The organism is Bacteroides hominis (assembly GCF_033042785.2).
Classification (GTDB): Bacteria; Bacteroidota; Bacteroidia; order Bacteroidales; family Bacteroidaceae; genus Bacteroides; species Bacteroides hominis.
In genome coordinates this window covers 3,917,081-3,974,751 of record NZ_CP178829.1, presented here as the reverse complement: position 1 = coordinate 3,974,751, position 57,671 = coordinate 3,917,081, and the positions used below count along the sequence as shown (strand labels likewise).

General features: G+C 40.0%; 55 protein-coding genes (1 of these 55 cut by a window edge). 46 read left to right on the top strand and 9 right to left on the bottom strand.

The annotated features are described in order from the left end of the window. Positions 1-196: 196 nt before the first annotated feature. From R3O62_RS16770 to galE, 10 genes are all read left to right on the top strand, one after another. Positions 197-1,627 (top strand): DUF3078 domain-containing protein, encoded by a 1,431-nt coding sequence (locus tag R3O62_RS16770; protein WP_220575932.1) that lies wholly within the window; start codon positions 197-199, stop codon positions 1,625-1,627. Positions 1,628-1,747: 120 nt separating this feature from the next. Beyond that, positions 1,748-2,152 carry a hypothetical protein gene (locus tag R3O62_RS16765; protein WP_005778212.1) on the top strand — a complete coding sequence of 135 codons (405 nt, stop codon included), beginning with the start codon at positions 1,748-1,750 and terminating at the stop codon, positions 2,150-2,152. A gap of 252 nt (positions 2,153-2,404) precedes the next feature. Continuing rightward, the gene (locus R3O62_RS16760; RefSeq protein ID WP_005778211.1) at positions 2,405-2,824 is read left to right on the top strand and encodes a SoxR reducing system RseC family protein; all 420 of its coding nucleotides are present in this window, start codon (positions 2,405-2,407) and stop codon (positions 2,822-2,824) included. 5 nt (positions 2,825-2,829) lie between these two features. Then, a complete protein-coding gene (locus R3O62_RS16755; RefSeq protein WP_005778209.1) occupies positions 2,830-3,702 on the top strand; it encodes a Fe-S cluster domain-containing protein in 873 nt (290 codons plus the stop codon). A 36-nt stretch (positions 3,703-3,738) separates the two neighbouring features. Then, positions 3,739-5,076: an electron transport complex subunit RsxC gene (rsxC, locus tag R3O62_RS16750; protein WP_005806533.1), complete on the top strand. Its 1,338-nt coding sequence runs from the start codon at positions 3,739-3,741 to the stop codon at positions 5,074-5,076. A gap of 5 nt (positions 5,077-5,081) precedes the next feature. Beyond that, complete coding sequence (locus R3O62_RS16745; RefSeq protein ID WP_032540529.1) at positions 5,082-6,074, top strand: RnfABCDGE type electron transport complex subunit D; 993 nt, start codon at positions 5,082-5,084, stop codon at positions 6,072-6,074. After that, a complete protein-coding gene (locus R3O62_RS16740; RefSeq protein ID WP_044300231.1) occupies positions 6,071-6,745 on the top strand; it encodes an RnfABCDGE type electron transport complex subunit G in 675 nt (224 codons plus the stop codon). Before R3O62_RS16745 ends, R3O62_RS16740 begins: the two co-directional genes overlap by 4 nt. A gap of 17 nt (positions 6,746-6,762) precedes the next feature. Continuing rightward, positions 6,763-7,350, top strand: a complete 588-nt coding sequence (gene rsxE / locus R3O62_RS16735; protein WP_005778200.1) for an RnfABCDGE type electron transport complex subunit E — start codon at positions 6,763-6,765, stop codon at positions 7,348-7,350. An 11-nt stretch (positions 7,351-7,361) separates the two neighbouring features. Further along, a complete protein-coding gene (gene rsxA, locus R3O62_RS16730; protein WP_005778198.1) occupies positions 7,362-7,934 on the top strand; it encodes an electron transport complex subunit RsxA in 573 nt (190 codons plus the stop codon). A gap of 203 nt (positions 7,935-8,137) precedes the next feature. Continuing rightward, positions 8,138-9,172, top strand: a complete 1,035-nt coding sequence (galE, locus tag R3O62_RS16725) for a UDP-glucose 4-epimerase GalE (RefSeq protein ID WP_005778195.1) — start codon at positions 8,138-8,140, stop codon at positions 9,170-9,172. A gap of 306 nt (positions 9,173-9,478) precedes the next feature. Here the strand turns inward: galE and R3O62_RS16720 are convergent, their stop codons facing one another. From R3O62_RS16720 to ispE, 3 genes are all read right to left on the bottom strand, one after another. Continuing rightward, entirely contained in the window at positions 9,479-10,738 is a 1,260-nt protein-coding gene (locus tag R3O62_RS16720; RefSeq protein WP_220575933.1) for a DUF4934 domain-containing protein, read from the bottom strand. Positions 10,739-10,873: 135 nt separating this feature from the next. Beyond that, positions 10,874-12,118: a DUF4934 domain-containing protein gene (locus tag R3O62_RS16715; RefSeq protein WP_220575934.1), complete on the bottom strand. Its 1,245-nt coding sequence runs from the start codon at positions 12,116-12,118 to the stop codon at positions 10,874-10,876. A 22-nt stretch (positions 12,119-12,140) separates the two neighbouring features. Then, entirely contained in the window at positions 12,141-12,965 is an 825-nt protein-coding gene (gene ispE / locus R3O62_RS16710) for a 4-(cytidine 5'-diphospho)-2-C-methyl-D-erythritol kinase (protein WP_032530668.1), read from the bottom strand. A 180-nt stretch (positions 12,966-13,145) separates the two neighbouring features. Here ispE and dnaB point away from each other — a divergent pair, with 180 nt between their 5' ends. From dnaB to R3O62_RS16585, 25 genes are all read left to right on the top strand, one after another. Continuing rightward, the gene (dnaB, locus tag R3O62_RS16705; RefSeq protein ID WP_032530667.1) at positions 13,146-14,693 is read left to right on the top strand and encodes a replicative DNA helicase; all 1,548 of its coding nucleotides are present in this window, start codon (positions 13,146-13,148) and stop codon (positions 14,691-14,693) included. Positions 14,694-14,723: 30 nt separating this feature from the next. Then, on the top strand, positions 14,724-15,053 hold the full coding sequence (locus R3O62_RS16700; RefSeq protein ID WP_005778184.1) for an L-rhamnose mutarotase: 330 nt from the start codon (positions 14,724-14,726) through the stop codon (positions 15,051-15,053). 4 nt (positions 15,054-15,057) lie between these two features. After that, positions 15,058-17,907 (top strand): bifunctional fucokinase/fucose-1-phosphate guanylyltransferase, encoded by a 2,850-nt coding sequence (locus R3O62_RS16695; RefSeq protein ID WP_032542581.1) that lies wholly within the window; start codon positions 15,058-15,060, stop codon positions 17,905-17,907. A 1,141-nt stretch (positions 17,908-19,048) separates the two neighbouring features. Further along, complete coding sequence (gene upeY / locus R3O62_RS16690) at positions 19,049-19,567, top strand: capsular polysaccharide transcription antiterminator UpeY (RefSeq protein WP_005778177.1); 519 nt, start codon at positions 19,049-19,051, stop codon at positions 19,565-19,567. Positions 19,568-19,602: 35 nt separating this feature from the next. Further along, positions 19,603-20,073 carry a UpxZ family transcription anti-terminator antagonist gene (locus tag R3O62_RS16685; protein ID WP_317472766.1) on the top strand — a complete coding sequence of 157 codons (471 nt, stop codon included), beginning with the start codon at positions 19,603-19,605 and terminating at the stop codon, positions 20,071-20,073. 23 nt (positions 20,074-20,096) lie between these two features. Next, positions 20,097-20,981 (top strand): glucose-1-phosphate thymidylyltransferase RfbA, encoded by an 885-nt coding sequence (gene rfbA / locus R3O62_RS16680; RefSeq protein ID WP_005821582.1) that lies wholly within the window; start codon positions 20,097-20,099, stop codon positions 20,979-20,981. Further along, the gene (locus R3O62_RS16675) at positions 20,978-22,423 is read left to right on the top strand and encodes a lipopolysaccharide biosynthesis protein (RefSeq protein WP_188521195.1); all 1,446 of its coding nucleotides are present in this window, start codon (positions 20,978-20,980) and stop codon (positions 22,421-22,423) included. The genes rfbA and R3O62_RS16675 overlap by 4 nt, the downstream gene beginning before the upstream one ends. 12 nt (positions 22,424-22,435) lie before the next feature. After that, entirely contained in the window at positions 22,436-23,557 is a 1,122-nt protein-coding gene (locus tag R3O62_RS16670; RefSeq protein ID WP_005815508.1) for a DegT/DnrJ/EryC1/StrS family aminotransferase, read from the top strand. 18 nt (positions 23,558-23,575) lie between these two features. Continuing rightward, complete coding sequence (locus R3O62_RS16665) at positions 23,576-24,760, top strand: Gfo/Idh/MocA family protein (RefSeq protein ID WP_005788128.1); 1,185 nt, start codon at positions 23,576-23,578, stop codon at positions 24,758-24,760. Between the two features lie 21 nt (positions 24,761-24,781). Continuing rightward, the gene (locus R3O62_RS16660) at positions 24,782-25,819 is read left to right on the top strand and encodes a 3-deoxy-7-phosphoheptulonate synthase (protein ID WP_005788126.1); all 1,038 of its coding nucleotides are present in this window, start codon (positions 24,782-24,784) and stop codon (positions 25,817-25,819) included. Then, complete coding sequence (locus R3O62_RS16655; protein WP_005808190.1) at positions 25,816-26,991, top strand: ATP-grasp domain-containing protein; 1,176 nt, start codon at positions 25,816-25,818, stop codon at positions 26,989-26,991. The genes R3O62_RS16660 and R3O62_RS16655 overlap by 4 nt, the downstream gene beginning before the upstream one ends. Further along, a complete protein-coding gene (locus tag R3O62_RS16650) occupies positions 26,978-27,892 on the top strand; it encodes a glycosyltransferase family 2 protein (protein WP_234211168.1) in 915 nt (304 codons plus the stop codon). The genes R3O62_RS16655 and R3O62_RS16650 overlap by 14 nt, the downstream gene beginning before the upstream one ends. Positions 27,893-28,088: 196 nt before the next feature. Beyond that, the gene (locus tag R3O62_RS16645; RefSeq protein WP_234211170.1) at positions 28,089-29,228 is read left to right on the top strand and encodes a hypothetical protein; all 1,140 of its coding nucleotides are present in this window, start codon (positions 28,089-28,091) and stop codon (positions 29,226-29,228) included. Further along, on the top strand, positions 29,194-30,009 hold the full coding sequence (locus R3O62_RS16640) for an alpha-1,2-fucosyltransferase (protein ID WP_005778161.1): 816 nt from the start codon (positions 29,194-29,196) through the stop codon (positions 30,007-30,009). The genes R3O62_RS16645 and R3O62_RS16640 overlap by 35 nt, the downstream gene beginning before the upstream one ends. Before the next feature lie 18 nt (positions 30,010-30,027). Next, entirely contained in the window at positions 30,028-31,083 is a 1,056-nt protein-coding gene (locus R3O62_RS16635) for a glycosyltransferase family 2 protein (RefSeq protein ID WP_220576254.1), read from the top strand. An 11-nt stretch (positions 31,084-31,094) separates the two neighbouring features. Beyond that, on the top strand, positions 31,095-32,099 hold the full coding sequence (locus tag R3O62_RS16630; RefSeq protein WP_005778132.1) for a glycosyltransferase family 2 protein: 1,005 nt from the start codon (positions 31,095-31,097) through the stop codon (positions 32,097-32,099). Beyond that, entirely contained in the window at positions 32,069-33,091 is a 1,023-nt protein-coding gene (locus R3O62_RS16625) for a polysaccharide biosynthesis protein (protein WP_005778130.1), read from the top strand. Before R3O62_RS16630 ends, R3O62_RS16625 begins: the two co-directional genes overlap by 31 nt. Further along, a complete protein-coding gene (wecB, locus tag R3O62_RS16620) occupies positions 33,079-34,209 on the top strand; it encodes a non-hydrolyzing UDP-N-acetylglucosamine 2-epimerase (RefSeq protein WP_234191728.1) in 1,131 nt (376 codons plus the stop codon). The genes R3O62_RS16625 and wecB overlap by 13 nt, the downstream gene beginning before the upstream one ends. Positions 34,210-34,228: 19 nt before the next feature. Then, a complete protein-coding gene (locus R3O62_RS16615; protein WP_234059723.1) occupies positions 34,229-35,086 on the top strand; it encodes a dTDP-4-dehydrorhamnose reductase family protein in 858 nt (285 codons plus the stop codon). Between the two features lie 11 nt (positions 35,087-35,097). After that, positions 35,098-36,297, top strand: a complete 1,200-nt coding sequence (locus tag R3O62_RS16610; protein ID WP_032540021.1) for a glycosyltransferase family 4 protein — start codon at positions 35,098-35,100, stop codon at positions 36,295-36,297. A 6-nt stretch (positions 36,298-36,303) separates the two neighbouring features. Then, a complete protein-coding gene (locus tag R3O62_RS16605; RefSeq protein ID WP_220575651.1) occupies positions 36,304-37,200 on the top strand; it encodes an NAD-dependent epimerase/dehydratase family protein in 897 nt (298 codons plus the stop codon). Positions 37,201-37,326: 126 nt separating this feature from the next. Then, a complete protein-coding gene (locus R3O62_RS16600) occupies positions 37,327-38,280 on the top strand; it encodes an MraY family glycosyltransferase (RefSeq protein WP_005806487.1) in 954 nt (317 codons plus the stop codon). A 150-nt stretch (positions 38,281-38,430) separates the two neighbouring features. Then, a complete protein-coding gene (gene pheT, locus R3O62_RS16595) occupies positions 38,431-40,893 on the top strand; it encodes a phenylalanine--tRNA ligase subunit beta (RefSeq protein ID WP_122296106.1) in 2,463 nt (820 codons plus the stop codon). A 98-nt stretch (positions 40,894-40,991) separates the two neighbouring features. After that, entirely contained in the window at positions 40,992-41,729 is a 738-nt protein-coding gene (locus tag R3O62_RS16590) for a YebC/PmpR family DNA-binding transcriptional regulator (RefSeq protein ID WP_005778114.1), read from the top strand. Next, positions 41,729-41,974: a TIGR03905 family TSCPD domain-containing protein gene (locus R3O62_RS16585; RefSeq protein WP_223126460.1), complete on the top strand. Its 246-nt coding sequence runs from the start codon at positions 41,729-41,731 to the stop codon at positions 41,972-41,974. The genes R3O62_RS16590 and R3O62_RS16585 overlap by 1 nt, the downstream gene beginning before the upstream one ends. 150 nt (positions 41,975-42,124) lie before the next feature. On the opposite strand, the gene R3O62_RS16580 is transcribed toward R3O62_RS16585, so the two are convergent. Further along, positions 42,125-42,517 carry a hypothetical protein gene (locus tag R3O62_RS16580; RefSeq protein ID WP_005778111.1) on the bottom strand — a complete coding sequence of 131 codons (393 nt, stop codon included), beginning with the start codon at positions 42,515-42,517 and terminating at the stop codon, positions 42,125-42,127. A 142-nt stretch (positions 42,518-42,659) separates the two neighbouring features. On the opposite strand from R3O62_RS16580, the gene R3O62_RS16575 reads away from it, so the two are divergent. After that, positions 42,660-43,913, top strand: a complete 1,254-nt coding sequence (locus tag R3O62_RS16575) for an Nramp family divalent metal transporter (protein WP_005806476.1) — start codon at positions 42,660-42,662, stop codon at positions 43,911-43,913. A 10-nt stretch (positions 43,914-43,923) separates the two neighbouring features. Beyond that, on the top strand, positions 43,924-44,685 hold the full coding sequence (locus tag R3O62_RS16570) for an exodeoxyribonuclease III (protein ID WP_005778108.1): 762 nt from the start codon (positions 43,924-43,926) through the stop codon (positions 44,683-44,685). 1 nt (position 44,686) lies between these two features. Here the strand turns inward: R3O62_RS16570 and R3O62_RS16565 are convergent, their stop codons facing one another. Then, positions 44,687-45,097 (bottom strand): secondary thiamine-phosphate synthase enzyme YjbQ, encoded by a 411-nt coding sequence (locus R3O62_RS16565; protein ID WP_005806473.1) that lies wholly within the window; start codon positions 45,095-45,097, stop codon positions 44,687-44,689. A 70-nt stretch (positions 45,098-45,167) separates the two neighbouring features. Here R3O62_RS16565 and R3O62_RS16560 point away from each other — a divergent pair, with 70 nt between their 5' ends. From R3O62_RS16560 to R3O62_RS16530, 7 genes are all read left to right on the top strand, one after another. After that, complete coding sequence (locus R3O62_RS16560) at positions 45,168-45,632, top strand: C-GCAxxG-C-C family protein (protein ID WP_005806471.1); 465 nt, start codon at positions 45,168-45,170, stop codon at positions 45,630-45,632. 146 nt (positions 45,633-45,778) lie between these two features. Further along, a complete protein-coding gene (locus R3O62_RS16555; protein WP_005778103.1) occupies positions 45,779-45,979 on the top strand; it encodes a winged helix-turn-helix domain-containing protein in 201 nt (66 codons plus the stop codon). Between the two features lie 125 nt (positions 45,980-46,104). Next, the gene (gene lepA / locus R3O62_RS16550) at positions 46,105-47,886 is read left to right on the top strand and encodes a translation elongation factor 4 (RefSeq protein WP_005806468.1); all 1,782 of its coding nucleotides are present in this window, start codon (positions 46,105-46,107) and stop codon (positions 47,884-47,886) included. 144 nt (positions 47,887-48,030) lie between these two features. Continuing rightward, positions 48,031-49,209, top strand: a complete 1,179-nt coding sequence (locus R3O62_RS16545) for a sodium:proton antiporter (RefSeq protein ID WP_005778097.1) — start codon at positions 48,031-48,033, stop codon at positions 49,207-49,209. A 44-nt stretch (positions 49,210-49,253) separates the two neighbouring features. Then, positions 49,254-50,567, top strand: a complete 1,314-nt coding sequence (gene nhaA / locus R3O62_RS16540) for a Na+/H+ antiporter NhaA (RefSeq protein WP_005820467.1) — start codon at positions 49,254-49,256, stop codon at positions 50,565-50,567. A 149-nt stretch (positions 50,568-50,716) separates the two neighbouring features. Beyond that, positions 50,717-51,082, top strand: coding sequence for a BlaI/MecI/CopY family transcriptional regulator (locus R3O62_RS16535; RefSeq protein ID WP_005778094.1), 366 nt, complete (start codon positions 50,717-50,719; stop codon positions 51,080-51,082). Positions 51,083-51,086: 4 nt separating this feature from the next. Further along, positions 51,087-52,733: a M56 family metallopeptidase gene (locus R3O62_RS16530; RefSeq protein ID WP_165015170.1), complete on the top strand. Its 1,647-nt coding sequence runs from the start codon at positions 51,087-51,089 to the stop codon at positions 52,731-52,733. A 70-nt stretch (positions 52,734-52,803) separates the two neighbouring features. Here the strand turns inward: R3O62_RS16530 and R3O62_RS16525 are convergent, their stop codons facing one another. Genes R3O62_RS16525 through map form a run of 3 tightly spaced genes read right to left on the bottom strand, consistent with a single transcriptional unit; the run spans position 52,804 to position 55,667 of the window. Next, positions 52,804-53,559, bottom strand: a complete 756-nt coding sequence (locus R3O62_RS16525) for a DUF169 domain-containing protein (protein WP_032539965.1) — start codon at positions 53,557-53,559, stop codon at positions 52,804-52,806. 26 nt (positions 53,560-53,585) lie between these two features. Continuing rightward, complete coding sequence (locus R3O62_RS16520) at positions 53,586-54,812, bottom strand: DNA recombination protein RmuC (protein ID WP_022012393.1); 1,227 nt, start codon at positions 54,810-54,812, stop codon at positions 53,586-53,588. Next, a complete protein-coding gene (map, locus tag R3O62_RS16515) occupies positions 54,813-55,667 on the bottom strand; it encodes a type I methionyl aminopeptidase (protein WP_005806458.1) in 855 nt (284 codons plus the stop codon). It abuts the gene before it with no gap. An 807-nt stretch (positions 55,668-56,474) separates the two neighbouring features. On the opposite strand from map, the gene R3O62_RS16510 reads away from it, so the two are divergent. Together R3O62_RS16510 and R3O62_RS16505 are read left to right on the top strand one after the other, a co-directional pair. After that, positions 56,475-56,918 carry a hypothetical protein gene (locus R3O62_RS16510; protein ID WP_005806437.1) on the top strand — a complete coding sequence of 148 codons (444 nt, stop codon included), beginning with the start codon at positions 56,475-56,477 and terminating at the stop codon, positions 56,916-56,918. Between the two features lie 21 nt (positions 56,919-56,939). Beyond that, positions 56,940-57,344, top strand: a complete 405-nt coding sequence (locus tag R3O62_RS16505) for a hypothetical protein (protein ID WP_005778083.1) — start codon at positions 56,940-56,942, stop codon at positions 57,342-57,344. A gap of 68 nt (positions 57,345-57,412) precedes the next feature. Here the strand turns inward: R3O62_RS16505 and R3O62_RS16500 are convergent, their stop codons facing one another. Then, positions 57,413-57,671, bottom strand: the final stretch of a protein-coding gene (locus tag R3O62_RS16500; protein ID WP_005778080.1) for an RluA family pseudouridine synthase. The gene runs 659 nt beyond the window's last position; the window shows 259 of its 918 coding nt (coding positions 660-918); its start codon lies beyond the right edge, outside the window; the stop codon is at positions 57,413-57,415.

Here is a 57,671-nt window from a genome sequence, read left to right as displayed (position 1 = left end):
TATCCGTGTGGTGGCATAAGTAGCATAAACCTGTCTACAGGATAAATCCGTGTAGCTCATGCATGCCATACAAATTCCGGTAAAACAGATCGGTTGTTTCATCGATCCGTTTGATCGGTTATTCCTATTAAAAATGAGCGAATTTTATGTAATCTAAACTATTTAATGTAAATTTGCCCTCAAATTTGTTATAAAAATGAAGACTAGTCACATCTCAACATTAGCATTTGCAATCCTGTTTTCTTCGTCAGTGATGGCGCAGAAGACGATAAAACCGGTTTCCGAGACAGTGCAAAATGAAGTGAAAGCTGATACACTTTCCGAGGTGCTTCAGCAGTACCTTCTCCTGAAACTGAATCTGGATGGTCCGAAGCCCAAGATGGATACAGTGTCCATCTTATATAATAATTATATAGGAGAGTTGGAATACCTCAATGATCCTTCAGTACCTATGCGTTATGTGAAAACAGATCCGGATTACTACCGCCTGTTTGTTCCGCTAACTTATTATTATTCGCCTATTGCGGAATATTCTACTATGCGCTGGAAATTTAAAGAGCCTTTTACTGCACCTTCTCTTAATGAGCAGTTATCACCGTGTGACACTTTGCAGTTTACCAAAATCAAGAGATCGGCCCGGCTGGTAGATGCTGCTTTGATGGATTTATACCTGAACCATCCCAATTTGGTTGTTACTACCGAAGATCATATAATGAGCCGTAAATTGTATCATGGCAATAAAAAGATTGAAATTCCGAAGACGGAAGTGAAAAGCCTGTTCCGTGCAGATAAGGTAGAAGAGAATGTAGGTGAAGCAGAAATGGTAATTTCGAAACCTAACTGGTGGGTGACGGGAGGTAACGGTTCGCTTCAAATTACTCAGAACTATATATCGGACAACTGGTATAAAGGTGGTGAGAGTAACAATGCTGTAATGGCTAATTTACAGTTGTTTGCCAATTACAATGACCGTGAGAAAGTGCAGTTTGAGAATCTGTTGGAGGCTAAATTAGGATTCAACTCTTCTCCATCGGATGAATATCATAAGTATCTGGTCAATACCGACCAGTTGCGCTTGTATTCCAAATTAGGTATCCAGGCTGCACATAATTGGTACTATACTATCACCGGTGAGTTTAAGACTCAGTTTGTTAAAGGTTATAAGGCTAACAGTGAAGAACTGGTTGCTGCTTTCCTTGCTCCTGCCGATGTGATTGTCAGTGTCGGTATGGATTATAAGCTGAAAAAGAAAAAATTCAACCTTTCCGTATTCATGTCTCCATTGACCTATAACCTTCGTTATATTGGTAACAAAAATGTGGACGAAACCAAGTTCGGACTGGATAAAGGTAAATGTTCAAAGAATGACTTTGGTGCACAGGTACAACCTACCATTTCATGGACCATTATTCCGTCCATTGTAGTCGATTCCCGTCTGAACTATCTGACTAACTATAAATGGGTACGCATTGAGTGGGAAAATACTTTCAATTTTGTATTGAACCGTTATCTTTCTACTAAGCTTTTTGTGCATGCACGCTTTGATGACAGTGCAAAGCCGACCACCGGTAGCAGTTATTTCCAGTTGAAAGAGTTGCTCAGTTTTGGTCTGAACTATAAATGGTAAAGGAATAGTTGACACAAAGATAAATATGGGGCCGGCTGGAGTTTTCAGTCGGCTCTGTTGTTTCCGGTAGTGCAAATTTCATCGCTGTAATTAAAATGTTATACTTAAAGAAAGCGCCTTATGATTAAACAAGATTATCTGATACGAATGATTCAGGAAATCATTTCATTAATTGTTAATATGATTTTGAATAAAAAGAAGTTTCGTAAGGATGAATGGACAGAGTACGACTGTCTTACACGACAGATTTTAGGACTTCCTCAGGAGCAGTTGCAGAGTATGAATCCGGATGAACTGATTGACCATTATGAAGGAGATCCTAACCGGATGGGAAAGATAGAACTGGCTGCCATGACCCTGCTGAAGATTTCGGATGAGATGGAGTCTAATATTTTGCAAAAGTCTAAACTGCGCCAGGACGGGCTCACTTTACTGAAGTATGTTCAGAAAGAAAGCAGCACTTTTTCCATTCAACGGACAGATTTGATTCGGATGATTGAGATAAATGAATGTTTGAAGATGTAAAATAAGGAAATGAACAGAAAGTGATAAAAGAATCGGTTTCTGTTTCTAATTTATTTTAAAATATCGGAGGATGATAACAATTTAGCAGTAAAGCAGGCAAAAAGCCTGCTTTTTCTGTTTCTACTCCTGATTAATGGAGTAAAAAAATACTTCAAAAAGAACTCTTATTGCGCTATAAAAAACATTCAAATACTTCGTAGTTCTCAAACTTATGCTTAAATTTGCCGCAATTTGTAATGTGCAGTTTGCAAAATGACTAATATAATAACTCATCAAGGTATTGTGGAAAACATAAGTGGTTCTCAGGTTTCTGTGAGGATCATCCAAACATCGGCCTGCTCAACTTGCAGTGTCAAGGGACATTGCTCTTCGGCAGATAGCAAAGAGAAGGTAATTGAGATTACCGACACTTCATCTGTATGGAAGGTAGGTGACGAGGTGACAATTATTGGTGCTACTTCCATGGGTATGCAGGCTGTATTTCTGGCCTTTGTTATTCCTCTCTTTCTTTTAATTCTCGGCCTTTTCGTTTTCAAGACAGTTCTTCATAGTGAACTATATGGAGCGCTTGCTGCTTTAGCGGTGCTTGTTCCTTATTATTATATAATATGGCTGAACAGAACTCGGTTGAAACAAAAATTTTCTTTTACTATAAAACCAATAAATAACTAAAAATTATGAATTTGATTCTGATTGCAGTGATTTCTTTGGGAGCTATTGCGCTTGTACTGGCTGCGATATTGTATGTTGCTTCCAAGAAATTTGCCGTGTACGAAGACCCACGAATTGCCCAGGTATCCGAAGTGTTGCCTCAGGCTAACTGCGGTGGATGTGGTTATCCGGGTTGCAGCGGATTTGCTGATGCTTGCGTCAAAGCCGGTTCGCTGGAAGGTAAGTTTTGTCCGGTAGGCGGACAACCTGTGATGTCGCAGGTTGCTTCGATCCTCGGGCTGGACGCCGGAACTGCAGAACCGATGGTGGCAGTGGTTAGATGTAACGGAACCTGCACGAACCGTCCGCGTACAAATATGTATGACGGTGCAAAGAGTTGTGCTATTGCCGCTTCGCTTTATGGTGGAGAAACCGGCTGTAGCTATGGGTGTCTGGGATGTGGCGATTGTGTGGCTGCTTGCCAGTTTGATGCTATTCACATGAATCCCGAAACAGGACTTCCTGAAGTGGATGAAGAAAAGTGTACAGCCTGTGGTGCTTGCGTCAAAGCTTGTCCGAAAGCGATAATCGAACTTCGTGCTAAGGGCAAAAAATCCCGCCGCGTATATGTATCTTGTGTCAATAAAGACAAGGGGGCTGTTGCGCGTAAAGCTTGTACGGTAAGTTGCATCGGTTGTGGTAAGTGTGTCAAGACTTGTCCGTTTGAAGCAATCACACTTGAGAACAATCTTGCTTACATTGACTACAACAAATGTAAGTCTTGTCGTAAGTGTGTTGAAGTTTGTCCCCAGAACACTATCATCGAGTTGAATTTCCCTCCGCGCAAACCCAAAGAGGAAGCACCTGTTGCCGAAGCTGCTAAAACAGCTGAAGCTTAAGAAAACGAGTAATAAACAGATAAAATACAGAATTGTATGTTGAAGACATTTTCAATTGGTGGTGTTCATCCACACGAAAATAAACTGTCAGCACATCAACCCATTATTACGGCGGAAGTTCCGGCAAAAGCTGTGATACTTTTGGGGCAGCATATCGGTGCACCTGCTAAGCCTATTGTGGCAAAAGGTGATGTGGTGAAGGTGGGCACTAAAATAGCCGAAGCCAATGGCTTTGTTTCGGCTGCCATTCACTCTTCTGTCAGTGGCAAAGTCGCTAAGGTTGATTCAATCGTCGATGCGAGTGGTTATGCCAAACCTGCTATTTTTATAGATGTAGACGGGGACGAATGGGAAGAATCTATCGATCGCAGCCCTGAACTGGTGAAAGAGTGCGAATTGACTTCGGAAGAGATTGTGAAGAAGATAGCCGATGCCGGTATTGTTGGTTTGGGAGGAGCTTGTTTCCCCACTCAGGTTAAACTCTGTCCGCCTCCTTCATTTAAAGCAGAATGTGTTATTATAAACGCTGTAGAGTGTGAGCCTTATTTAACCGCCGACCATCAGTTGATGTTGGAGCATGCCGAAGAGGTAATGGTAGGAGTTTCCATTCTGATGAAAGCCGTAAAGGTAAATAAGGCATTTATCGGTATTGAAAACAATAAACCCGATGCTATTGAGTTGATGACAAAAGTTGCATCCAGTTATGCTGGTATTGAGGTTGTACCTTTGAAGGTGAAATATCCGCAAGGAGGTGAGAAGCAGCTGATCGATGCTATAACCAAACGTCAGGTTGCGAGTGGTGCACTACCCATCTCTACAGGAGCGGTTGTTCAGAATGTAGGTACAGCATTTGCAGTATACCAGGCTGTGCAGAAAAATAAGCCTTTGTTTGAACGTGTGATTACGGTGACCGGTAAATCGGTTGCTAAACCTTCCAACTTCCTGGCACGTATCGGAACTCCGATGCAACAACTGATTGATGCCTGTGGCGGTTTGCCCGAAGACACCGGAAAGGTAATTGGAGGCGGCCCGATGATGGGTAAAGCATTGGTTAATACCGATGTTCCTACTGCTAAGGGAAGTTCCGGAATTTTGATTATGAACCGGAAAGAGGCTAAACGCGGAGAAATACAAAATTGCATCCGTTGTGCGAAGTGTGTAAGTGCCTGTCCGATGGGACTGGAACCATATCTGCTTTCCGCTTTGGCCGAGAACACAGAATTTGAAAGAATGGAATCAGAAAGAATCATGGATTGTATCGAGTGCGGTTCTTGCCAATTCACTTGTCCTGCCAATCGTCCGTTACTCGACTATTGTCGTTTGGGTAAAGGAAAAGTTGGTGCCATGATTCGTGCACGTCAAGCTAAAAAATAATAAGTATGGAAAATAAATTAATCGTATCATTATCGCCTCACGTTCATGGTGGAGACAGTGTACAGAAAAATATGTACGGTGTGTTGATCGCACTGATTCCTGCCTTCATCGTTTCGCTCGTATATTTCGGACTGGGTGCGTTGATTGTCACAGCGACTTCTGTGATAGCCTGTCTGTTTTTTGAATGGGCAATCGGTAAGTTCTTGCTGAAGAAAGAAACCACTACTATTTGTGATGGGTCTGCTATCATCACAGGGGTGTTGCTGGCATTCAATCTTCCGTCGAACCTGCCTATTTGGATCATTATTTTAGGTGCTTTATTCGCTATTGGTGTCGGTAAGATGTCATTTGGCGGATTGGGAAATAATCCGTTTAACCCGGCATTGGCAGGACGTGTGTTTCTGTTGTTATCATTCCCTGTGCAAATGACTTCGTGGCCGGTGGTTGGTCAGTTGACTGCCTATACTGATGCTACTACCGCTGCTACTCCGTTAGCCTTGATGAAACAAGCCGTTCATGGTGATGCCTCAGCTTTTAGCCAACTTCCTGATGCCTGGAATTTGTTCATTGGCAATAATGGCGGATGTTTGGGCGAGGTGAGTGCAGCTGCTTTGATTTTGGGCCTCCTCTATATGTTATGGAAGAGAATCATTACATGGCATATTCCGGTATCTATTCTGGCCACTGTATTTGTATTCTCAGGCATTATGTACCTGGCCAATCCGGAAGCTTATGCTTCTCCGGTAATCCAGTTGCTTTCGGGAGGTCTGATGCTGGGTGCCATTTTTATGGCGACTGATTATGTGACTTCTCCGATGAGTAAAAAAGGTATGCTGATTTATGGTGTTTGCATCGGTTTGCTGACAGTTGTTATCCGTTTATTCGGTGCATATCCGGAAGGTATGTCATTTGCTATTCTGATTATGAATGCATTCACTCCGCTAATCAATACATATTGTAAACCAAAACGCTTTGGGGAGGTAGCGAAGAAGAAATGAAAAAGTTAGAATCATCATTGAAAAATATGTTGCTGGTACTCACGGGAGTAACAGCTATTTCGGTAGCTCTGCTGGCTTATGTGAATGAGTTGACCAAAGGGCCTATTGCAGAAGCAAATGCAAAAACACTGAATGAGGCTTTAAAAGAAGTCTTACCCGAATTCACGAATAATCCGGTTGCAGAGTGTGATACTATGTTTAGTGAGAAAGACGGTAAGAAGGTTGTTGACTTTATTATTTATCCGGCTAAAAACGGAGAACAATGGGTCGGGACGGCGGTTGAAGCTAAATCGATGGGATTTGGCGGAGAGCTGAAAGTACTGGTTGGTTTTGATGCCGAAGGCAAAATCTATAACTATTCATTGTTGTCACATGCCGAGACTCCCGGGCTTGGTTCAAAAGCGGCCGATTGGTTTAAGGAAGGCAATAAAGGTAGTATTAAAGGAATGAATCCGGGTGAGCAACCGTTAACGGTAAGTAAGGATGGTGGACAGGTAGATGCTATTACCGCTTCTACAATCACTTCACGCGCTTTCTTGAATGCCGTGAACGCTGCGTATGGTGCTTATAAAGGCAATGGCGATACTAACGGGACAACCGGTGCTTCTCAGAAAGCCGCTCCAGTACAGGAGTCTGAAACTGCGATTGTCGATTCAGTAGTTATTAAATAAGAAAGGAGTATAAAGATATGAATAACTTTAAAGTATTGATGAATGGGATTGTTAAAGAGAATCCGACATTTGTGCTCCTGCTTGGTATGTGTCCTACATTGGGTACGACTTCTTCGGCCATTAACGGTATGGGTATGGGACTTGCCACTATGTTTGTTTTGATTTGCTCTAATGTGGTGATCTCGTTGATAAAGAACTTGATTCCGGACATGGTACGCATTCCGTCATTCATTGTGGTAATCGCGTCTTTTGTGACTTTGCTTCAGATGGTGATGCAGGCTTATGTCCCTGGATTGTATGCTACATTAGGGCTTTTTATTCCGTTGATTGTTGTGAACTGTATTGTATTGGGACGTGCAGAAGCATTTGCAGCTAAGAATAATGCTCTTTCGTCCATGTTCGACGGAATTGGTATGGGACTGGGCTTTACGATTGCTCTTACATTGTTGGGAGCTGTCCGCGAGTTTCTGGGTACAGGTAAGATATTCAACTTGTCAATCATCCCCGAAGAATATGGTATGCTTGTCTTTGTTCTTGCTCCGGGTGCGTTTATTGCATTAGGATATCTGATTGCGCTGATTAACAGCCTTAAGAAAGCAAATTAAAATAAACGATTATGGAATATATATTGATATTTATCTCGGCAATCTTTGTTAATAACATTGTGTTGTCGCAATTTCTGGGAATCTGTCCGTTTCTGGGTGTTTCCAAGAAAGTGGATACAGCGTTGGGTATGAGTGCAGCGGTGGCTTTTGTGCTTACCATTGCCACAATCGTAACGTTCCTGATCCAGAAGTTTGTGCTCGATGCTTTCGGATTGCAGTACTTGCAGACTATTACGTTTATTTTGGTCATTGCGGCACTGGTCCAGATGGTGGAAATTATTCTAAAAAAGGTTTCCCCTGCACTTTATCAGGCACTGGGCGTATTCCTTCCCTTAATTACGACAAACTGTTGTATTTTGGGTGTGGCTATTCTTGTTATCCAGAAAGATTATGATTTATTGACGGGAGTTGTCTATGCATTCTCTACTGCTATCGGTTTTGGCTTAGCCTTGGTGCTTTTTGCCGGACTCCGTGAGCAAATGAGCCTTGTGAAAATTCCCGAAGGTATGAAGGGAACTCCGATTGCTTTAATTACAGCCGGATTGCTGGCTATGGCATTTATGGGATTCTCCGGAGTGGTATAAATCCTGACGACAAACAACTGAAGGATGAGCGGCGGACAGGCTATCGTTAAGGTAGTTCTTCCGTCGCTTTTTCTGTTATTTTGTCTTAATGCACATTTCCATCATGAAATAATATTCGTTTTTTGTGCATTTATCTAAATTTATTTTGTTACATTTGCAAACACTTTACAAGAAAACCGAAAAAACTAACCATTATACACGTTATGAAAGAAAGAATTTTAGTAACAGGCGGAACCGGATATATCGGCTCTCATACTGTAGTAGAGCTGCAAAACAGTGGATACGAAGTAATCATCATTGATAACTTATCTAATTCAAATGCTGATGTAGTAGATAACATCGAGAAAGTATCAGGTATTCGTCCTGTTTTTGAGAAACTGGACTGTTTGGATTTTAACGGTTTGGATGCCGTGTTCAATAAATATAAAGGTATTAAGGCAATTATTCACTTTGCAGCCAGCAAGGCAGTAGGTGAATCTGTAGAAAAACCATTGCTGTACTACCGCAATAATCTGGTTTCTTTAATCAATCTGCTTGAGCTGATGCCAAAACATGGTGTAGAAGGTATTGTATTTTCTTCTTCATGTACTGTATATGGTGAACCGGATGAATTACCTGTAACAGAGAATGCTCCGATTAAGAAAGCTACTTCTCCCTATGGAAATACAAAACAGATTAACGAAGAGATTGTCAGGGATACTGTAACTTCAGGTGCTCCGATAAATGCTATTTTGTTGCGCTACTTTAATCCGATCGGTGCTCATCCAACAGCATTATTGGGAGAACTTCCTAATGGCGTACCACAAAATCTTGTTCCATATTTAACCCAGACAGCTATCGGAATTCGTGAAAAACTGAGCGTGTTTGGTGATGATTATGATACACCCGATGGTTCATGTATCCGTGATTTTATTAATGTTGTAGATCTTGCCAAAGCACATGTGATTGCTATCGCACGTATTCTTGAAAAGAAACAAAAAGATAAAGTTGAGACTTTCAATATCGGTACAGGTCGTGGAGTTTCGGTTCTTGAACTGATCAACGGATTTGAGAAAGCTACAGGCGTAAAACTGAACTATCAGATTGTAGGGCGCCGTGCCGGTGATATAGAAAAAGTGTGGGCTAATCCTGATTATGCAAACAATGAATTAGGATGGAAGGCACAGGAAACTCTTGAAGATACACTGCGCTCTGCATGGGCTTGGCAGTTGAAACTTCGTGAAAGAGGTATCCAATAAATTAGAATATTGTTTTAATTAACATATAAGAAATGAACAAATGTTTTTATACATTTGTTTATAGGATGCAAATCGGCCTGATGCTGTTTATGTGTATGTGAATATCCATAATTGGTACTTATGCCTCCCCGGCATAGACAGGTAAGATTGCATAGTAGTTTTGTCGTGTTTTATTTTGTGTTTGTGTTGTGACAGTACTACGACGTGAGTCGTGGTACTGTTTTTTTATTATGAACTTTATTTGATTTATCTTCTTCCGCTTTGTCAGATTATTGTCTGAGAACAAAATGTGATTACACTTTTAAATCACTTTACCAATACTACTACCGGATTCGATTCTTCATTCAATTCTTTTAAGACACTTAGTTCTTTCTCTATTTTTATTTCAGGATGTTCCTCCAGCCAGCTAAGAATGTCGTCTGCCTGGACTAAAGAGGCATATTCTCCTTTTTCATTAAAGAAAGTAGGGTTGAAAGGCATAAGCTGAGTTAAGTCATCGATGAATTTATTATCAGCTAAAGCTATATGGGTTACCTTCGTCTTTTTATCATAAATTCCATTGTATAAAACAGGCTTTTCTGTGTATAGTCCTCTGATAAATTGGAAATAGAGTAATTTGTTATTCTCTATTGCATAGCTGACCAGGATACGGTCACTATTGTTTTCCGAAAGTGTTCGTTCTTCTGCCGGCCAATGATATTTGCCGGTATTGAATATCATGTGTTTTTCCAATTGATAATCTTTCAATGTATAAATGGTGTCAGTAAACAATTCCTTGAAACGGATTTCATTATTATTTTTCCAAAGTGCCGTATGATTAGGCACACAAATGCTCTGCTTTCCATTACGGTATTGTATGTGGATGATACCACCTAACAGTCCGAATCCTTTGCGTACGGAAATACTGCTAATATCGTCTACCTGCCCTGTACCTAATTCAGGTATAATATTAGGGATTGTATCTATAAAATTGCCTTTTTCAGAAAAGTATAATACCGAACTGGGACATTTCTGACCCAAACCACCTACATAATGTCCTACAATAATAGAATCACAAAATATAAATCCGTTGAGTCCGGGACGATTTATTTGAATACTGCCGGTTGAGGTTTCCGGAGTGGGAATGGTAATGATTCCCGCAAATTTACCTTTTTGGTCATATTTTACCAGTTGACTAGGTTCACGGTTAAAATATAACAACTGGTTTTGTGGATTCAGATATCCATTAGTACTATTATAAGCCTCCGGATCATCTCCTCTATGTCCTACGGAGCAAATAAACTTTCCGGTTTGCTTATCAAACAACAAACATTGTTTCCCATTATGGATCATAATCTTATCATCCAAAAGTTTAACTTCCGGAAAATCTCCGATTAAACAAGAGTCTGTTGTTTCTAAAGGGATGTATTGGATTGTTTTTCCAAGATCAGATACTTTGAGCTCTGCCAGTTTTTCTATTCCTTCGGCAATATCTATCTGATTGATTTCCGAGGTTTGCTGTGTTCTATTGCAAGAAGGCAATAATAATAGGGCGAAAATGCCACATGGTACAATTTGTCTCTTCATGTTTTTATCATTTATTTTAGGTTATAAAATACCTGTTGTTCGTTATGAAGGATAAATAAACTAAATATTTTAGTGATTAAACTATTTGTTGTAGTTAAATAACCAAAATATTTAGTTTTTTGATTCTTGAAAAATCTATTTCATAAAGATGACTACCGGATTAGATTCCTCGTTGATCTCTTTTGCAAAAGCAAACTTGCCATTTGGTTTAATTTCCGGATGCTCTTCCATCCATTCTAAAACACTACTTGCCTGAATAAGATCTACATATTCATTATCAGCATTACATCTACGGGGATTCAGAGGCATGAAGTTATCAATATCGTTCATAAAACTCTGTCCTTTGCTCACTTGAGTCGTTTGAGTGTTTTTATTGTATATGCCGGTGTATACCTCATCTCTCTGCCTGAACTGGAATATGATGATTGAAGCACTTTCCATCACATGATCGATTTTAATTCTTTCATCATTTTTCTTTTTCTGGTATCTTTCTTCTACCGGATAATGATATTTTCCTGTATTGAAAACCAGATAAGGATGTGACTTATTTCCGGATAAGGTGTAGATTGTGTCCAGATAAGCTTCTTTAAAACGTACTTTTCCATCATGTTTCCATAATGTAGAAAGCATCCGTGGAGATTCAATGACCTCATCACTGTTAAAGTATGCTATTATCATGCCATAGATCCCCATGTTGCCGTAGAACTCTCGTGCTTTTTCATTCTTTAATATGTTTATTCGTATTGTATTTATGGCTACGGGTATAACTGGCAGTAGAGATGGGATACTGTCTAATATTTCCCCCTTTTTGTCAAGGAGGAGAAAAGGGGGCTTCTTTTCCGTTCCTTTTATCGGGAAAAGGTCGGATTGGTAACTGATGATTAATGAATCTGTGAAAACAAAGCAAGCAGGATTTCTTGGGCCTAAGCTTTTGGAAACCTTAACTTCGCCTAAATAATTACCTTTCAGATCGTAGCGCATTAAACTACCGTTCCACCCGACAAAATATAGTTCTTCTGCCACATCATCGATCCAGAAAGTCGCTTCACTATATCCTCCCGGATCGTTACCTACATGTCCGATAGAACGTATGAATTTGCCGTTGGTTTTATCGAAGACTAAGCATTGCTTGTTTGTGCTAACGATAATGTTGTTTTTATAAACTTGTATATCCGGATTGTTATTGATCAGACAACTGTCTGTGGTTTCTAATGCTATATAATTGATTTCCTTTAGAAAATCGGAAGCTTTAAGTTCCGTTGGATTTTTAATTTTTCCAACAATATCTATCTGTCCGGGCGCTTTCGTTTCTCCTGATGGAGAGGTACAAGAGGCTAATAAAAGCATAGCACATCCGTATGCCAATAAGTAGTTTTTCATTGTATTATAATTTATGATGGGGCTATTTCAATTTCGTTTGAAAACAGAATGCCTGGCCGAAATCTAAATCTGCTATTTCTTCTTCAGGGTTGAATAAACCGAAGACAGATGAACCGGAACCAGACATGGCAGCATATACGGCTCCTTTGCGGTAAAGTTCTTTTTTGATATCTTCGATTACAGGGTACTGTGGGAAGACACTTTCTTCAAAATCATTCAGCATGTTGTCTTTCCATTCGTTTACCGGACGTTTGATGATTTCTTTTAATGAATGTTCGGGATGGCGGGGCCTAATGAATGAAAAAGCTTCCCGCGTCGAGACAAAGATATCGGGTTTTACAAGTACTAACTGATACCCTTTCAGTGATAAATCGACAGGGGAAAAGACATTTCCGATACCTTCTGCGAAAGTTGGTTTGTTTTTTATAAAAAAAGCGCAGTCTGCTCCTAACATGGCAGCATATTCTTCCAGTTTCTCGTCTGTCAGATGCAGGTGAAATTTTTCATTTAGCAGCTTCAGCATGAAAGCAGCATCTGCAGAGCCACCTCCTAATCCGGCACCCGAAGGAATGTGTTTGTACAAGTATATATCTATCGGGGGTAATTGAAATTCCCGATCAAGTAAAAGATAAGCTTTTACTACCAGATTGTTTTCGGGTTCTCCACTGATTTCAAGACCGGATTGATGCAAAGCAAATTTCTGTTTAGAGTCATTCAATATTGTAATTTCCAGAGCATCTTCCAGAGGTACAGGATAGAACACTGTTTCCAGGTTATGGTATCCGTCCGGACGTTTTTCAGTAATGTTCAGCCCCAGGTTTATTTTGGCATTCGGAAATGTAATCATGTCTTTGGACTATTAATGATTCGTGGTTAATGATTAATGCTATCTAATGGACGCAAAGTTAAATAAATAATTCAGATTTGATAATGGAAAATTGATAATAGAGAATTATCTTTGCCTACATTTTGTGGATGTATACAACTTAATCCACTATTCATTTTCTATATTTCAATAAAAAAACAGATGGCCGAACAAAGAAGAAATACCCGTAGTACCACTAAGTCCAAGGTTCAACCCGTAAATGATTATGGGCGTATCCAGCCGCAAGCGCCGGAACTGGAAGAAGCTGTGCTCGGGGCCTTGATGATTGAAAAAGATGCTTATTCGCTGGTGAGTGAGATTCTCCGTCCGGAATCGTTTTATGAACATCGGCATCAGTTGATTTATGCTGCTATTACCGACCTTGCCGTTAATCAAAAACCGGTAGATATTCTGACAGTAAAAGAGCAACTCAGTAAGCGTGGCGAGTTGGAAGAAGTCGGAGGACCATTTTATATTACTCAATTGAGCAGTAAAGTGGCATCTTCTGCTCACATTGAATATCATGCTCGTATCATAGCACAAAAATATCTGGCAAGAGAACTTATAACTTTTACAAGTAATATTCAGAGTAAGGCGTTTGATGAGACTCTTGATGTAGATGATCTTATGCAAGAAGCTGAAGGAAAACTCTTTGAGATTTCGCAGCGGAACATGAAGAAAGACTATACGCAGATCAATCCGATCATAGCGGAAGCTTACGAACAGATTCAGAAAGCCGCCGCACGTACCGATGGTCTGAGCGGATTGGAGAGTGGATATACCAAACTGGATAAGATGACTTCCGGATGGCAGAAATCCGACTTGATAATTATTGCAGCCCGTCCGGCCATGGGTAAAACGGCTTTTGTACTTTCAATGGCTAAGAATATTGCCGTGAATTTTAGGAATCCGGTAGCCTTGTTTTCTCTTGAAATGAGTAACGTTCAGTTGGTCAATCGTCTGATCTCGAACGTTTGTGAAATTCCGAGTGAAAAAATCAAGAGCGGACAATTGGCAGCTTATGAATGGCAACAGCTCGATTATAAACTAAAGGATTTGCTGGATGCACCGCTTTATGTGGACGATACACCTTCACTTTCCGTATTTGAACTTCGTACCAAGGCGCGTCGGTTGGTACGTGAGCATGGAGTGAGAATTATCATCATTGACTACTTGCAGTTGATGAACGCCAGCGGTATGGCATTCGGCAGCCGCCAGGAAGAGGTCAGTACCATTTCACGTTCATTGAAGGGACTTGCCAAGGAGTTGAATATCCCGATTATTGCTCTGTCACAGTTGAACCGTGGTGTCGAGAGTCGTGAAGGACTTGAAGGAAAGCGTCCTCAGTTGAGTGACCTTCGTGAATCCGGTGCCATTGAGCAGGATGCCGATATGGTGTGCTTCATTCACCGTCCCGAATATTACAAGATATTTCAGGATGATAAAGGAAACGATCTCCGTGGAATGGCCGAAATTATTATCGCTAAACATCGTAATGGTGCAGTTGGCGATGTTCTGTTGCGATTCAAAGGTGAATATACCCGTTTCCAGAATCCGGATGACGATATGGTGATTCCGTTGCCTGATGCAGGAGCTATGTTGGGGTCGCGCATGAATAATACCGGGAGTGTACCTCCGCCTCCAGCTGAATTTGCCCCTCAGGGAGGTAATCCGTTCGGAGGAAGCAATGACGGACCTTTGCCTTTTTAGAAATAAGATATTTATTTAATTTATAATACCATGAAAAGATATTGCCAAACACTCGAATTGTACGACGATTCGGAATTGATTCGTGCTTATGTTGCAGAACATCAGCATGTGTGGCCGGAAATTAAAGCAGGTATCCGTGAAGTCGGGATACTCGATATGCAGATTTATATCCACGAACATACTCTCTTTATGATTGTCGATACGGTAGATGAATTCGATTGGATAAAAGATAACGAACGTCTGGCTAAACTGCCTCGGCAGGCTGAATGGGAAGCTTATATGTCCCGTTTCCAGCGTTCGTTGCCAGGACAAGCATCACACGAGAAATGGAAAATGATGGAACGTATATTTAAACTCTGACGATATGCAAAAACTACTATCTTTGCCTCCTAATCTGGTTCAGTCCTTTCATGAATTAGAGCGGGTAAACCGTACCGATTGGTTTTGTACTTCCGATCCGGTAGGCAAAAAACTTGGTTCCGGAGGTGGAACAGCTTGGTTACTGAAAGAATGTTATAACGAATTTGCTGACGGGATCTCTTTTTCCGGGTGGCTGGGAAAAGAGAAAAGAATTCTGTTGCATGCAGGCGGACAAAGCCGTCGTCTGCCCGGTTACGCACCATCGGGCAAGATACTGACACCGGTTCCTGTGTTCCGATGGGAGAGGGGGCAACACCTTGGGCAGAACTTGCTTTCCTTACAGTTGCCTCTGTATGAAAAGATCATGTCTTTAGCTCCGGAAAATCTGCATACATTGATTGCGAGCGGTGATGTATATATTCGTTCGGAGAAGCCTTTACAAACCATTCCGGATGCAGATGTAGTTTGCTATGGACTATGGGTTGATCCTTCATTGGCCACTCATCATGGTGTATTTGCTTCCGACCGGAAACATCCTGAAAAACTTGACTTCATGCTCCAAAAACCTTCTTTGGATGAACTGGAGTCATTGTCAAAGACTCATCTTTTTCTGATGGATATTGGCATCTGGCTTTTGAGTGACCGTGCTGTGGAGGTGTTGATGAAGCGTTCCTATAAAGAGAATTCTGAGGAACTGAGATATTACGATCTTTATTCCGATTTTGGATTGGCTCTTGGCGCACACCCGTGCATTGAAGATGAAGAGGTGAATACTTTGTCGGTTGCTATTTTACCTTTGCCCGGGGGAGAGTTTTATCATTATGGTACCAGTAAAGAGCTGATTTCTTCCACTCTTTCTGTGCAGAATAAAGTGTACGATCAGCGTCGTATCATGCATCGTAAAGTAAAACCCAATCCGGCTATGTTTGTCCAAAATGCTGTAGTGCAGATACCTCTCTGTGCAGAAAATGCTGATTTATGGATTGAAAACAGCCATATAGGGGCTCAGTGGAAGATAGCTTCACGACATATCATAACCGGTGTACCGGAAAATGACTGGACATTGACTGTTCCTGCCGGAGTGTGTGTAGATGTGGTTCCGATGGGAGATAAGGGCTTTGTTGCCCGTCCATACGGTCTGGACGATGTTTTCAAAGGAGATTTGAGAGATTCTAAAACAACCCTGACGGGTATTCCTTTGGGTGAATGGATGGCGAAACGTGGTCTTTCATATACAGATTTGAAAGGACGTACGGACGACTTGCAGGCTGCTTCTATATTTCCTTTGGTTAAATCTGCTGAAGAATTGGGATTGGTGTTGAGGTGGATGCTGTCCGAACCTGAGTTGGAAGAGGGAAAGAGCATTTGGTTACGTTCCGAACGTTTCTCTGCAGACGAGATTTCGGCAGGTGCCAATCTGAAACGTTTGTATGCACAGCGTGAAGAGTTTCGGAAAGGAAACTGGAAAGCATTGGCCGTTAATCATGAAAAAAGTGTTTTTTATCAGCTCGATCTGGCCGATGCGGCCGAAGATTTTGTACGTCTTGGTTTGGATATGCCTGAGTTATTGCCTGAGGATGCTCTGCAGATGTCACGAATCCATAACCGGATGTTGCGTGCGCGTATTTTGAAATTAGATGGGAAAGACTATCGTCCGGAAGAACAGGCTGCTTTTGATCTGCTGCGCGATGGATTGTTGGGCGAGATCAGCAACCGCAAGAGTGAACCAAAACTGGATGTATATTCCGATCAGATTGTTTGGGGACGCAGTCCTGTACGTATCGATATGGCAGGAGGGTGGACCGACACTCCTCCTTATTCACTTTATTCGGGAGGAAACGTTGTGAATCTGGCCATTGAGTTGAACGGACAACCTCCCTTACAGGTTTATGTGAAGCCGTGCAAAGACTTCCATATCGTCCTGCGTTCTATCGATATGGGTGCCATGGAAATAGTATCTACGTTTGATGAATTGCAGGATTATAAGAAGATCGGTTCACCATTCTCTATACCGAAAGCCGCTCTATCGTTGGCAGGCTTTGCACCTGCGTTTTCTGCTGTATCTTATGCTTCATTGGAGGAACAGCTTAAAGATTTCGGTGCAGGTATTGAAGTGACTTTATTGGCGGCTATTCCGGCAGGTTCCGGCTTGGGTACAAGTTCTATTTTAGCTTCTACCGTACTTGGTGCCATTAACGATTTCTGTGGTTTAGCCTGGGATAAGAATGAGATTTGTCAACGCACCCTTGTTCTTGAACAATTGTTGACTACCGGTGGTGGATGGCAGGATCAGTATGGAGGTGTGTTGCAGGGTGTGAAGCTTCTTCAGACCGAGGCGGGCTTTGCTCAAAGCCCATTGGTGCGGTGGCTGCCCGATCATTTATTTACGCATCCTGAATATAAAGACTGTCACTTGCTTTATTATACCGGCATAACTCGTACGGCAAAAGGAATCTTGGCAGAAATAGTCAGTTCCATGTTCCTCAATTCATCGTTGCATCTCAATTTGCTCTCGGAAATGAAGGCACATGCATTGGATATGAATGAAGCTATACAGCGTGGAAGTTTTGTTGAGTTTGGCCGTTTAGTAGGAAAAACCTGGGAACAAAACAAAGCATTGGATAGCGGAACGAATCCTCCGGCTGTGGAGGCAATTATCGATCTGATAAAAGATTATACTTTGGGATATAAATTGCCGGGAGCCGGTGGTGGCGGGTACCTATATATGGTAGCGAAAGATCCGCAAGCTGCTGTTCGTATTCGTAAGATACTGACAGAAAACGCTCCGAATCCTCGTGCACGCTTCGTTGAAATGACGCTGTCGGATAAGGGATTCCAAGTATCACGATCATAAAATCATTATTAGTCGACGGGAGGTAAATACTTTATCTCTTGTCGACTTCCTTTTCTATTCCTCATTAAGTTTGCCTCTTCTGTTATTCTGATAGTAAAATAGAGATTCTGATATCTTTAAGTCTGCTTTTTTCTTGTTTTAAAAACTCTGTTGTCTTGAGAAAGTGATGAAATAGCAAGTGATGGAGCATTAACTTGCCTTTAATTCGTTTCTTCATACGTGTACTCTTCATACGATGTTAACTTCGTCTTTGCAAAACATTAACTTCTTGTGAAGAAGAAGTTAGTTATAAGAAAATACGAAGTTAACTTCGTATAGTTACGAAATTCATTTTTATTGAAAATTCTCCTACTTTTTGCCTAACGGTTTCATTTATTGAACAAAAACTATAGAATTCTTTTCTGTAACATAGGTCAATATGAATCATTCCTGAATGTTATTTTGGAGGTATAGGATGCCTTTGCCGTTGCTTACTGATTGAAATTAGTACATGTTTATTGAACTTGTGACTGGTGATCTGATTTATTTGGTGGAGATATGATATTGGTGAAAATGGAATCCTGGTGTTTTTTATAACAACTAAGTCAGTGGTCCGTAAATAAGGGATTCCTGAAGTTACTCAAAATACAATGTGACAGAATGCTTTTGGGAGTATATAGTTTCTAAACCTTTATAGATAGAATAATGAAGATTTTATTTTGTTGGGTAATTTGTTTATTATCAGTATATTATGTGGTAAACGTAAAAAGAACAAAAAGAGTAAATTCTTTGGTAATTAACTGATATTCAGTAGTGAATGTGTTTCAAAAGACGTTCGTCTTTTGAAACATCAATTATGGAGATAAAAGACCACATGCAAAATAAGTAAAAAGCTGTTTTTATTACCAGATTATTATCTGATAATCAGCATATAAAGAAGTATATTTACTTTTTCATCTAAAAATATTTTGTACATCAAAATTTAGTTTATACCTTTGTGCTATTAAACGAACGTCTTTTGAAACATCAATTGATCGAATCCGTTCGTTTCCACCTAAAATAAGTCATAAAAAATCTTGCAGTTTGGCTGAGAAAAAGAGTCTCACCCAACTGCGAAGCATACCCGGACTTAAGTAAATCACTCAGGAATATATCCTTCTAAATGTCTCAACAACAAGAATATTGGTTCGCTGCCCGTACCCGTAAGGATCAGGAGCTTACTACTCGTGACGCATTAGAGAAAATAGGCGTCGAGTACTTTTTGCCGACCCAATTTGTCATTCGTCAATTGAAATATCGCCGGCGTCGTGTAGAAGTTCCTGTCATTCGTAATCTTATTTTCGTACATGCTACCAAAGAGTTTGCTTGTGCTATTGCCAACGAATACGGGGTTCGTCTTTTCTATATGCGTGATTTTGACACTAAGAGTATGCTTATTGTTCCCGATAAGCAGATGAAAGATTTTATGTTTGTCATGAATCTCGACCCTGCTGCTGTTATCCTCAACGATGATTGTTTCGCAGTTGGCACCAAAGTACAAGTTATCAAGGGAGATTTTTGTGGAGTTGAAGGTGAACTGGCCAGTCTTTCTAATCGTACTTATGTCACTATCCGTATTCGTGGCGTTTTATCTGCCAGTGTCAAGGTTCCTAAAAGCTACCTTCGCATTCTCGCACCGTAATCAGTAATATTTTATCATATAAAATGAATACTCTTATGACCCAGATTCATGAGCTGCAACATGTGGCTCACGAATTATTGTATTTGGGCGCTGACGGTTCTCCTATCTATGCCGACAGTTTCCGTCAATTAAACACTGAAGTGCTTCAAAAATCTGATGCTTTGTTTGCTTTGAAAGGAGAAAATCCGGAAGAAGAAGCACGACTTTGCCTGGCTCTCTTGATGGGCTACAATGCAACAATCTATGATTATGGCGATAAGGAATCTAAGAAACAGGTTATTCTGGATCGTTCCTTGCTTGTGTTAGAGTCTCTCCCGTCTTCTTTGCTCAAGTGTCAGCTTTTGACATATTGTTATGGAGAAGTTTTTGAAGAAGAGTTGGCAAAGGAAGCTCATGCAATTATAGATTATTGGGATAATAAAACTTTATCGATAGATGAACAGGAGGCTGTAGATATGCTGAAGATGATAGAGGAAAATCAGTATCCAAATAGTTCTGTTGATTAATATTTGATCTGTAATCTATTATCATGAAAGGTATTGTTTTGGCTGGTGGTTCCGGCACTCGTTTATATCCGATCACTAAAGGAGTAAGTAAACAGTTACTTCCAATTTTTGATAAACCGATGATTTATTATCCTATCTCAGTACTTATGTTGGCGGGGATACGTGAAATACTCATCATCTCTACTCCTTATGATTTACCAAGTTTTCAGCGTTTGCTGAGCGATGGTTCTGATTTTGGAGTACGTTTTGAGTACGCCGAACAACCTTCTCCCGACGGTTTGGCACAGGCATTTATCATTGGTGAGAAGTTTATAGGCGGTGATTCTGTATGTCTGGTTCTTGGCGATAATATCTTTTATGGTAGCTTTTTTACTAAGATGTTGAAGGAAGCTGTAGCATCCGCAGAATTACAAAATAAGGCTACGGTTTTTGGCTATTGGGTTGAAGATCCGGAACGCTATGGGGTAGCTGAATTTGATAGGGATGGGAATGTCCTCAGCCTTGAGGAGAAACCTGATACTCCTAAATCTAACTATGCGGTTGTTGGACTTTACTTTTATCCCAATAGGGTTGTTGAGATCGCAAAACAGATCAAGCCTTCTTCCCGTGGAGAACTGGAAATCACCAGCGTAAATCAGCAATTCCTGTTTTCTCAGGATCTGAAAGTTCAGGTATTGGGACGTGGCTTTGCCTGGCTTGATACGGGTACCCATGATTCTTTGTCTGAGGCAAGCACCTTTATAGAAGTAATAGAGAAGCGTCAAGGCCTAAAAATAGCTTGTTTGGAGGGCATTGCTTTCCGTCAGGGCTGGATTGATTCAAAGAAGTTACGTGAACTGGCTTATCCTATGCTGAAGAACCAGTATGGAAAGTATTTATTGAAAGTAATAAAAGAGATAGAAGGGTGAGAGAATCCTTAAAGCATAAAACGGTTAAGGGAGTGGGATGGAGTTTTGCTGATAACATCTCCAGTTCCGGTGTTTCATTTCTGGTCGGATTGGTACTTGCGCGTTTGCTTACTCCTGCAGAATATGGCATTATGGCTATGATTGCCATCTTTATCGCTATTTCGAATTCTATTATTGACAGTGGATTCTCCAATGCGTTAATTCGCAAAACGGATATAAAGCGTATTGATTATAACACAGTCTTTTTTTTTAATCTGGTGGTTGGTGTCATCCTATATGTCCTTCTTTATTTTTGTGCCCCTTCTATCAGTTCTTTTTTTAATGAACCTATATTGATTCCTGTTACAAGAGTTATAGGCCTTGTTCTAATCATTAATTCTTTAGGTATCATTCAACGCACTATTATGGTGCGGGAGATTGATTTTAGAACACAAACCAAAATCTCTTTGATAGCTTCTTTATCCAGTGGTGGAATTGGCATCTTGATGGCTTTCTATGGCTACGGTGTCTGGAGTTTGGTTGGACAACAGGTCTCCCGGCAGTTACTGAATACCGTCTTCCTTTGGCTTTACAGTGCTTGGCGTCCGGTGTGTGAGTTCTCCGCAGATAGTTTTAAATGCCTTTTTGGCTTTGGCTCAAAATTACTGTTGTCGGGTTTACTCGATACGCTTTACAAGAATATCTACTATATCGTTATCGGACGCTTTTACAGTTCCGCCCAGTTGGGTCAATATACACGTGCCGAGCAGTTTAATACAATTTTTTCCAGTAATCTGACTAGCGTGGTACAGCGTGTCAGCTATCCCGTTCTGAGCTCCATCCAGGATGAACCGGAACGTTTGCGTGAAGCTTACCGCCGTGTGATAAAGGTTACCATGCTGATCTCTTTTGCCTGTATGCTTGGTTTGGCGGCCGTGGCTAAGCCGTTGATACTGTTACTAATCGGTGAGAAATGGCTGGTGTCAGTCTCTTATCTTCAGATAATTTGTTTTGCCGGAATGTTATATCCTCTTCATGCCATTAATCTGAATATTTTGCAGGTGAAAGGTCGGTCCGATCTGTTTCTCAAGTTAGAAATCATAAAAAAAATAATAGCGGTCATTCCCATTTTTCTTGGTATCATGTATGGTATAGAATATATGTTGTGGGGTAGTGTCTTAATCTCCTTTATAGCTTATTTTCTGAATAGTTATTATTCCGCCGGCTTAATCCGGTATCCTACAATAGATCAGATCAAGGATGTGTTTCCGACGTTCGCTGTTTCATTATCTGTCGCTTTTGTCATGTGGATTATTTCTTTTCTTGATATTTCAATATATGTCATGCTCCCCTTGCAATGTTTTTCAGGTCTTTTGTTGTCTTTTCTTGTATATGAAAAGTTGAATCTGGAGGAATATCTTGAAATCAAACAGCTCATACTCTCTTGTATTCAAAAAAAGTAATATAATATTAAGATGGATGAAAAACTAATCACGGTTACTTCTCCACTTCTTCCTTCCTTGGATGACTTTATTCCTTATCTTGAGGATATCTGGGATCGTAAATGGCTCACTAATAATGGTCATTATCATCAGAAGTTGGAGCAGGCTTTATGTGAGTATTTAAAGGTACCTTATATTAGTCTTTTTACTAATGGTACACTTCCTTTAATGTGTGCCTTACAAGCATTACGTATAACCGGTGAAGTGATTACGACTCCTTATAGTTTTGTTGCCACTACCCATTCTCTGTGGTGGAACGGGATTAAGCCGGTGTTTGTGGATATTGATCCTGTAACCTGTAATCTGGATCCTGAAAAAATAGAGGCCGCTATTACTCCCAAGACGACTGCTATCATGCCTGTGCATGTTTATGGCAAACCTTGTGACACGGTTCGTATTCAAGAGATTGCGGATAAATATGGTTTGAAGGTCATTTATGACGCTGCCCATGCATTTGGTGTAGAGGTAAACGGCAAGTCAATACTTGAATCCGGTGATATGTCCACTCTGAGTTTTCATGCTACGAAGGTCTATAATACGATTGAAGGTGGAGCTCTGGTCTGCCACGACGAACAGACCAAGAAACGTATTGATTATCTGAAGAATTTTGGCTTTGCCGGTGAAACGACGATCGTTGCCCCTGGTATTAATGGTAAGATGGATGAAGTCCGTTCCGCTTATGGACTATTGAATTTGAAACAAGTTGATTCCGCCATTGAGGCTCGTCATAAAGTTGCCGTTCAATATCGTGATGCTTTGAAAGATATCCCCGGTATCCGTTTCATGGAGGATATGCCTGGTGTCCGTCACAACTACTCTTATTTTCCTATTTTTATAAATGCTGAGGAATATGGTCTGACTCGTGATGAACTTTACTTCAAGTTGAAAGAGAATGACGTACTCGGCAGAAGGTATTTTTATCCGTTAATAAGTGAATTTTCCACTTATCGTGGACTGGAATCCGCACATCCGGATAATTTGCCCATTGCGAATAGGATAGCAAACAGTGTGATTTGTTTACCCATGCATCACAGTTTGACTTTTAGTGGACTTGATAGAATAACATCAGTAATTTTTGAAGGCAATAGGTCTTAAATTTATAAACTTGTATATATGAAAAATGAAATCTGTATAGGAATGGCTGGTGCAGGGCGTGCCACAGAGTTACATATAAATGCTTTAAAAAGGTTTACGGGTATTCCACTCCGATTTAAAATGATTGTGGCCCGACGCAAAGAGCAGTTGGAAGTTGCAAAAGCTATATATGGATTTGAAGAAACCTCCTATGATTTTGAGGACTTGTTGACTGATCCAGATATCGATGTGATAGATATTTGTACCCCGCCATATGTACATGAAGAAATGATTGAAAGAGCCATGTTGGCCGGGAAACATGTTATTTGTGAAAAACCTTTGACAGGCTATTTCGGCATGTCAGGAGATGAATATCCTATTGGGATCAATGTTTCTAAAAAAGTAATGTATTTACAACTTCTTGAGTCTATAAGAAGATTACGCCAGATTATTCGTAAATCAGGAAAGAAGTTTATGTATGCGGAAAATTTTGTATATGCACCAGCCGTATTAAAAGCTGCGGAGATTATTACAGCAAAGAAAAGTCGTATTTTATATGCAAAAGGTGAAGAAAGTCTTAAAGGTTCTAGTTCTCCAGTTGCGGGTGAATGGGATAAAACGGGCGGAGGTACTTTCATAAGGACAGGTTCACATCCTTTATCAGCTATTTTATGGTTAAAACAACAAGAAGCTAAAGCACATGGTATTGACATAAAGGTAAAAAGTGTCATAGCTGATATGGGACGTATTACCCCCAATTTATCTGATTACGAACATAGGCATATTGCGGCTAATCCTGTCGATGTTGAAGATTGTGGTACTGTAATTTTAAATTTTACTGATGATTCGCGGGCTGTCATTATAGCTACTGATACTTTGTTGGGAGGAAGTAAAAATTATGTAGAGTTATATTGTAATGACGCTGCCATAAATTGTACATTGACTATGTCAGATTTAATGAGTACTTATTTTCTAGATGAAGATAATTTAGATAATGTGTATATATCAGAGATGTTACCGTCCAAAATCGGTTGGAATAAGCCTTTTCTTGAAGATGAAATAATCAGAGGTTATACAGATGAAATGCGTGACTTTATGGAAGCTATTTTTTATGATAGAGATCCTAAGGCTGGATTCGATCTGGCATATGATACCATTAGAATAATTTATGCAGCATATATGTCAGCAGAAATGGGGTGTAAAGTAGAATTAGACACTATATAATTAATCATACAGAAGAATGTTATGGATTTCTTAAAAAAATTACCTACGCCTCAGGAGGTGATGTTGAAATATCCTTTAAATAAAGAATATTCAAAACGCAAAATTTTACGTGATAAAGAAATAAGGGATATTTTCGAAGGCAAATCGGATAAATTTATTTTGGTAATTGGTCCGTGTTCTGCCGATAGAGAAAATGTTGTACTTGATTATGCGAAGCGTTTGGCCAAACTTCAAGAAGAGGTTAAGGATACGATATTGATTATTCCTAGGATTTATACCAGTAAACCTAGAACAATAGGAGATGGTTATAAGGGTTTGTTGCATCAACCTTTTTTAGATCGCGAGGAGGATATTGTTGAAGGTTTATTAGCTGTTCGCAGGCTTCATAAAAAAGTTATAGAAGAAACCGGATTATTTGGTGCGGATGAAATGTTGTATCCGGAAGTTATCCGTTATGTATCAGACTTATTGTCCTATGTCGTGGTTGGGGCAAGATCTGTAGAAAATCAACAACATAGGTTGACTGCCAGTGGCTTAAATGTTCCAGTAGGAATGAAAAATCCTGTAAGTGGTGATATCTCTGTAATGTTGAATTCTATTGTAACAGCCCAACATCCTCACCATTTTATATATAATGGCTGGGAGGTTATTTCACATGGGAATGTATGTACACATGCTGTTTTACGTGGCTTTTTAGATGTGAATGGAAAGGCTAATACAAATTATCATTATGATGATTTAATTCGTATTTATGATTTGTACCAACAAAGAAACCTAGAAAATATTGCTTTTATAATAGACTGTAACCATAGTAATTCAAATAAGGATTTTTTAGAGCAAATAAATGTTGCTAAAGATGTTTTACTTTCTATGAAACGTGACTCCAGATTATTGTCTTCGGTAAAAGGCTTGATGATTGAAAGTTATATTGAAGATGGATGCCAACCGGTTGGAGGAAATGTGTATGGACAGTCTATTACAGATCCATGTCTGGGTTGGGAAAAAACAGAAACTTTAGTTTTAGAGTTATTCAATGAATTGAAACAGTTTACGAAATGAAAAAGGTACTTATTTTAAATACAAGCCATAATGACTTAAGGTTGATTTTGGCATTAAAAGAAATGGGCTTTTATGTAGTGTCAATTGGCAATCGTCCAGGTTTAGTTGGTGAAAAGTATGTAAATCAATATATCCAGATGGATTACTCTTGTAAGGAGGAAGTATTAGCTCTCTCTCGGAAATTAAACATAGATGCCATTTGTGCTTGTTGTAATGATATAGGGGTGATTACAGCTGCTTATGTTGCGGAAGAAATGGGACTTCCCGGTCATGATAGTTATGAAAACACTTTAATCATGCATCATAAAGATCGTTTTAAGAAATTTGCTAGAGAATACGGTATAACAACCCCTCAATCAGAATATTTCTTTGAGGAAGAGGATGCGGTGAAGTGGCTTGATAAGGCTGAATATCCGATTATAGTGAAACCTACAGATTTAAGTGCAGGTAGAGGAGTAGCGAAAGCCGATTGCTATGAAGAAGCTAAAAGTGCAATAAGAAATGCTTTCGAACACTCGAGAATTAAACATATTGTTATTGAACCTTATATTGATGGTTCACAACACGCATGTTGTACTTTCATTCTTAATAAGAAGGTTGTAGCCTATTGTACGAATAATGAATATTCTTTTGTGAATCCTTATCGTGTGGAAATAGATACTTATCCGGCTGATAATTTTGATTGTGTCAGAGATCATTTAATAAATGAAGCGGAAAAGATGGTTAATATTTTGGGGTTAAAAGATGGAATACTATCAATGCAATATAGAATTAAAGATGGTAAACCATATATCATTGAGGCTATGAGGCGCATCCTTGGTAACCTGTATATGATTCCTGCTGAGAAATTGACAGGAATAAATTGGGACTATTGGGAGGCAAGAACACATTGTGGTCTTGATTGTAGTCATTTCCCTGTAGATATCCAGCAACATGGGTTTTGGGCCTATAGAACTATCATGGGAACTCAAAATGGTGTGGTGAAAAGCTTGGTCGTGCCTGATGATTTGAGAAAGTATATATTTGATGAATGTATCCTTTGGAGATCTGGAGATTATATTAAGGATTATATGTCGGAACCATTGGCTTTCTTATTTTTTAAGTTTGATTCAAAGGAGGAGATGAATCATGTAATGCTTGATCAATATAATCGAATATATGCAGAATATTGATACTCCCCCTTTAGTAAGCATTTTCTGTATAACTTATAACCATTCATCTTACATCCGGCAATGTTTAGATGGCTTTTTAATACAGAAAACGAATTTTCCTTTTGAGGTTTTAATTCATGATGACGCCTCTACTGATGATACAGCCGGAATAATTAAAGAATACGAGGCTAAATATCCTGATATAATTAAGCCCATTTATCAGGTTGAAAATCAGTATTCCAAAGGATTGGATATAAACATTGTATACAATCTGCCTCGGGCAAGGGGGAAATATATAGCAATGTGTGAAGGAGATGATTATTGGATAGATCCGTTAAAGTTGCAAAAACAGGTAGATTTCTTAGAAAGTCATACGGACTATTCTATGTGTTTCCATAGTGTTTGGAAATTAGAGAATGGAAATACAAGTCGTTTTGTTAATATAGCTAAATCAGAAATATCTGCATGGGATATTATAAATAATTGGCTTGTACCTACTTGTAGCGTTCTTTATAGGAAAATAAGTTTAGATTGGGTGCTTTGTAATAAAATAGGTGGCTTTTGTGGTGATTTTAATATATTTATAAATTTGTCACAACACGGTCGTATTCATTATATCAGTGATATGATGGGAGTTTATAGAATACATAGTCAAGGTGTTACTATGACCCATCTAAATTCCATAAAGAGTCAAAAGGCTATGCTTAATCAAATTAATAGAATGTCATTTTATTATCCTAAAATAAGAAAAGATTTAATTTATCAATATGTATCTGCATCTGTGAGTTATGCCTCGTGTGCTATAAAAAGAGGTAACTTTACGCTTTTTATTTATTTCCTTTATAAAGCATTTACTAAAGATTTGATTAAAACAAACATTAATATATTTTCTCGAACAAAACAGAAATTTGTGAAAAAATAAATTTCTAATTATTATGAGTTTTAGATTGTTTGTTCTCTTTTGTGGAATTATAGGGATTTATCTATTACTTTTTTCATTGCATAAAAGTAATAGAGTACCTATATTTTTTACCTTAGTCCTTTTGGTTTCCTTTACATTATGGTATACATTACCTATACTCTTAAGCAATTGTGATTATTGGTATTTTTTTGAATCAATGGTAGGGATAGAAATTGAAGAGTATAATTTGTTTGCAATAGGTGAAGTTTATTTTTATTTATTAATTTTGTTATTGTTTAGATTTTCTTTAAAGTGGAAATTGAAATCAATTTTAACGTTTGAAGAGGCTTCAAACGTTAAAGTACAAGAGAATATCTTGATTATATATTCATTGTCATTATTTCTATATAATTTGTTTTTTCGATCAAACTATCTAGAAAATAATGATATTGATACGGTGGAAAATGGTACTTTTTTTCTCTTATCGTTCTTTTCAACTTATATATCTTCATATTTTTATGTTAATATATTTTGTGGTAGTCATAATAAGAAGAATCGCTTTTTTCTTTTCTTTATCATATTATCTACTTTATACTCATCATTTATTGGTGGTGCGAGAATATATTTAGTGATTTTCATATGGCTTTATATTATAAAAAAATGGCATTATATACAACGTGGGAGATATTTATCTTTTTTTTCGCCTTTGGTTATTCTTTTACTATGTGCTTCGCTTCTTTTGCCATTTTTATCAGCTAAGAGATCAGGTTCCCAATTGGACTCGTCTGATATGAAATCAATTGCAGAATTGACATTATATCATTTGAATCTCAAATTGAATAGTATAGCATATAGTACAACTCTTATTACGAGAGATGGTGAAGGATTTGCTGGGTATGAGCCTTATGTTGGAAGCCTTTTTAAATATATGCCTCGGGCTATTTGGAATGCGAAGCCAACTCCAACTAGTTATAATGGTACTGTTGCTGGTACACCATCTCGAAGAATACCTGAATTGTTGAACTTGGGAAATTCTGAGTACGCAAATGTCGGTACCTCTGCCTTTTTAGTTTCCTTGTGGCAGGGGTGGATGTTTGTTATTATTTCGATATTCATTAACTTTTTATATTTGAGAATCATTTTAACTTTTCTTGTCCACCCTTCTTACTGGTTAAAAGCTATTGGCTTTAATTTATTATTTTTTCCTCAATTAATTCTAACTCCAAGTTTTGGCGATAATTTGATGCAGAAAATGTTAGAAATATTAATATTGCTAATTTTTCTCTATTTGTTAAAAATTATATGTGTAAAAATAAATGCAAATGAAAATTGTAACTTTTCAAGGAGGATTAGGTAATCAACTTTTTCAATATGTGTTTTATCTTTGGTTAGATATGCGTTGTGATAAAGATAATATTTATGGTTATTACCCTAAAAAGGGATTAAGAGCCCACAATGGACTTGAAATAGAGAAGGTCTTTGAGGTAAAGCTACCAAATTCATCTTTGAGTACAGATTTAATTGTAAAATCTATTAAGCTAATAAATAAGATTTTTAAAAACAGACAATATATATCAACAGATGGGCGTCTGGATGTCAATGGTGTATTATTTGAGGGGTTTTGGCAGGATAAATGTTTTTGGGAGGATGTTGATATTGTATTGAATTTTAGATGGCCATTGAAATTAGATGTTACAAATTCTTTTATAATGACTAAGATTCAGGCAAATAATTCTATTAGTATACATATAAGACGCGGTGATTATCTTCTTCCAAAATATAGAAATATATACGGCGATATTTGTAATGAGGAATATTATCAGAAAGCTATAGAGTATATATTGAAATGTGTTGATGAGCCATTCTTTTTTGTGTTTTCAGATGATATAGATTGGGCAAAAAGTATAATAAATGTGCCTAATGTAACTTTTGTGAATAATAACAAGGGAAAAGATAGTTATATAGATATGTTTTTGATGAGCCTATGTCATCATAATATAATTGCTAATAGTACTTTTAGTTGGTGGGCTGCTCAACTAAATAAACATTCTGATAAAATAATGATTGCTCCGATTAGATGGTTTAAGTCTTTGTTTAAAGATCCTAACATATTTACAGAGAGTTGGATTCGAATTTGATAATTTTATGTTGTTATAATGGATATTAGTAAAATTAAAGTAAGTGTTATTATTCCGTGTTATAATGCTGCAGAGTATTTGTCAGAGGCATTAGACTCCATAATTGTTCAAACGCATAGGAATATAGAAATAATATGTGTGGATGATGGTTCGATAGATAATACTTCGGTGCTGTTATCAAATTATGCTACTCAATATAATAATGTGAGGGTCGTCACAAATGAATGTAATTTGAAGCTTATAAAAACTCTTAATAAAGCTATTGATTTGGCGACTGGAGATTATATTGCTAGAATGGATGCTGATGATGTTGCTTTACCTAATCGTATTGAACATCAACTCAAATTTATTCTAGAAAAAGATTTGGATATCTGTGGGAGTCAAGTTTATTTGATGAATTCTAAAGGTAGGATAAAAGGAATACATTCTATAGGGTTAACCAATTCTACAATATTAAGTTTGTATACAATTTTCGGTTCTTTTTTAGTGCATCCGTCAGTGATGGGAAAAGCCAGCGTTTTCAAGAATAATAAATATAAAGATGATAAAACTGCATTAGTAGTCGAAGATTATGAATTATGGTGTAGGCTTATAAGAAATAGGTATAAGTTGGGTGTAATACCAATCCCCTTATTAAAATATCGACTAACTAGAAATGGCGAAAGTCGAATTAAAAGAGATTTGATGTTATATAACCATTTGTTCATATCACAGCAACAACAATTGTTTTTCTTTGGATTTACAATGAATGAGGAAGTAAATAGATTATTTATAGGTGATTATTCGGTATTAACTACATGTGGAATGAATATATTTTCTCTTATAAAAGAGAATCTTAAAGCAATAACAACTAAGGTTGCTGAAATAGTGACAAAGAATGAAATAGCTAAGCAAGAATTTAATAATATGATAAGAATGAAACAGTTGACAATTTTTTGGATAATCTTTTGTAAAGGTGATATAAAGCTAAAAATATTATCTATTGTATTCTTACTAGCTAATTGTTCGTTTTTATTAAGTCCTTATTTTATGCGGTTGATGATATTGAAAAATAGATATATTTTTTGTTCTTAATTAGGATGCTAATGTATAAAGTTTCTATTGTAATTCCTGTATATAATGTTGAATTATATATAAAGGAAACATTGCTGTCAGCATTAGATCAGACATTCAAATCTATAGAATATATAATAGTTGATGATTGCGGACAGGATAATAGTATGAATATTATTAGAGAAATTCTAAAAGATCATCCACGCAAGAAAGATGTATATATTTATACTCATTTAAAGAATAAGGGCCTTTCTGTTGCAAGAAATACTGGTTTGCAAAAAGCTAGGGGAGAGTATGTCTTTTTTATGGATTCGGATGATGAGATAACGCAAGATTGTATTGAAAAACATTATGATAGAATTGTTAACGTAGATGCTGATTTTACGATTGCAAATATAAAATTAGTTGGTGTAGATGCTTCTGTACATATCCCTACTCTACAAATGGGAGAAAAGAGAGGTCAAGAAATTTTGAGATCTTTTTTAATGCGTGAGTGGAATGTTAGTGCATGTAATAAATTATACAAGAGAATTTTTTTAGAATTGAGTGATGTTAAGTTTACTCCAAATCTGTTACATGAAGATATTATTTGGTCATATCGTTTATCTAAAATAGCTTCAAGGGTTGTAGCTATTTCTGATAGTACGTACATCTACAAAATTCGAGAGAATTCGATTACTAGATCATTAAACTCTAATTCTAAAATAGAATCTTTATTTTATATTTTAAATATTATTTCTAAGGATTATAATGATGTCTTTGCTGCTACTAATATTGTAAAAGAATATTTTGGATATTTGACAATCCTAAGATTTAACATTGCATTAATGTTATTGAATTCTCCTGTCTCATTACTTAGAAGGTGTGAGTTTTATAGAGCTTTGAATACTGACTATTTAAGATCTTTGGAGAAAAAAAGTGTTTTTGCTTTTTTATTAAGATTTCCTTTTGGACTTTTTTTTCTTTTATTAAAGATACCATATTTTATATATAAGAATAAACAATTATGTCGCTTTTTAAAGATAAAGTTCTTTTAATTACTGGTGGAACAGGTTCTTTCGGTAATGCCGTATTGAAAAGATTTTTGGATTCCGATATCAAAGAGATACGTATCTTTTCCCGTGATGAAAAGAAGCAAGACGATATGCGCCATCACCTTCAAAATAAGAAGGTGAAATTCTACATTGGTGATGTGCGTGATAAACGTTCTGTGGATGGAGTGATGAATGGGGTGGACTATATTTTCCATGCCGCTGCACTGAAACAGGTTCCCTCTTGTGAGTTTTTCCCTGTTCAAGCTGTCCGGACAAACGTATTAGGTACTGAGAATGTGCTTGATTCAGCCATTGAGCATGGAGTCAAGAATGTAGTTGTGCTCTCGACGGATAAGGCTTGTTATCCTATCAATGCCATGGGGATCAGTAAGGCCATGATGGAAAAGGTCGCTATTGCTAAAGGACGTCAAATGGGAGAGGGTGGTCAAACTACTATCTGCTGTACCCGTTATGGCAATGTGATGGCAAGCCGCGGATCAGTGATCCCTTTGTGGGTGGAGCAAATGAAGGCCGGTAAGGATATCACAATAACCGATCCGAACATGACCCGTTTTATGATGACACTGGATGATGCGGTTGATCTGGTGATTTATGCTTTTCAGCACGGGCATAATGGCGACTTGTTTGTCCAAAAAGCACCTGCAGCTACTCTTGATACGCTAGCCCGTTCTTTAAAGGAACTTTACAAAAAGGATACCCCCGTACGTGTTATCGGTACACGCCATGGTGAGAAACTTTATGAATCATTAGTGACTCGTGAGGAAATGGCCAAGGCGGAAGATATGGGTAATTATTATCGGATACCTTGTGATGCCCGTGATCTTAATTATGATAAATATTTTGTGGAAGGCCAAGAGAAGGTCTCTAAATTCGAGGACTACCATTCACATAATACCCATCGTTTGGATGTGGACGGTATGAAACAGTTGTTATTGAAACTTGATATGATAAAGGAGGATGTATGCTTAAAGTAATGACGATTGTCGGAACTCGTCCTGAGATCATAAAGTTGAGCCGTGTGATGGCTGAGTTGGACAAATACACTGAACATATTATGGTCCATACCGGTCAGAATTTCGATTATGAACTGAATGAAATCTTTTTTCAGGAACTTCGCATCCGTAAGCCGGACTATTTTCTGGATGCTGCCGGAAAGAATGCTGCAGAGACGATAGCCAATGTAATCCGTAAATCGGATGAATTGATGGATCAAGTGAAACCGGATGCTTTATTGTTGTATGGTGATACTAATAGCTGTATTTCCGTGATTTCCGCAAAACGGCGTAAGATTCCTATTTTTCATATGGAGGCTGGTAACCGCTGTTTTGACCAGCGTGTTCCTGAAGAGATCAATCGTAAGATTGTGGATCATTTGAGTGATATCAATATGCCTCTTTCAGAGCATGCACGTAAATACTTGCTGGCTGAAGGGTTACGTCCGGAGACCGTGATCAAAACCGGATCGCCAATGACAGAGGTTTTGATCTATCATAAGGCGGAAATAGAAGAGAATGATGTTTTAGAAAAAGAGGGGTTGAAAAAAGGTGATTACTTTATTGTAAGTACGCATCGTGAGGAAAATGTGGATTCCGAGAAGAACTTTTCCGATCTGCTTTCTTCTCTGAACGCCATTGTGGACAGGTATCATAAAAAGGTGATTGTTTCCACTCATCCCCGTACCCGCAAAAAGTTGGAATCTATAGGCTTTATTAATTCCAATCCGATGATTGAGTTTATGAAACCTTTTGGCTTCATGGAGTATATCAAACTTCAACAGAATGCTTTTTGTGTTATTTCTGACAGTGGTACGATCACGGAGGAATCTTCTATTCTTCATTTTCCGGCTATAACTATCCGTCAGGCACACGAGCGACCTGAAGGTATGGATGCAGGGACGCTGATCATGACCGGATTGAATAGTGACCGTATTCTGGAGTCTATCGAAATTGTAACTTCCCAGTATGCAGAAGGTGCAGACGTAATTCACTCTATTCCTGATTATGCTTCGGATAATGTATCTAAAAAAGTAGTCCGTATCATTCTTTCCTATACAGATTATATCAACCGTACGGTTTGGCATAAAGAAATCTAGTTCCTGTTTTTCATTTTTTATGGTTAAAAAGAAGATTCTGTTGTTCGGCGCCACAGGTATGGCCGGGCATATGGCTTATTATTATCTGCAATGTACGGGGAAATACGATCTTGTGAATGTAGTTTATCGTACCCAATTGACTGATGATAGTATCGTTGTGGATGTGACGGATGGGGATGCTGTCAGTCGGCTCGTTCGTGAAGTCCGTCCCGATTTTATCCTGAATTGTATTGGCGTATTGATAAGAGGTTCCAGAGAACATCCGGACAATGCTATTCTGATAAATGCATGGTTCCCCCATTTGCTCAAGAAACTATCGGATGAAGTGGGAGCAAAGTTGATTCATATCAGTACGGATTGTGTTTTCTCCGGTAAAAAAGGTAACTATTCAGAAACTGATTTCCGGGATGCTGACGATGTTTATGGTCGTAGCAAAGCACTCGGTGAGATAATCAATGACAAAGATCTGACAATCCGTACTTCTATCATAGGTCCTGAATTGAAGGAGAATGGCGAAGGCTTGTTTCATTGGTTTATGCATCAGCATGGTTGTGTGAATGGTTTCCAGACTGCTATTTGGGGAGGTGTGACCACTCTGGAATTGGCGAAAGCCATTGATGTGTCCATCGATCAGGGAGTAACCGGTTTGATACAACTGAGTAATGGCCTTGGTATAAGTAAATATGATTTGTTACATCTGTTTTCCCGTATATGGCACAAACAAGATGTTGAGATCCTGCCATTTGATGGAAATGGAATAGACAAGTCGATCGCAAAGTCCGCAAGATTTAGTTATGTTGTACCCGGATATGAAGAGATGCTTCGGGAACAATATGATTGGATGCAGGAAAATGAATCATTGTATTCATTTTATTAAATACTTTCATAATGAAGAGAATTTGGATTGCTTCTGAGTATTATTATCCGATTGTTACTTCTACAGGGTATTATATGACAGAAATAGCTGAGTATTTGGCGAAGAGTGGAATGGAGGTCCATGTGATCTGTACGGATGCCAGATATAATGAAACAGACGAATATAAATCACTTAAATTAGAGAAACATAATGGTGTCATCATTCATCGTGTATTAAGTGGGAATATCGATAAAAACAATTTTGCAAAGCGAACATTCCGGTTATTGAACTCGAGTATCCGACTTTGGTTTAAGATTTTGAAAAATGTGAAGCGAGGCGATAAATTGCTCGTCGTTACTAATCCCGCTTTTCTTTTGTTATTTGTTCCTTGGATAAAACGGATTAAAAAGATTCAGTATTACCTGCTTGTTCATGATATTTTTCCGGAAAATTTGGTTGCTATCGGTAAGATGAACTCTTCTTCCCGGCTGTATCATAGCTTGAAATTTTTCTTTGATCGAGCGTATTCTCAAGCAGATGTTTGTATTTCTATTGGTCGGGATATGGCCCGGGTGATTCGTTCTAAGGTCCATAAAGACATGAAAATAGCCTTAATATCTAATTGGGCGGATAATAAGGAGGTTTTTCCTTTAGACAAAAAGGAGACATGTATGTATGCCGAATTAGCTTGTCGGGATAAGTTTATTTTTCAATTTGCCGGTAATTTGGGGCATGCCCAAGGATTAGATAATATATTGAGCGCCATTTCCTTAGTTGAAAATCCCAATCTTCATTTTGTATTCATTGGTGGAGGAGCCAAGTATGAAACAATCAAGAAATTTGCCTCTGTTAGGAATAACGTAACATTGTCAGGATTTCAACCCCGTTCTATGCAGAATGATTTTTTAAACGCTTGTGATGTGTCTATTGTAACTTTGAGTGACGGTATGTATGGTCTTGGGGTACCTTCAAAATCTTACAATATTATGGCAGCCGGAAAACCTATCTTAATGGTGGGAGAAGCGGATTCGGAAATTGCTTTGTGTATCAAAGAATTTAACCTGGGTTGGATTGTAGAACCAAATAACCCATCTGCATTGAAAGATATGTTTGAGTCGGTTTATGAATCTCGTGACCAATTATCCTCTTTCCGGAGTAATGCCAGATGTGTGGCTGATACAGTGTTTGCAAAGGAAATTATATTAGATAAATATTATCAGTTATTTGATTAAAGATTAATGAAACTCTTATTTACCGGTGCCTCCGGATTTTTGGGAAGAAACATCTATCAGCTTTTGGAAAAGACGTATGTAATCAAAACGGTTGGACTTACTCCCCAAGATGATTATAAGATAGATATAGCTCGGAATATTCCTGTCTTTACAGAGGTATTTGATATTGTGCTGCATGCTGCAGGTAAAGCGCATTCTACTCCTAAAACAGAAGAGGAGAAACAGGCCTTTTTTGATGTAAATTTACAAGGTACTAAGAATTTGTGTACCGCTTTGGAACAAAGTGGTATTCCTAAAGCTTTCATTTTTATTAGTACCGTTGCTGTTTATGGTTGTGATTCGGGTGAGAATATCACGGAAGAGCATCCTTTAAATGGAACGACTCCTTATGCTTTGAGTAAGATTAAGGCTGAGAAATACCTGGAAGGATGGTGTGCTATGTATAATGTAAAGTTAAGTATACTCCGTCCTTCATTGATTGCCGGACCTAATCCTCCGGGAAATTTAGGAGCGATGATTCATGGGATTAAAACTAATAAGTATCTGAGTATTGCAGGAGGAAAAGCAAGAAAGAGTGTTCTGATGGTTCAGGATATTGCAAATCTTCTTCCTATGTTAATAGAAAAGGGTGGAATATATAATGTTTGTGACAGTTACCAGCCGAGTTTTCGTGAGTTGGAGATGGTGATATGTAAGCAATTGAATAAAAAAACACCAATATCTATTCCTTATTGGTTGGCTAAAAGTATGGCTGTAATGGGCGACTGTCTGGGAGCAAAAGCTCCGATTAATTCTTTGAAACTTCGCAAAATCACAAGCTCTTTGACCTTTAGTAATGAAAAGGCAGTACGAGAACTTGGATGGAAACCTATGAATGTTTTAGAGAATTTTCGAATAGAATAGAATAGGATAGAAGAAAGTGTGGTGAATATTCTTCTTTCGATAATAGGGCTTTTGATGGGATTGGCAGCTTTAGTCTTTTTAGGGCTTCAGTTTTGGTTTCATTTAATAGACAAGAATGAATAATTTATGTATTATTTGATGATTTTAGTTCTGCTATTCTTAGTAGAACTTCTTTATTTTCGTATCGCTGATAAATGTAACATTATCGATAAACCTAACGAGCGTAGTTCGCACACCCGGATCACGCTGCGGGGTGGGGGAATTATCTTTTATTTGGGGGCGTTGGTTTATTTTCTGACAAACCATTTTGAATATCCCTGGTTCATATTGGCCTTGACCTTGATTACTTTTATCAGTTTTGTGGATGATATCCGTTCTACCTCGCAAGGATTGCGTTTAGTCTTTCATTTTACGGCAATGGCTTTAATGTTCTATCAATGGGGATTGTTCAGTTTGCCTTGGTGGACGGTCTTTGTTGCCCTGATTGTTTGTACGGGAATTATTAATGCTTATAACTTTATGGACGGGATTAATGGCATAACAGGAGGTTATTCTTTAATTGTATTACTTGCTTTAGCCTTTGTCAATATGCAAATGGTTCGTTTTGTGGAAGGGGATCTTATATACACTATGCTTTGTGCGGTGTTGGTATTTAATTTTTTCAATTTTCGCAAGAAAGCAAAATGCTTTGCCGGAGATGTCGGATCGGTCAGTATTGCTTTCGTTGTTCTTTTTTTGGTAGGCAAACTAATAATTCGAACAGAGAATTTCAGTTGGATCGTTTTGCTTGCGGTGTATGGAGTAGACAGTGTACTGACTATTATTCATCGGCTTATGTTACATGAAAATATTGGTTTGCCGCATCGCAAGCATCTATACCAGTTGATGGCAAATGAATTGAAAATTCCACATGTGGTGGTCTCATTGATTTATATGATGTCACAAGCTGTAATTATAGTTGGCTATCTGTTAATTCCCGGCAATGGTTATTGCTATTTGATGGGAGCAATCATCGTATTAAGTGTAGTGTATGTCTTGTTTATGAAGAAATATTTCCACCTGCATCAGATGACAGAATGATGCTTCGGTGGCAAGTCTGATGAAAAAAGCCTCCCGGTCATCCTTTTTTAAAGGTGACCGGGAGTTTTTTTATAAGCATTCATTCCCTGTCAACCAAAAAATCTTATTAACTTTGCGGGTCACTTTTGAAAACATAAAAAACTTAATGATATGAATATCTCTTATAATTGGCTGAAAGAGTATGTCAATTTCGATCTGACGCCCGATGAAGTGGCGGCTGCACTGACTTCTATCGGACTGGAAACAGGTGGAGTGGAAGAAGTTCAAACGATTAAAGGCGGACTGGAAGGCCTCGTGATTGGCGAAGTGCTGACTTGCGTTGAACATCCGAATTCAGACCATTTACACATCACAACCGTAAATTTGGGTAACGGCGAACCTACTCAGATTGTGTGCGGAGCACCTAATGTCGCTGCCGGACAAAAAGTAGTTGTTGCCACTCTGGGCACGAAGCTTTATGATGGTGACGAATGTTTTACGATCAAGAAGTCGAAGATTCGTGGTGTAGAGTCTATTGGTATGATTTGTGCTGAGGACGAAATTGGTATCGGAACATCACATGACGGCATCATTGTATTGCCGGAAGACGCAGTGCCGGGAACACTTGCCAAAGATTATTATAATGTAAAGAGCGACTATGTACTTGAAGTAGATATTACTCCGAACCGTGCGGATGCTTGTTCACACTATGGAGTGGCGCGTGACTTGTATGCTTATCTGATACAGAATGGTAAACAAGCTGTATTAACCAAGCCGTCTGTCGATGCTTTTGCTGTCGAAAATCATGATCTGGATATCAAGGTAACTGTGGAAAACAGTGAAGCATGCCCTCGTTATGCAGGCGTTACCGTGAAGGGCGTTACAGTAAAAGAGAGCCCGGAATGGTTGCAGAATAAGTTGCGTATCATCGGATTGCGGCCTATTAATAATGTAGTGGATATTACTAACTACATTGTTCATGCTTTCGGACAGCCGCTTCACTGCTTTGATGCAGACAAAATAAAAGGTGGCGAAGTGATTGTGAAAACAATGCCGGAGGGTACACCGTTTGTTACACTGGACGGAGTAGAACGTAAGCTGAATGAACGTGACCTGATGATTTGCAACAAAGAAGACGCCATGTGTATTGCAGGTGTTTTCGGAGGTCTTGATTCCGGTTCTACAGAGGCCACAACGGATGTGTTTATCGAAAGTGCTTATTTTCATCCGACATGGGTACGTAAGACTGCCCGTCGCCATGGTCTGAATACAGATGCTTCTTTCCGTTTCGAAAGAGGTATCGATTCGAATATCACTATCTACTGTCTGAAACTGGCAGCCATGATGGTGAAAGAACTCGCCGGAGGTACCATTTCTTCGGAGATTAAAGATATCTGTGCTGCTCCTGCACAGGATTTTATTGTCGAGTTGACTTACGAAAAGGTACACAGCCTGATTGGTAAAGTGATTCCGGTAGAGACGATTAAGAGCATTGTTGCCAGTCTTGAAATGAAAATCATGAACGAGACAGCCGAAGGACTGACATTGGCAGTACCTCCTTATCGGGTAGATGTACAGCGTGATTGTGATGTAATCGAAGATATCCTGCGTATCTACGGATACAATAATGTGGAAATTCCATCGACTTTGAAGTCGAGTCTGACTACTAAAGGGGATTGTGACAAGTCGAATAAGTTACAGAATCTGGTAGCCGAACAACTGGTTGGTTGCGGTTTCAACGAAATACTGAATAACTCTTTGACTCGGGCAGCCTATTACGATGGTATGGAAACTTATGCTGCCAAGAATCTGGTGATGCTGTTGAATCCTTTGAGTGCAGACTTGAATTGCATGCGTCAGACATTGTTGTTCGGTGGCTTGGAAAGCATTGCTCACAATGCAAACCGTAAGAATGCCGACTTGAAATTCTTTGAATTCGGTAATTGTTACCATTTTGATGCAGAAAAGAAGAATCCGGAAAAGGTATTGGCTCCTTATTCAGAAGACTACCATTTGGGCTTGTGGGTAACCGGTAAGATGGTATCAAACTCTTGGGCACATGCAGATGAAAACAGTTCTGTGTATGAACTGAAAGCTTACGTAGAGAATATTCTCAAACGTTTGGGACTGGAATTGCATACACTGGTGGTGGGTAACCTGAGTGACGATATTTATTCTACAGCCTTGACTGTGAACACCAAAGGTGGCAAGAGACTGGCTACGTTCGGTGTAATTACCAGGAAACTGCTGAAAGCTTTTGATATCGATAATGAAGTTTATTATGCAGACCTGAACTGGAAAGAGTTGATGAAAGCCATCCGTTCAGTGAAAGTAAGCTATAAAGAGATCTCTAAGTTCCCGGCCGTAAAACGTGACTTGGCTCTGTTGCTGGACAAGAAAGTACAGTTTGCCGAGATCGAGAAGATAGCTTATGAAACGGAGAAAAAGCTTCTGAAAGAAGTTTCTTTATTCGATGTTTATGAAGGCAAGAATCTTGAAGCCGGTAAGAAATCGTATGCTGTCAGCTTCCTGCTTCAGGACGAGAGTCAGACTCTGAACGATAAAATGATTGATAAAATCATGTCGAAACTGGTGAAGAACCTTGAAGATAAACTGGGAGCAAAGCTCAGATAATACGGAACATAAAAATAACAATTAAATAATTAATAAAACTCACGCTCGCTTTTTCTATCGCGATAGAGGAAGCGGGGTGAGGCAAATATTTTAAACCAATGGGAAGAGCGTTCGAATATAGAAAAGCTACCAAGCTGAAAAGATGGGGCAACATGGCCCGTACATTTACGAGAATCGGTAAACAAATTGCTATCGCTGTAAAAGCCGGTGGTCCCGATCCTGAAAACAACCCGCATCTGCGTGCAGTAGTTGCCACTGCCAAACGTGAGAACATGCCGAAGGATAACGTGGAACGCGCTATCAAGAATGCAATGGGCAAGGACCAGAAGGACTACAAAGAGATGAATTATGAAGGTTACGGTCCGTTTGGTATTGCAGTATTTGTAGAAACTGCTACAGACAATACGACCCGTACTGTGGCTAACGTTCGCAGTGTCTTCAATAAGTTTGGCGGAACATTGGGTACTTCGGGTAGCCTTGATTTTATGTTCAGCTGGAAGTCAATGTTCACTATCACAAAGAAAGAAGGTGTGGACATGGATGATCTGATTCTGGAACTGATTGATTACGGAGTAGAAGAAGAATATGATGAAGATGGTGATGAAATCACACTTTACGGTGATCCGAAGTCATTTGCCCAGATTCAGAAATATCTTGAAGAGAATGGTTTCGAAGTGAAGGGTGCTGAGTTTACCCGTATTCCGAATGATGAAAAGGATCTGACTCCGGAACAACGTGCCACGATCGATAAGATGGTAGAGCGTCTGGAAGAGGATGAAGATGTACAGAATGTGTACACAAACATGAAACCTGCTGAGGACGAAGGCGAAGAATAATGAAATACGTTTATAAAACCAAGGGCACTTGCAGCACGAACATTGAACTGGATGTTGAGAATGGCATCGTGAAGGAAATTGCTTTTTGGGGTGGATGTAATGGCAACCTGCAGGGCATTTCACGTTTGGTGACGGGAATGCCTGTGTCAGAGGTGATCACGAGACTTGAAGGGATCCGTTGCGGGACTCGTTCTACTTCATGTCCCGACCAACTATGCCGTGCTTTGCACGAGATGGGTTTTTAAAAAACAAAGTCTGTATTTGGGGTAAACAGAGCCTCTGTCAACTACGAACGTAGCTTCTGTTTGCACCATTTAAAGGCTCTATTTAAAAATAAGGGAGGCGATGAACTGTCAGTTCATCGCCTCCCTTATTTTTAAATAGAATACAGCTTCTTATTTATACATCTCGGGAGTAACTGTTACCTGCATCAGCTCTTCTTGCGTTTTACCTGACAGATAAATATATTTAATCGTCACATCTGATTCTCTGTACACTTTCATCTCTTCAGTGTTCTTTATAGTTTCCGGGAGCGTTTCTTCAAGTGATTTCTTTAATTGTTCCGACATGGTAGGATCGTCAGCCTGTCCGCTCAGGGTATAGAAATAGGTAAATGTATTGTCTTTGCCCGAATAAGTGGTACTGTCCATTCTTGTCATTTCATCTACAGTGATAGGGCACTGTTTGTTTACTTGTTCAGAAGCCAGTTCGAAAACCTTTTGTTTAGCTTGTTGGCAAGAAGCCAGCGTGAAAAGAACAGCGCAAGCTCCGAGAATGATTTTTTTCATTTGCTTAATCTTTTTAATGTGTGAATATGGAACAAAGATAGTTGTTAAAAGTGAACCGAACAAGGTTCTTGCTTGTTATTAATAGCTATCTTTGTAGATACATTCTGTAAATTAGAGGAAAAACAAGAGACATGACATCCTTATGAAAAATATTTTTAAAGATTTGAGAAGTAAAGACCACAAACGCTATCTGGGAGGTTTGGACGTCTTCAGATATATTGGTCCCGGTTTATTGGTTACTGTAGGTTTTATTGATCCGGGCAACTGGGCTTCTAATTTTGCAGCAGGTTCAGAATTTGGTTACTCACTGTTGTGGGTGGTCACGCTGTCCACCATCATGCTGATCGTATTGCAGCATAATGTTGCCCACTTGGGGATTGTGACCGGACTTTGCCTTTCGGAGGCTGCCACACAGTATACTCCTAAGTGGGTATCACGCCCTATTCTGGGTACAGCCGTACTCGCTTCCATCTCCACATCGCTGGCCGAAATACTGGGAGGGGCTATCGCTCTGGAGATGCTGCTTGATATTCCCATTATCTGGGGAGCGGTGCTGACAACTGTTTTTGTATCCATTATGCTTTTTACAAATTCATATAAGAAAATCGAACGCTCTATTATCGCTTTTGTATCGGTGATCGGGCTGTCGTTCATTTATGAACTTTTTCTGGTAGACATTGACTGGCCTATGGCAATCGAAGGTTGGGTGACACCGTCTATACCCAAAGGAAGTATGCTTATCATTATGAGTGTATTGGGAGCGGTGGTGATGCCTCATAATCTTTTCCTCCATTCGGAGGTGATTCAAAGCCACGAATATAACAAGCAAGATGATGCATCTATAAAAAAGGTATTAAAGTATGAACTGTTTGATACCCTCTTTTCCATGATTGTGGGATGGGCCATCAACAGTGCTATGATTCTGTTGGCAGCCGCTACTTTCTTTAAAAGCGGTATCCAGGTGGAAGAATTGCAACAGGCAAAGTCATTGCTTGAACCCTTGCTTGGTAGCAATGCAGCCATTGTTTTTGCTCTGGCATTACTTATGGCAGGTATCTCGTCTACAATCACCAGCGGGATGGCAGCCGGATCTATTTTTGCCGGTATCTTTGGTGAATCTTATCACATCAAGGACAGCCACTCTCAGGTAGGAGTCATTTTATCGTTGGGCATTGCGTTGCTGTTGATCTTCTTTATTGGTGATCCGTTTAAGGGGTTGATCATTTCCCAGATGGTGCTGAGTATCCAGCTTCCGTTTACCGTTTTCTTACAGGTAGGTCTGACCTCTTCGCGTAAGGTGATGGGAGATTATGTAAACAGCAGATGGAGCACGTTTGTGCTTTATGCCATTGCTGCGATAGTGACTGTATTGAATATCATGTTGTTGTTCTCATAAAATATAGACGATGAAAATTATAACTTATAACGTGAACGGACTTCGTGCCGCGGTGAATAAAGGGTTGCCCGAATGGTTGGCAGAAGAGAATCCCGATGTGCTTTGTTTGCAGGAAACCAAATTGCAACCCGACCAATATCCGGCAGAGGCATTCGAGGCGCTTGGATATAAAGCATATCTTTACTCTGCACAGAAGAAAGGGTATAGCGGAGTGGCCATATTGACCAAAATCGAGCCCGACCACATCGAATATGGGATGGGTATCGAAGAGTATGATAACGAAGGGCGTTTTATCCGTGCGGATTTTGGCGACTTGTCGGTGGTGAGTGTTTATCATCCTTCGGGTACGAGCGGAGATGAACGTCAGGCTTTTAAGATGGTTTGGCTTGAAGCGTTCCAAAAGTATGTGACCGAACTGCGAAAATCCCGTCCGAATCTGATTCTTTGCGGGGATTATAATATTTGTCATGAACCCATCGATATTCATGACCCTGTACGTAATGCCACCAACAGTGGTTTCTTGCCTGAAGAACGGGAATGGATGACTCGCTTCCTGTCCGCAGGGTTTATCGACTCCTTCCGCACGCTTTATCCCGAAAAGCAAGAGTACACCTGGTGGAGTTATCGTTTCAACTCACGCGCTAAGAACAAGGGGTGGAGAATTGATTATTGTATGGTAAGCGAACCGGTGCGCTCTTTATTGAAAGAGGCCGTTATCTTGAACAATGCCGTTCATTCCGACCATTGTCCGATGGCATTGGAAGTCGGCTGAATTATTCGAGAATGGTGATACTCAGTTTGCGTCTGTCTCCTCCGTCACGGAACTCACACAGGTAAATGCCCTGCCAGGTTCCGAGGTTGAGCCGGTGGTTTCGGATGGGAATGGTGACCGATGTTCCTATTAATGACGCCTTAATGTGTGCGCTCATATCGTCCGGTCCTTCTTCGGTATGGATGAAGTAAGGTGCCCCATCGGGTACCAGTTTGTTGAAAAACGTATTAAAATCATGGCGCACGTCCGGATCTGCATTCTCGTTGATGGTGATGCCTGCCGAGGTGTGTTTGATGAACACGACCAACAGTCCGTTTTCCGGTAATTCAGGGATAAGGGAGAGGACGTCATGAGTGATCAGATGAAAGCCGCGCGGATAGTGCGGCAGTCGTATGTCGAAAGTTGTTGCCATAAAAATCATTGGTTAGTTGCCGGCAAAGATACTTTTTTAATAAATTTGCAAGAAATTAAAAAGATATAAAATGACACTGGAAGATAGAATAAACCGGGCCTCTGAGCTTTTTAAGAGCGGTTATAATTGTTCGCAGTCTGTAGTAGCTGCTTTTGCCGATATGTATGGATTTACTGAAGAACAGGCACTGCGTATGGCTGCTTCGTTCGGTGGAGGTATCGGACGCATGCGCGAAACGTGCGGAGCGGCTTGTGGCATGTTTCTGCTTGCCGGATTGGAGAAGGGAGCTGTCGACGGAGCCGATCGTGAAGGGAAGGCTGCCAATTATGCTTTGGTGCAAGAGCTTGCAGCCGAATTCAAGAAACGAAATGGTTCGTTGAATTGTGGCGAACTGCTTGGTTTAAAGAAGAAAGCGCCGGTTTCATCCGAACCGGAGGCCCGGACAGAACAGTACTATGCCAAAAGACCTTGTTCGAAAATGGTAGAAGAAGCAGCCAGAATATGGGCTGAATATCTCGAAAAACAGAAAAAATAGCTGTTAAATTGATGTTTTCATTACAAAGAAGAGAAAAAACTTACTAATAATCTGTTATATAACATAATTATAACTATCTTTGCAGCCGAAATAAAATCTGATTTGTTCAGGTTTTAACTCATGTCTAACTAAAATTTCTAAAGCAAATGTTGAAAGAAAAAGCAGGTGAAATTGCAGGTAAAATCTGGAATGCACTGAATGGAACAGAAGGACTGACTGCCAAGCAGATTAAGAAAGCGACTAAGTTGGTAGATAAAGATTTGTTCCTTGGCCTCGGATGGCTGTTGAGAGAAGACAAGATCTCTACTCAGGAAATCGAAGGTGAAATCTTCGTTACATTGAACTAAGGAGTGGGCTACTTCCCCAATAAAAAAATGCGTTGATACATTATGATATGTTATCAGCGCATTTTTTTATGTTCTGGCATTTGTGTATATTTGCGCACCAAATTAAATTAAGATAATAGTATCAGATGGATAAAATCAGAAATTTTTGCATCATAGCTCATATCGACCATGGTAAATCAACATTAGCGGACCGCTTGTTGGAGTTCACTAATACCATTCAAGTGACAGAAGGGCAGATGCTTGATGATATGGACCTGGAGAAGGAGAGGGGGATTACAATTAAAAGTCACGCCATACAGATGGAGTATGCATACAGGGGGGAAAAGTATATTTTGAACCTGATTGATACTCCGGGTCATGTTGACTTTTCGTATGAAGTGTCCCGCTCGATAGCTGCCTGTGAAGGTGCGTTGCTTATTGTAGATGCATCACAAGGGGTCCAGGCACAGACCATCTCAAATCTTTATATGGCTATTGAGCACGATCTTGAAATCATTCCGATCATTAATAAATGCGATATGGCGAGTGCCATGCCCGAAGAGGTGGAAGACGAGATTGTAGAGTTGCTGGGATGCAAGAGGGATGAAATTATCCGTGCATCCGGTAAGACGGGTATGGGGGTTGAAGAAATACTGGCAGCAGTAATAGAGCGTATACCTCATCCGAAAGGTGATGAAGACGCACCGTTGCAAGCTTTGATCTTCGACTCTGTATTCAACTCCTTCCGTGGAATTATAGCTTATTTCAAAATCACGAACGGAGTTATCCGTGCGGGGGACAAAGTGAAGTTCTTTAATACCGGAAAGGAATACGTTGCCGATGAAATTGGAGTGTTAAAGATGGAAATGGTTCCCCGTAAAGAATTACGGACGGGGGATGTTGGATATATCATTTCCGGTATTAAGACCTCGAAAGAGGTGAAAGTGGGAGATACGATTACCCATGTAGCCCGTCCTTGTGATAAAGCGATTGCCGGATTTGAAGAGGTGAAGCCGATGGTGTTTGCCGGAGTTTATCCTATTGAGGCCGAGGAATTTGAAGATCTGCGGGCTTCGCTTGAGAAGTTGCAGTTGAACGATGCTTCGTTGACTTTCCAGCCGGAATCTTCTTTGGCGCTGGGATTCGGTTTCCGTTGCGGTTTCCTGGGGTTGCTTCACATGGAAATTGTACAGGAGCGTCTGGATCGTGAGTTCGATATGAACGTCATTACTACGGTTCCTAACGTATCTTATCATATCTACGATAAGCAAGGCAATATGACGGAAGTTCATAATCCCGGCGGTATGCCCGATCCGACAATGATTGACCACATAGAAGAGCCTTATATCAAAGCTTCCATTATTACAACTACCGATTATATCGGACCTATCATGACGCTTTGCCTTGGCAAGCGGGGAGAGCTGTTGAAGCAGGAATATATATCTGGAAACCGCGTCGAGCTGTTTTACAATATGCCTTTGGGCGAGATTGTGATCGACTTCTATGACAGATTGAAGAGTATCTCGAAAGGTTATGCTTCGTTTGATTATCATCCGGATGGTTTCCGTCCGTCTAAGTTGGTGAAACTGGATATTCTGTTGAATGGCGAATCGGTTGACGCGCTTTCCACCTTGACTCACTTCGATAATGCCTACGATATGGGACGCCGGATGTGTGAAAAATTGAAAGAACTGATTCCGAGACAGCAGTTTGAGATTGCCATCCAAGCTGCCATCGGTGCCAAAATCATAGCACGTGAGACGATCAAGGCTGTGCGTAAAGATGTTACGGCGAAATGTTACGGAGGTGATATCAGCCGTAAACGTAAATTGCTTGAGAAGCAGAAAAAAGGAAAAAAACGTATGAAGCAGATCGGCAACGTGGAAGTGCCGCAGAAGGCGTTCCTTGCCGTGCTTAAACTGGATTAGGAAATAAGGGCTGCAACGTGATAAAAAGCAGAAATCTTTCTGAACAAATTTCGTTGCAGCCAGTTTCTAATATACCAGGTAATTGCCATCTGTCCGCAGAGCTTTCCCTGGCAATTGCCTTTAAAACAACGATAAACAATAAAAATGAGAAAAGTTCTGTCTTTTTCGGCCTTTTTGATTATTGGCCTTTTACTATCACAATTCCTGCCATCATTGGCAGGTGAAGGATATGCTGCTGTAAAAACTGTATCTAGTATTCTTCTTTATGTCTGCCTGAGTTTTATCATGATTAATGTCGGGCGTGAGTTTGAAGTAGATAAGACCCGTTGGCGAAGTTACGCTGAAGATTATTTTATTGCGATGGCTACTGCCGCTATGCCTTGGTTCCTGATTGCCCTTTATTATGTGTTTGTACTTCTTCCTCCTGAGTTTTGGAATAGTTGGGAGGCGTGGAAAGAGAATTTGCTGTTAAGCCGTTTTGCCGCTCCTACGTCGGCAGGTATCCTTTTCACAATGCTCGCTGCTATCGGACTTAAGTCAAGTTGGATTTATAAAAAGATTCAGGTGCTGGCTATCTTCGATGACCTTGATACGATTTTATTGATGATTCCTCTGCAGATAATGATGATCGGTATGCGCTGGCAACTGATTGTGGTTATCTTTATCGTCTTTTTGCTGCTTTCATTAGGTTGGAAACAGTTGGGCAAATATAACTGGCGTCAGGACTGGAAAGCGATAATGGGCTATTCGGTACTTGTTTTTGTTGCTACACAGGCTGTTTATTACTTCAGCAAGCAGTTGTATGGCGAAGAGGGCAGCATTCATATCGAAGTGCTGTTGCCGGCTTTTGTGCTGGGTATGATCATGAAACATAAAGAGATAGATACTCCGGTGGAGCACAAAGTTTCGACGGGAGTCTCGTTCCTGTTTATGTTTTTAGTCGGACTCAGTATGCCGCATTTTATTGGGGTGAACTTTGCAGAGACGCATGCCGGAACCCATTCGGTGACAGGCTCACAGGAAATGATGTCATGGGGAATGATAACGTTGCATGTGTTGATTGTTTCACTGCTTTCAAACATAGGTAAGTTATTCCCCGTATTCTTTTACCGGGACCGGAAGTTCAGCGAACGACTGGCACTTTCTATCGGTATGTTTACCCGTGGTGAAGTAGGAGCCGGAATTATTTTTATTGCCCTTGGATACAATCTGGGTGGTCCTGCTTTAGTGATCTCAGTGCTTACGATCGTGTTAAACCTGATCCTGACCGGCATCTTTGTTCTATGGGTGAAGAAGTTGGCATTGCGGAGTTATACAACTTAGCAAAGGCATAAAGTTACTTAAACCTAATTCTATAAATACATATTATGACAGTTTTACGTTCGATGAAGGATTTCTCGTCGATGAATATTACGGCGAGTATTTTATTATTTGTAACAGCGATTGCTGCTGCGGTAATTGCTAACTCTCCTGTGGCACCGGTGTATCAGGAATTTTTGTCGCACGAACTTCATTTCCGTATCGGAGGCTTTAATTTACTTTCGCATGCGGGACACAATCTGACAATGATTGAGTTCATCAATGACGGATTGATGACGATTTTTTTCCTGATGGTCGGGTTGGAGATTAAGAGGGAGTTGCTGGTAGGTGAGCTTTCTTCGTTTCGTAAAGCTGCACTGCCATTCATAGCCGCATGTGGCGGAATGGTAGTGCCTGTTGTAATCTATTCCATGATTTGTGCTCCGGGCACTGAAGGAGGACAAGGGTTGGCTATCCCCATGGCGACCGATATTGCCTTTTCCTTGGGAGTACTCAGTCTGTTGGGCAAGCGTGTGCCGCTAAGTTTGAAAATCTTCCTTACAGCTTTTGCGGTAGTCGATGATATAGGCGGTATTTTGGTGATTGCTATCTTTTACAGTTCACATGTGGCTTATGAGTATTTGTTATGGGCGGCATTACTTTACGTACTGTTATATTTTATAGGTAAGAAAGGAGCCACTAATAAGATTTTCTTTTTAGTCGTTGGGGTGGTTATCTGGTATCTTTTCCTGCAATCGGGTATCCATAGTACGATTTCCGGTGTCATTCTGGCTTTTGTCATTCCCGCTAAACCTCAGTTGAATGTCGGTACTTATATTGAGCGTATCCGGCGTATTATCAGTACATTCCCCGAAATGGGAGCAAACAATATCGTATTGACCAACCAGCAGATAGCTAAGCTGAAGGAGGTTGAGTCGGCTTCCGACAGAGTCATCAGTCCGCTTCAATCACTTGAAGATAATCTTCATGGTGCGGTGAATTACCTTGTTCTTCCATTATTTGCTTTTGTCAATGCCGGTGTTATGTTCAGTGGTGAAGGCGAGGTCATTGGCGGAGTTACCTATGCGGTTGCTCTGGGGCTGTTGGCTGGCAAGTTTCTTGGGATTTATTCTTTTACATGGTTGGCCATCAAGAGTGGACTCACTCCAATGCCTTTAGGGATGAACTGGAAGAACATATCCGGAGTGGCATTATTGGGAGGCATTGGTTTTACGGTATCACTTTTTATTGCCAATCTTTCGTTTGGCTCCACTCACCCCGTATTGTTGAACCAAGCTAAACTCGGTGTTTTGTCCGGTACGGTAATAGCAGGTATATTGGGATATCTGGTTTTGCATTGGGTCTTGCCCCGGAAAAGATGATTTTCTTATATAATAAGGTAGTCTTCTAATCTCCTGCTAAGATTAGTTAAATAACTTATGGCATTAGTTGAATAACTAATGGTTGCAGTTGTTTGTTCTGAATGATTTATTATCTTTGTGGTATCAGAACCTTTTAATTCTTAATTACGATGAAAAGACTTACTGCCAAAGAAGAAGAGATCATGCGCATATTCTGGAAAGAAGGTGCAATGTTTGTCCGTGAACTTCTGAAGTATTATGACGAGCCCAAACCCCATTATAATACAGTATCTACTATCGTACGGGGTCTTGAAGAGAAAGGGTTTGTCGGATATAAAGCTTATGGCAATACCTATCAGTATTTTGCCTTGATCTCAGAGAAGCAGTATAAGCGCTCCGCTCTTCATGAAGTTGTTTCCCAATATTATGATAATTCCTACACCAATGTTGTATCGGCATTTATTGAGGAAGAAGGGTTATCTGTTGAAGACCTGAAAGCTTTGATTCGCCAGATAGAACAAGGACGTAAAAAATAATCTTATGGGAGCTTTCTTGTTTTACCTGCTCAAGTCAGCTTTCTGCCTGATATTATTTTATGTGTTTTATCGGGCGTTGCTGAGCCGCAGCACTTTCTTTCGCTTTAACCGATTGACATTGCTGGTGGGGATGTCGGTATGTGTCGTCCTCCCTTTGATGGAGTTTACTACTGAGGAAGAGCATCTCTTCCATACTCCTTTTCAGGTCATCCATCGTGTATTGGTGGAAGAAGGTTATTCCGATTCTTCGTTGGAGTTGGTTCAGGAAGGAGGAATGGGGCGGTTGGCAAACTCGCCTGAAAGGGTACGACATACTTCTCCTGATATCACATTCCGGCATGAATTAATAAGAGTAGGGGGAGTTGTCTATTTGATAGGGAGCGTCGTAGTGTTCTTAGGCTTTGTACTGTCTGCAATTCGTATGTGGCGTCTGATATTACATGCCAGGAGGAGCAGATACGGAAAGTATACATTGGCATTGACTTCTCAAACGGTAGGTTCTTTTAGCTGGGGGAGGGTTATTGTGATTTCTGAAGCGGATTATGGTCATTCACAAGAAATTCTGCTGCATGAAGTGATGCATTTGCGTAGTTGGCATACGCTGGATTTATTGTGGATTCAACTTCTTCTCATTCTATTCTGGTTTAATCCGGCCGTGTGGCTGTTGAAACGTGAGTTACAGGAAGTTCACGAATTTGAGGCAGACGACGGAGTGATAAATAATGGCATCGATGCAACGAGATATCAACTTTTGTTAGTGAAAAAGGCTGTTGGTACAAGGCTCTACTCTATGGCCAACGGTTTCAATCACAGTAAACTTAAAAACCGAATCACCATGATGTTGAAAGAAAGAACCAATGGGTGGGCACGTTTGAAGCTGTTGCTTTTTGTGCCCGTGATGGCCGGAACGCTTTATGCGTTCGCCCGGCCCGAAGTGAAGGAGACATTTGTACAGACAGTGCCCGGACTGCACCAGAAACAAGCAATGGATTATCAAACTCTGTCGAAACTGTTGAGGAATGAAGAGGAGGCCTACAACCTTCGGAAATTTGGAAAGAAGGTTGCCCCTACTACCCCTGAGAACCGGATGAATCAATTGCTAATGAATGCCAGGAATGTGATGCTGTTCGATGGAGATTATGTTCTCAAAGAAAATCTGAAGGATAAAGTTAAGGAAAAGCTTTTGTATAAACAACGGAGAGAGAAAGAAAAGTCTGGTCGTAAAGACGAACAGATTGTTGGGTTCTGGTGTGACAGAGGAACCAACGTGGATGAAGCAAGGCAGGCATTGCAGGCGGTTTACGATGCATATACCGAAATACGTGACAGCATTGCTATTGCTTCGGGTAATGATAGTAAAGATTTTCTTGACAAGGAATTCCCCATCGTTGTTTCGCAATATGAGAATTTGAAGAAGTTTGGCTCCCAAAATGGAGATTGTCTGAGTGGGATCGAGTTGAATTTTATGTCCGGTAAGGATTTGCTTAAAGAATTGAAGAATCCTACGGCAGAGGAGTTACAACAGGCGGTAACCGATTATCGGGAGAAACTGAAAGATGGCCGGAAACTTAGTGTGAGGGTCAAGGTTGATCGTGAATGTAATATGGGGACAGTGTTGAAAATGAAACAGATACTCAGAGAGAACTGGTAAGAAGAACCGGTTTCGGTTACTTTGATAAGAGCTATTCCGGTGAAACAACTCTCCGGAATAGCTCTTTTATTTAAGACTGATTGGATTTGCCCATTCTCTTTTTGATTACGTCCCACGTAGCTGTCTTCAGAAAGCTTTCTTCCATTTGCAACACCATTTTTTTGAATTTGTTAAATGGAATGGCAAAAGACAAAAGGTCGGATTTCATACATTTGCGTGCCGAAGGGTCGAATGATCCTAACACTGCCCGATTGGTTCCGTCCAGTTGTTCCCGGTACGGATGATAGATAATGGAGGCACAGCCTGCACCGAAAGGAGCAATCACTGCATCAGGATCTGCATTGTCAAAACAAGCCAGTGTGAACAATCCGGAGAGAACATCGGCAGATGCAAAGAAAATAACCGCTTCCGGTGTGTCTTCTGCTTCCAGTTTGTCCCAACGCTTGAAAATCAGGTTTTCCCCCTTGATAGGAAGTACGGGTAACTGTGCCAGAGCCTCCGCAGCCAATTCCGGCGTTTGTTTGTATCGTTCTCCTTCTCCTTGCCCATTGTGTGAAAGGAAACATTCAAACCCGGGGAACATCTTGTCCGTAAAGCTTGTATATCGTTTCCCACCCCGGCATCCCACAGAATCTGCCTGTATACAGAGAGTTTTTCCTCGTTGTACTTGTGTCAGTTGGGCAATGATACACCGATGTCCTTTCGGAGCTTCCACTACCGGAAGATTCTGTGTATCTGCCGAGTATTCAAATGCTATGGGGAGTCCGGCTTGTGGAAAATAAGTATTCCACAAGGTAATGAACTGATCCTTAAGTGTTGTTTCCATGACCTTATATCTCGTTGTTTTATCAATTAATCATCTTCTCCGCCATCGTCAATCGGTAAGATTTTCCGGCTTTCTTCGTGTGGGAGCTCTTCGACCTGCCGGAGCTTGCGTTCGATGGCGCGGGTGCGTTTTCCCATTACTTCTTCCAATTGGTCACCTGCACTTTGCAGATTCTTCTGCACCTTCTCAAGCAGTCCTCCGAATTTTCCGAATTCTGTTTTTACGGCTCCCAATACAGTCCATACTTCACCAGTACGCTTCTGTATGGCAAGTGTCCGGAATCCCATTTGCAGGCTGTTCAGTATGGCTCCCAGAGTAGTTGGTCCGGTTACGACAATCTTGAAATCCTTTTGTAGTGTTTCCACTAAAGTTGTGCGGCGGATTACTTCTGCATAAATGCTTTCAAAGGGGAGGAACAGGATGGCGAAGTCCGTTGTAAACGGTGGGTCGACATACTTGTCATGAATATCCTTTGCCATCTTTTTTATGGTTGTTTCCAGTTGACGCCCGCATGATTCCATCAGTACAGCGTCACCTGCCTCAAAGGCATCATAATATTGCTCGTAAACATCTTTTGGGAATTTTGCATCGATTGGCAGATAAACGGTACTGTTTGCATCGTCTTTCCCGGGAAGTTTGATGGCGAACTCTACAAATTCGGTTCCGCTCTTCTTGGTCTTGACATTTGCTTCATACTGTTCAGGACTCATCATCTGCTCCAGAAGAGCACCTAACTGGACTTCTCCAAAGGTCCCGCGCATTTTCACGTTGCTCAGAACTTTCTTGAGACCACCCACATCTTGTGCGAGAGACTTCATTTCTCCCAGGCCTTTTTGCACGTTTTCAAGTTGCGAACGGACTATCTCGAAGGACTGTCCGATACGTTCGTTAAGAGTCTTTTGTAATTTCTCTTCAACCATCACGCGCATGTCATCCAGACGCTTCTCAGTAGACTGTATCAGCGTTTCCTGCTGACGTGCCATTGCGTCGAACTTCTGGCGTTGCAGTTCTCCGGTGGTCATCATGTTCTTATGCATGGCGTCCTGCAACTGTTGTAAACCCTGATTCAGGGTTTGCGTCATTTCCATGCGCAACTCACGAATGCTGCGATTCAACTCTTCCCGGTTTTCCTGCATTTGTTGACGCAATGCCCGTTGCATCTCTTCGCTTTGCGAGCGATTGTTGCGGGTTAGTGTCAATACAAGCTGGACAACCAGCAAGGCTGCAATAATCAAGAGGAGAGTCAGTTCCATTTAATAAGTCAATATTTCGTTTCCGGTTTCAGTAATCAGAATCATATTTTCCCATTGTGCAGACGGCAATCCGTCGTCTGTGCAGACTGTCCAGTCATCAGCAGAGTCGACAAAGACCTCATACGTTCCCATATTGATCATCGGTTCGATGGTGAAAGTCATGCCCGGAAGAATTAACATTCCTGTTCCCCGGCGTCCGAAGTGTTCTACGTCGGGTTCTTCATGGAATTTGATACCTACTCCGTGCCCGCATAAGTCACGGACCACGCTATAACCGTTCTTCTCGGCATGTTCCTGAATAGCGGCACCCACATCTCCTAACCGTGCCCAAGGCTGTGCGGCTGCTATACCGATTTCCATACACTCTCTGGTAACTTGCACCAGTCTTTGTTTTTCCGGACTGACTTCACCGATCATGAACATACGTGATGCATCGGAGAAATAGCCTTTGTAAATAGTCGATACGTCCACGTTGACTATATCTCCGCTTTGCAGAAATTCGGTCGGACTGGGTATTCCGTGGCATACCACATCATTGATACTGGTACAGACGCTTTTAGGGAATCCTTCATAATTAAGAGGAGCGGGAATAGCACCGTGAGCTGTTGTGAAATCATAAACCAATCGGTCGATCTCTTCTGTAGGCATTCCTTCACGAATGTTTTCCGCGATGTGGTCAAGCAGCGCCGTATTGATTTTGGCACTTTCACGGATACCTTCAATCTGTTCCGGCGTACGGAGCACTTTGCGTGGGGGAAGTTTATAGCCTTGTTTTCTGTATTTCTGTATCTTATCTTCTATTTCATCCGGATAATTGGAAGGAGTAAACCGGACTCCTTTAATAAACTTTTTCATTTTACTATCTTGATTTTTTATTCGTAGCACAAATGTAGGGAATAAAAAGGGGAAATGCTGTGTATCGGGAAAGATTATTTCTGAGAATCGGAGGTGAAAAACGGCAATTAATACTCAATAACTCATTTTGTCATTTTGTATTTTAATGCTGCTCAGATTTGATTTTTCAGGTCCTATATCAATCCTTGTGGAAAAGAACGCGAAATAGCGGAATTTGTATAATTCAAAAAGAATGTTATTCCATTGTTTTACTGTGATATCGTTTATTGTGTTATGAATGTCTATGTTTATGCACATATATGTTATTTTTGTATGATTGCTTCTGCGAGTGCTAATAAATAAAAAAAGTGGTCTTATACAGTGGGAAACGTCTTTGGGGATTATGAAGTTAGCAAAATACTCGGATGAAGTTAGCAAAATACTTAGACGAAGTTAATAAAAGACTTGGATGAAGTTAACAAAAGACTTAGAGGATATTAATAAAGGTCTAAGTGTTTTTGCATATTTATCATTAGATAGTGATAAAAGTGTATGTTATTTCTTTTTTTATCCGTTTTCTATTAAATATAAGTTCTATCTGAGGACTTTTGTTTCTATATAGAGTTAGCGATTCTTCTATAAATGAAGCAATCTGTAGCTTACTTTCTCTTAAAGGTTTCTTTTTGAAAATTCAGGTAAGGTAAACAGAATGCCTCCGAAGCGAACAATGTGGTTTTTATTTGTTTGAAATGTTTTTATTAATCCTATTTCCTTTTTATTAGAAAACAATCCTTATATTTGTCCCTTGTATTATTAATTTAATGACAAATGACACTTATGAAGACATTGAATTTTATGAAGACGCTGCTTTTATTGGTAGCTATAGTAGGCTTGAGCTCTTGTGGCGACAAGTATTATTCAGATGATTATTTGCGAAACAGTAATGCAAAGTTATGCGGAAAGACTTGGGTGAATGATTCTGATAAAAATGATGCGGATGAATGGGTGCGCCATACATTGAAGTTTGATGATAGCGGACGGCTGGCAGAAACTTATGCCTATTATCATTTGAATGAAAACCAACCTTACCGGACAGAAACAAATAATCTGACTTGGTCCTGGATAGACGATTCGATGGAAGGAATTGTTTTTGACTATGGCGTAAACGGGATGACTTATTTTGATAATGTGTGGGTGCGCGAACATAATCTTTCCGGAAAGCTGAACGGAAAGGTCGTTGTATTTGTTGATTCAAAATACAACAGAAACTAATTTAGAAAAGGAGATAGAAAGATGAAAGGCTATTTAAAGATTCTGCTGGTACTGCTGCTGGCTGTCGGACTGGCATCCTGTGAAGACGATCAGGGAGAGATTGAATATGTCATTGCCGGACGGGCATGGACAGGAGATGTGGGGATGAATGCCGATAACGGTGAAGCCTTGTTTAGTACCTTTGAATTCGGGCTTGACGGTTTTGGGGTGGAAACCCAGTTTTATGCTTCTGACGGCGCTTTGTATGATCAGTATCGTTTCCGGTGGTATTGGGGCGACTCTTATAATCGTAATTTAGTGTTGGATTACGGAACTAACGGTATTTCTTTTATGGATGACGTAAGAGTATACGGAGATCGGCTGAGCGGTATCTTTTATCTTTCGGACAATGCACCGGGATTTAATTTTGAGCTTAGGATGGAATAATACTTATATTTGACAGGTGGGATATATCAAAATGGGCGTGAAATAGTTGTTTCACGCCCATTTTAGTATCATTTTCTGAGAAACAATTTCTTGAATGCCGGGGGATAAGGAGTTTCAAATTCCATCAGCTGATCTGTTACCGGATGATAGAAACAAAGTTTGAAAGCATGCAACGCCAGACGCCCGAGAGGATTGGGGCCGCCGTCGATACCGTAACGCCCGTCTCCGATCAGAGGATGCCCTAAATCCTGCATATGTACACGTATCTGATTTTTACGTCCGGTTTCCAGTCGCAGTTCTACCAATGAATATCCATTGGCGCGTTTG

Excerpts from the sequence above, each read along its gene's own strand:
- wecB (WP_234191728.1), top strand. The coding sequence starts at position 33,079 with ATGCTTAAAGTAATGACGATTGTCGGAACTCGTCCTGAGATCATAAAG.
- pheT (WP_122296106.1), top strand. The coding sequence starts at position 38,431 with ATGAATATCTCTTATAATTGGCTGAAAGAGTATGTCAATTTCGATCTG.
- R3O62_RS16685 (WP_317472766.1), top strand. The coding sequence starts at position 19,603 with ATGACCCAGATTCATGAGCTGCAACATGTGGCTCACGAATTATTGTAT.
- R3O62_RS16560 (WP_005806471.1), top strand. The coding sequence starts at position 45,168 with ATGACACTGGAAGATAGAATAAACCGGGCCTCTGAGCTTTTTAAGAGC.
- R3O62_RS16635 (WP_220576254.1), top strand. The coding sequence starts at position 30,028 with ATGGATATTAGTAAAATTAAAGTAAGTGTTATTATTCCGTGTTATAAT.
- R3O62_RS16700 (WP_005778184.1), top strand. The coding sequence starts at position 14,724 with ATGAAAAGATATTGCCAAACACTCGAATTGTACGACGATTCGGAATTG.
- dnaB (WP_032530667.1), top strand. The coding sequence starts at position 13,146 with ATGGCCGAACAAAGAAGAAATACCCGTAGTACCACTAAGTCCAAGGTT.
- R3O62_RS16695 (WP_032542581.1), top strand. The coding sequence starts at position 15,058 with ATGCAAAAACTACTATCTTTGCCTCCTAATCTGGTTCAGTCCTTTCAT.
- R3O62_RS16530 (WP_165015170.1), top strand. The coding sequence starts at position 51,087 with ATGGGAGCTTTCTTGTTTTACCTGCTCAAGTCAGCTTTCTGCCTGATA.
- R3O62_RS16765 (WP_005778212.1), top strand. The coding sequence starts at position 1,748 with ATGATTAAACAAGATTATCTGATACGAATGATTCAGGAAATCATTTCA.
- upeY (WP_005778177.1), top strand. The coding sequence starts at position 19,049 with ATGTCTCAACAACAAGAATATTGGTTCGCTGCCCGTACCCGTAAGGAT.
- R3O62_RS16640 (WP_005778161.1), top strand. The coding sequence starts at position 29,194 with ATGAAAATTGTAACTTTTCAAGGAGGATTAGGTAATCAACTTTTTCAA.
- R3O62_RS16580 (WP_005778111.1), bottom strand. The coding sequence starts at position 42,517 with ATGAAAAAAATCATTCTCGGAGCTTGCGCTGTTCTTTTCACGCTGGCT.
- lepA (WP_005806468.1), top strand. The coding sequence starts at position 46,105 with ATGGATAAAATCAGAAATTTTTGCATCATAGCTCATATCGACCATGGT.
- R3O62_RS16745 (WP_032540529.1), top strand. The coding sequence starts at position 5,082 with ATGGAAAATAAATTAATCGTATCATTATCGCCTCACGTTCATGGTGGA.
- R3O62_RS16670 (WP_005815508.1), top strand. The coding sequence starts at position 22,436 with ATGGATGAAAAACTAATCACGGTTACTTCTCCACTTCTTCCTTCCTTG.
- R3O62_RS16510 (WP_005806437.1), top strand. The coding sequence starts at position 56,475 with ATGACACTTATGAAGACATTGAATTTTATGAAGACGCTGCTTTTATTG.
- R3O62_RS16570 (WP_005778108.1), top strand. The coding sequence starts at position 43,924 with ATGAAAATTATAACTTATAACGTGAACGGACTTCGTGCCGCGGTGAAT.
- R3O62_RS16630 (WP_005778132.1), top strand. The coding sequence starts at position 31,095 with ATGTATAAAGTTTCTATTGTAATTCCTGTATATAATGTTGAATTATAT.
- R3O62_RS16545 (WP_005778097.1), top strand. The coding sequence starts at position 48,031 with ATGAGAAAAGTTCTGTCTTTTTCGGCCTTTTTGATTATTGGCCTTTTA.
- R3O62_RS16600 (WP_005806487.1), top strand. The coding sequence starts at position 37,327 with ATGTATTATTTGATGATTTTAGTTCTGCTATTCTTAGTAGAACTTCTT.
- rsxC (WP_005806533.1), top strand. The coding sequence starts at position 3,739 with ATGTTGAAGACATTTTCAATTGGTGGTGTTCATCCACACGAAAATAAA.
- R3O62_RS16660 (WP_005788126.1), top strand. The coding sequence starts at position 24,782 with ATGGATTTCTTAAAAAAATTACCTACGCCTCAGGAGGTGATGTTGAAA.
- R3O62_RS16590 (WP_005778114.1), top strand. The coding sequence starts at position 40,992 with ATGGGAAGAGCGTTCGAATATAGAAAAGCTACCAAGCTGAAAAGATGG.
- R3O62_RS16770 (WP_220575932.1), top strand. The coding sequence starts at position 197 with ATGAAGACTAGTCACATCTCAACATTAGCATTTGCAATCCTGTTTTCT.
- R3O62_RS16605 (WP_220575651.1), top strand. The coding sequence starts at position 36,304 with ATGAAACTCTTATTTACCGGTGCCTCCGGATTTTTGGGAAGAAACATC.
- R3O62_RS16565 (WP_005806473.1), bottom strand. The coding sequence starts at position 45,097 with ATGGCAACAACTTTCGACATACGACTGCCGCACTATCCGCGCGGCTTT.
- rsxA (WP_005778198.1), top strand. The coding sequence starts at position 7,362 with ATGGAATATATATTGATATTTATCTCGGCAATCTTTGTTAATAACATT.
- R3O62_RS16665 (WP_005788128.1), top strand. The coding sequence starts at position 23,576 with ATGAAAAATGAAATCTGTATAGGAATGGCTGGTGCAGGGCGTGCCACA.
- R3O62_RS16650 (WP_234211168.1), top strand. The coding sequence starts at position 26,978 with ATGCAGAATATTGATACTCCCCCTTTAGTAAGCATTTTCTGTATAACT.
- rfbA (WP_005821582.1), top strand. The coding sequence starts at position 20,097 with ATGAAAGGTATTGTTTTGGCTGGTGGTTCCGGCACTCGTTTATATCCG.
- R3O62_RS16585 (WP_223126460.1), top strand. The coding sequence starts at position 41,729 with ATGAAATACGTTTATAAAACCAAGGGCACTTGCAGCACGAACATTGAA.
- R3O62_RS16760 (WP_005778211.1), top strand. The coding sequence starts at position 2,405 with ATGACTAATATAATAACTCATCAAGGTATTGTGGAAAACATAAGTGGT.
- nhaA (WP_005820467.1), top strand. The coding sequence starts at position 49,254 with ATGACAGTTTTACGTTCGATGAAGGATTTCTCGTCGATGAATATTACG.
- R3O62_RS16645 (WP_234211170.1), top strand. The coding sequence starts at position 28,089 with ATGGTAGGGATAGAAATTGAAGAGTATAATTTGTTTGCAATAGGTGAA.
- galE (WP_005778195.1), top strand. The coding sequence starts at position 8,138 with ATGAAAGAAAGAATTTTAGTAACAGGCGGAACCGGATATATCGGCTCT.
- ispE (WP_032530668.1), bottom strand. The coding sequence starts at position 12,965 with ATGATTACATTTCCGAATGCCAAAATAAACCTGGGGCTGAACATTACT.
- R3O62_RS16525 (WP_032539965.1), bottom strand. The coding sequence starts at position 53,559 with ATGGAAACAACACTTAAGGATCAGTTCATTACCTTGTGGAATACTTAT.
- R3O62_RS16555 (WP_005778103.1), top strand. The coding sequence starts at position 45,779 with ATGTTGAAAGAAAAAGCAGGTGAAATTGCAGGTAAAATCTGGAATGCA.
- R3O62_RS16520 (WP_022012393.1), bottom strand. The coding sequence starts at position 54,812 with ATGGAACTGACTCTCCTCTTGATTATTGCAGCCTTGCTGGTTGTCCAG.
- R3O62_RS16610 (WP_032540021.1), top strand. The coding sequence starts at position 35,098 with ATGAAGAGAATTTGGATTGCTTCTGAGTATTATTATCCGATTGTTACT.
- R3O62_RS16655 (WP_005808190.1), top strand. The coding sequence starts at position 25,816 with ATGAAAAAGGTACTTATTTTAAATACAAGCCATAATGACTTAAGGTTG.
- R3O62_RS16715 (WP_220575934.1), bottom strand. The coding sequence starts at position 12,118 with ATGAAAAACTACTTATTGGCATACGGATGTGCTATGCTTTTATTAGCC.
- map (WP_005806458.1), bottom strand. The coding sequence starts at position 55,667 with ATGAAAAAGTTTATTAAAGGAGTCCGGTTTACTCCTTCCAATTATCCG.
- R3O62_RS16535 (WP_005778094.1), top strand. The coding sequence starts at position 50,717 with ATGAAAAGACTTACTGCCAAAGAAGAAGAGATCATGCGCATATTCTGG.
- R3O62_RS16740 (WP_044300231.1), top strand. The coding sequence starts at position 6,071 with ATGAAAAAGTTAGAATCATCATTGAAAAATATGTTGCTGGTACTCACG.
- R3O62_RS16505 (WP_005778083.1), top strand. The coding sequence starts at position 56,940 with ATGAAAGGCTATTTAAAGATTCTGCTGGTACTGCTGCTGGCTGTCGGA.
- rsxE (WP_005778200.1), top strand. The coding sequence starts at position 6,763 with ATGAATAACTTTAAAGTATTGATGAATGGGATTGTTAAAGAGAATCCG.
- R3O62_RS16625 (WP_005778130.1), top strand. The coding sequence starts at position 32,069 with ATGTCGCTTTTTAAAGATAAAGTTCTTTTAATTACTGGTGGAACAGGT.
- R3O62_RS16575 (WP_005806476.1), top strand. The coding sequence starts at position 42,660 with ATGAAAAATATTTTTAAAGATTTGAGAAGTAAAGACCACAAACGCTAT.
- R3O62_RS16615 (WP_234059723.1), top strand. The coding sequence starts at position 34,229 with ATGGTTAAAAAGAAGATTCTGTTGTTCGGCGCCACAGGTATGGCCGGG.
- R3O62_RS16720 (WP_220575933.1), bottom strand. The coding sequence starts at position 10,738 with ATGAAGAGACAAATTGTACCATGTGGCATTTTCGCCCTATTATTATTG.
- R3O62_RS16755 (WP_005778209.1), top strand. The coding sequence starts at position 2,830 with ATGAATTTGATTCTGATTGCAGTGATTTCTTTGGGAGCTATTGCGCTT.